Here is a 57671-nt window from a genome sequence, read left to right as displayed (position 1 = left end):
ATAAGTAATCGTTCAAAAAATAATAATTGCATCATGTCCACATTCACAATAAACATTCGACAAGAGACCCCACTAGATCATGCAGCTGTATTTGAACTAATAGAACAAGCATTTGCCAATATTGAATACAGCGATCACAAAGAACATTTTTTGGTAGAACGATTAAGAAAGTCAGAAGCTTTCGTTCCAGAACTTTCTTTGGTTGCTGAAGTAGATGGGGCGATTGTAGGGTATATTTTAGTTTCCAAATTGAGCATCAAAAACCAGACGTCTAGTGTGGAATCATTAGCGTTAGCTCCCGTAGCTGTTTTGCCCGAGTTCCAACACAAAGGCATTGGGGGGCAACTCATTAGAAAAGCACATATTATTGCTCAAGAATTAGGGTTTAAATCAATTATTTTACTAGGCCATGCGGAGTACTATCCTAAATTTGGCTATCAAGCATTACACACCTTTTCTATAACATATCCTTTTGATGTTCCCAAAGAAAATGTGATGGCAATTGAGCTAGAAAAAGGAAGTCTTTCGAATGTATTTGGTATGGTTGAGTATCCCAAAGAGTTTTTGGAGTAACATACTCCTTACTTAGTTTAATTTTATTTCAAAGCAAACTCCAAAGGCACCTTTAAGGTCACAACAAAATTTCTACCTTGTTCTGGAATTTCTAGAATGCGATAACGACTAAGGTGGTTCAAATAAGCTGTGTTCAACAAGTTTTGAGCTTGCACACCAATTTGTATCACCTGCTTCCGAATGCGAATTTTAAACCCTAGCCCTGCATCTAACAGATGATAAGCTGGTGTTTTAGGCTCGTTTCGATCCGTCCGATTTTGAGCAAAAGAATAACGATGCGTAATTTGAGCATAAATATTTTCTAAAAATCCCAGTTTTTTCCACTCGTATCGCACTTCTGACAAAATGCTAGCTGGCGGCGTAAAAGGCAATCCTAATTGAGTTTGTAAATTAACATTCCAAACATATTCATACCCTTGCCTAAGGGTTAACTCAGGTACAGGTTGCCAAGACCAATCTAATTCACCTCCGGCATAAATCGCATCTGTTTGCACGTATTGATACAATTGCCCTGCTTCTGGCAGTGTTGAAAACTTTCCTGTCGGACTCAAATAAATATACTGCTGAAAATAATTTCCAAATCCCGTTATAGTTGCTTGGACTGTCTTCCACTTTATATGACTAGATAATTCTAATTGGTAACCATGTTCTGGCTTTAAGTCAGGCGTTCCCATTTCATGTCGAAACGTACCGTGATGAATCCCATTCGCTGCGGTTTCAGAAGGGTAAGGCACTCGATAACTTTTCCCCAAATTTACTTGAAAATTCCAAACATCTTTCCGTAAGACATAATTCATTCCCAAAGCTGCCGCATAGTTAAAAAAATGTTGCTGATTCATCGCTACCTTGGGTAGGTATTGTATGGTTTGGCGTTCGCCGTAGACTGCTTGTGCATACTTGTCATTATAATTATAAGCATAATCTAGTCGAAGTCCCGCACTAAGTACCCATCGTTTGTTCGGTTTGAATGTACCAAACCAATATCCCCCAGTACGGACGGTCTGAAAGTTGGGCAATAAAAACTCAAAACCTGCCCGTTGATTGATTTGATATTGAAAGCTTCCTCCATACACATGTTTCCATTTCTTATTGACATTTTGAGTAAAGATCAAATCACCACTAACCGTTTGCAGGTTCAACTGCAAGGCGACATCAGAATTATCTGTTGGGGGCAATTGATGATAATGCGGGAAGGAGTATTCTTGTCGTAAATTATTTTGATAACCGATATTCAATTGCAAACGATGTTGTTTGATAGTCAAATCATTGTTCCAAACCAAACTAAAATGATTCACTTGTTGACTTGGCACATCAATATCTCGGTCGTTGCCATCTATATCCAAAGCATAGGATCTAGGAATTCCTACGGCTCCTGAAAAAATACCTGCATTCAAATAATAATGACTAAAAGTCAACCTGCTTACGCCCCAATCTTTTATCAGCCCCAAACTAGCTCTTATATTTCGCTCTTTGCCAGCTGTATTTTTGAGCTGTTGATTGTATATTGGCAAAACAAACTCATTATATACAAAAACTTCCGCAGGAACTCTATAATCTCCAAAATCCTGATAACTAAAACGAGCATCAAAGAAAAAATCAGATATTCGCCCTGCTACACTAGCAGACATTCCAGCATGCTGGTTATTGGTTTTATAAATTCCCAATAAACTGGCTTTAATTCTATTTTTGGGAATAATCTTATTTGGCAAAATATTCACAGCGCCCCCTAATGCATCTGAACCATAGCGCAAAGAAGCTGCCCCCTTAATAATCTCAATTCGATCTACTCCAAATTGATCAATTTCTAGCCCATGGTCAGCACCCCATTGTTGTCCTTCTTGTTTGATACCATTATTGTTGACAACAATTCGATTAAATGACAATCCACGAATAACAGGTTTGGCGATTCCCACCCCAACATTGATAGCATTTACTCCAGTTACTTTTTCTAATGATTTCGCAAAAGTTCCCTGTGCATTCTCTTCAAAAAACTGCCCATCAAGACTAGTCTTTTGGTCTATACTCAACGCAGCTTCTTCGTTGACCACAATAGCAACATCTTTGTAATTAGTTGCTGCAAACTCAATATTTACCAACACAGAAGCCCCTTTTTCTACTAGTATTTTTTCTTGAATGCTTTCAAACCCCACATAGCTATATTGTAATGTATATGCACCTTCTTTTACCTCAAATTCATAATAGCCTTGGGCATCTGTTAATGTTGTTAATGACAACTCCATCAACTCAACAAAAACATTAGCAAGTATTTGATTGTCCTCTGTTGTAACCTGTCCATGTATGCGACTATTTTGAGCAGCAACCAAACCAAAGCAAAAAAATAGGAGGAATATGGTAGTTATTAATTTCATAATACAAAGATAATCCATTTGCAACAGTGTTGCAAAAATAATGCAACAAAGTTGCGTTTAAAAATAAATCTTTGATACCATTAAATTACTTGTTATCTTGGTCGCATAAAGACACCATTTGTGATGAAAACCAGTAACTACATACAAGTATTTGAACACCAAGTATTGCGAGTTGATCAACAACAATTGACCGTACAGCAGTTTGATGCATTGGCTTATTTTAATGAGCAACACGATCAAAAATACTTTAGTCTGCTACACAAAGGTGTTCGCTTTCGCCAATATGTTGGAGTGTTGCAAGTTGGAGAATTAACCATTGAAATTTTACCCAAAACAGATCAACATAGCCACCGTCCCCAAAATTGGCAGAAGGTGCTGTTAGATTTGCTGCATGCTTGCGAATTTCTCAAAGTTGATGCTTTGACCAAAGCCCCTTTGCAGCTAAAAACAAGTCCATTACTTTGGCTTTATATTGAGCTTTTTGTTCAGGAAATAGAACAATTATTATCACAAGGTTTGCAAAAAAATTATCGCAAACAGAGCCAAAATGCCCACCACTGGAAAGGACAAGTTAACTTTGCCAAACAATTGCAAAAAAACCTCACACAACCACATCAAATTTACATCAGTCATCAAACTTATGATTACCAACATCCCATCCATCAAGTACTGTATAAAGCGTTAAACATTATCGCACAATTCTGGATTGACCATAACTTAAAAAAGAAAATCCAGTATCTCATCAAGGCGTTTCCCAAACAACAAGAAATTGTTGTCACAGAAACTCTATACAACCAATTATACGCTGCTCCCAAATTTAGAAAATACCACGCTGCTTTGGATTTAGCTCGAATGATCACCTTACAATACAGTCCTGATATAAGATTGGGTAATTGCCCTGTTTTGGCGATTTTATTTGATATGAATCAACTATTCGAACAATACATCCAACAACAACTAAAGAAAACACTAGACAACAGTTGGCAAGTCAAGGCGCAGGCTTCCAAGCGTTTTTGGGCAAATCGGAACCTTCGCCCAGATATTTGGTTGAGTCACGAGGGCAATAATTATATTTTGGATACCAAATGGAAGATTTTAAAACGCCCCTCTCCTTCTGACGAAGATCTGCGACAAATGTATGCCTATAATCACAATTTCAAAGCTAGCAAAAGCTTATTGATTTACCCCAATGTTTTTGATTTGTCTCAACGCAGTGCCGCTTATGCACAACCCATTTTAGTACAAGGCAAAGCCGTTGAGCATTATTGTAAGGTTATTTTTGTTAATGTTTTGAATAAAAAAGGTACCTTAAACACCTATATTGCTCAAGATATTATCCAACATTTAGACCTCGACTAGGAAACTCTTTAAATAGATAAATTATTTTTAAGACTGCTTATGACCACTGTTTTGCCTTCTGAAACAACCACACACACACCAATAAGTATTTGGACCATTCGCATTATTACACTGGCATTTTTTGCTCAAATGCTCCTGTCAACAAATCTATGGTTTCCCTATGATCGTTCTTATCCAACAATTCCGCTACTCCCTTTTCTTAGTTTTAGTTTTGGTGCAACACTGACGCCCCTGCTCAGTGGTTTATTTTTGGGGTGTTTTAGTTGGGCTAGTTGTTCTCCAAAATGGAGAGAACAAGCACTTTGGATAGGTATCATTAGTCTATTCTTGTTAATTCTGGAGGATATCAATCGCTTTCAAGCTTGGGTCTATATTTATACTACTTTGTTGAGTATTGTTGGTTGGAATTGGCGGAAAAAACAACCTCAACAATTGCGTCTTAGCTTACAATTTACAATGGCAATGGTTTATTTTTGGACAGGTGCCCAAAAATTAAACATTCAATTTATCACAGATGTCTATCCTTGGCTTGTCAAAGTCTTTGAAGCTACAAAATGGCTAGCAGAGTACCCTAACTTGGGCTATGGAGTTGGCTTGTTTGAAATTTTACTTGGAATAACTTTATTAATTCCCAAAACTCAAAAAATCGGAGTGTTACTTGGAACAGGATTACATCTAGGAATCTTGATTTTGCTTATAAGTGACGAATGGAACAGCGTTGTTTATCCTTGGAATGTTGCCATGATTGCATTGCTTTTTACCTTGTTTTGGAAAAAAGAAAACGACGACCTTCCCTCCTCAGAATCACTCCCTATGCGCCCCAACTTAGGAATTATTATTTTATTTGGAGTACTTCCATTTTTTGATTTCTTTCAACTCATCCCCCACTGCCTAGCACTAGGCATGTACTCTGGCACCTCAATGGAATGTGATTTAATTCTTGATGATAATGGTCGGGCAAACTGTGTTCCTCCCAAATTACACGAAAAATTGCTGTACCAATCAGACACTCAATCTATCCTATCTTTAGACGACTGGGGTGTCGAGGATTTGAACATCCCACCTTTTGCTTCTGAGCGAGTTTATAGAGCTGTAGCCAAAGAATTTTGCCAATGCTCTCACTCCTACCAAGGCTATGCAGAATTTTACTATCCTGAACGCTGGAAAGATGAAGATCGACAATCCGTTGTCTCTTGCCAAGAGCTACTTCAAGAAGATTGATGATTCTAAAAAAAGAAACGGCATTCTGCATCAACCAGAACGCCCATTTCTTAACCATAACAAACTTCTATCTTTGATAAGTAGCTATCAATAGTTAGCTGCGCTCACGAAGTACCACGAAGTAGCAGCGAAGCTAAACTAATATAAATGTGCTTTTTTATCTTTTTGGTAACTAAGCTTGCGATCTCACGAGCGCAGCGAGCTAAAAAAGTAAACAACTAAGCGATAGCGATCTCACGACCGCAGGGAGCTACCACGAAGTAGCACCGTAGGTAATCAACGAACTACTAAACTATAACACTTATTGTTTTTTTATAAAACGGCGGGTTACTGCTTGCCCTCCCTGTTGCACACGCAAAATGTAAACACCATTAGGATACTCCTTAACGTTTAACAAGATGCTGTTTGCCCCTTTTTCGACTGGTAAATCTGTAGCATTAGACATTTGTTGCCCAATAACATCGTATACTTCAATACGGATTGCGCCTTCTTCTGTTGTTACATAATCGACTGTTAAATTGCTAGATACAGGATTTGGAGCTAAGGTAACAACAGGCTGTGGTTTTGTTTCAAAATTAATAGCCACCACTTTAGAATACGTCTGTGTTCCATCCACATCGACTTGTCCAAGTCGATAATAATTTACTCCAAGATGAGGTTTTGTATCTAAATACTTGTACTGATTTCTATTCGAACGCCCATTACCCTGTGCTTGCTGGGTGTTAATAGATTCAAATACAACCCCGTCCGACGATTTTTCTAGGGTATAATAATCCACACCAACTTCATTTTGAGTTTTCCAGTCTAACTGAACATGTTTATCCAAACGATTGGCTTCAAAACTCAGCAAATCTACAGGCAACAAAGTAGATGGCGGCGGTCCCAAATCTCCAATTCCAAATCCAGAAAATCCTGTATTGAAGGTTGCCGTTAAGGTTACATCCGTTCCAAAACTTCCTATTGTTGCTGGCTCTTGCTCAATTGTATAAGCTGTATAATTTCCGCTATTTACTGCTGAGATAGGCGTATTGGAGACCTTAACAATTTTTAAAACACTACGATTTTTACCTGTTGCCGTTTCCCAAGCAGAAATTTCAGCTTCTGTATAGTATAACGTAATCGTGTAAGCACCTGTTGGAGTGTTGTTTGTTGGAGCCACAAAAAAAGTTTTAGCCGCTAAGGCATTCGCTGGATTAGCATTCCAAAATGGAGCCGTTGTTCCTCCTGCTGCGGTTGCATCTCGATCGACCTCTACACGAGTACATTGATAGTTCCAATTGGATAAGTTTTCAATTGTTCCCATTATATCGCCACTTGTTCGATCGTAATAATGAACGATTTCCATGCCTCTGACTGGAATATTTTGAGGAGAAGCCGTATTATCAGTAACTTGAATGTTCGCTGGTGCATCTGCTGTAACCACTATATTGTCCACAGCTAAGCCATAAAACCATCCTCCATCATCATCATATCTAAAGCGAATTTGAATGTTTGCTTGACCAATATATGGTGTCAAATCGACTGTTGTTCCATTCACCCATGGAGTTGATCCTACTCCACCGTTTACAGTACTTGTATTGGTTAATGTCGCAATGGTCGTATATCCTCCACCTGTCGAAATTTGCACTTCTGCTGTTTCCCGTTGCAAATCAGCAAAAGCGTGGTCAAACGTTAAAGTTGCCGAAGTATAAGCACCTGCCAAACTAAATACAGGCGACCTTAAACGATCGTTTGCCTTATCACAATTACAATTGTCATCGTTAGAATAGGCAAATTGTGTATTATTGGTGTTGGCAATCGTCCAATAAGGACTACTGGCATTAGCGGCATTGGCTACTAAAAAACGATCTGATCCATTGTTACCTTGTGCAGTAAATGGCGCCAAACCAGTTTCAAAATCTTGATTTAACAACGTTACGGTTCCCCCTCCTGTTGGGGGAATATCATCGTCATTAATCGTTAAATCATGATCTGCTAAATCTCCACTAGCAGCAACAGCATCTCCTGTTGTTGCTACATTAAAAGCAAGCAACAAAGTTTCTACACTTTCTACGACTCCATCATCATAAATGCGAACTCGAACCTGTTGAGTTGGAGTAGCTCCTGCTGGAAATGTCATTGTTGCAGGGCTAATATCATAATCAATGCCATTAGCAGCTGTTCCAGAGGTTGTAAATGTCACTGTTGCAGCCGCAGAAGGAGCCATTGTAATATTGACATCTAACAATACATCTTGAAAATTACACCCTGTTCCTTCATTAACAATTGTACCACCTCCACTAACAAAACCTATTGTTGGGACAGGAACACCACATTTTGTTGAATTGGGCAAACTTACTCGCCTAGGAGAAGCCGCCATCACAGCACGAACTCGCGCTTTTTGGTCTGCTGTAAAAACATCCATGCAAGCATCGTTGGTATAATCCATATAATTTTCTACCATATCTCGAGTCCCACAAGAGTTGTGATTCGGACATCCTCCATTAGAAGCATCGGATTCAGGAGTATCGGCACAAAAATCGTCTACACCGCAACCGCCATCTCCCCAAATATGCCTTAATCCAACCCAATGCCCAACTTCATGTGTTAATGTTCTTCCCAAGTTATAAGGAGCAGAAGGACCTGGATTGGCAACAGAACCAATTGTTCCAGCTCCAACAACAACCCCGTCTGTATTGGCAGCACCGCCATTAGCGTTTAAGCCTGCCAAACCAGAGTTACTTGGGAATTGTGCCCAACCCAACAAGCCCCCAGATAAGTTGGCACTCCATATATTCATATAATCATTAGGATCCCACTGCGTAGCGGGCTTAATTGTTCCATCTACAAAATTACTTGTAAAAGGACCATCTCCATAGGTTGTTATTCTATTGATGCCAGGTTCTGCCATAAGATTATCAGAAGGATCTAAAGTTGCTAGACAAAATTGCACTTCTACATCGGCAGCAGCAGGATCTGTACTTCCTGACAAATTTCTAAAATCAAGATTTAATTGATCTAATTGTGCTTGTATCAATGCAGCTGAAACATTGTCAATTCCTGCACCGTCTGTAATCACATGAAAAACGACAGGAATAGTTAAAACAGGGGCTCGATACCCTGCACTGACATTCGCTTTATAGGCATCTACCAAAGGTGCAAGCCAACGTTCAAACTCTTCTAAAGTTCCTTCTTCAGGATGGTGTTGCCTGTGGTAAGCATCTATCTCCATAGTAGCACATCGAGTATCGTGGATATGGAGCGGTGTTTTTTGTGCACTAATTGTTGCACTAAACATAAAAATAATCAGTAAACTCAAGTAGATTTGTTGCATAACCTTTTTTTTAACAGTTAGATATTTTTTTCAACGTTTACAATAGTTTTAGCTAAACATTGCGTTCTCTAGCTGGGGGATAATTATATTTGGCTATGAGGCGAATTACAATAATAATAATTTTAATCCATTATAAAACATAGAATTATTCTTTTCTAAAGAAGAAAATTTTCATAAATAAGGTTTCTAGTTTTATAGCCTTTTCGCAACTTGTGGAAGTTTCCTATCCATGTTTTTTATTTTTTTTCGGCTTTGTGGAACTTCCTTTGTTAAGGAATAGTTGTGTAAGCAAGATTTTTAAGAGAAAAACATACGAAAACACAATATATACTCCATAGATCTAGTAGTTCTAAACAATATTTCTTGTCCCTATTAAATCTTCTTGGTGATATTACAGGCAACCTTACTATTTTCATCGCATTTTATTTCATACATACATTGGATTGTGTATTTTGTGGCCTCGTAAAAAACAGTTGTTCGACTCTATTTTACTTGACAATTCTAAAATAAGCTTAAACCGTCAATAAGTCCGAACACTAAAAAACTAGATTATGAACTTTATAGAAGAACTTACTTGGAGAGGACTGTTAAAAAACAAGTCTGAAGGATTAGAAGAAGCATTGCAAAAAGGTCCTATAAAAGCCTATATAGGGTACGACCCTACAGCCCCATCGCTTACTATTGGAAACTTAGTAACTATGATGTTGTTGAAACACTTGCAGTTGCATGGCCATCAGCCCATTGTTTTGATGGGAGGTGCTACCGGAAAAATTGGTGACCCATCGGGAAAAGATGCCGAGCGTCAATTACTTAGTTATGATGTTATCAATTCAAACATAGCGCGTTTTAAAAAGCAATTTCGCAACCACTTGGATTTTGAAGGAGACAATGCAGCCATTGTGCTCAACAATGCCGATTTTTATGACGGCATGGATGTCTTTACTTTTTTAAGAGATATTGGAAAAAACATTACGGTCAATTATATGATGGCCAAAGATTCGGTCAAAAATCGTATTAATGATAGAGAACAAGGTCTCTCTTTCACGGAATTTTCGTACCAACTAATTCAAGGGTACGACTTCCAATACCTATACAAAAACTATGGTTGTGTCTTAGAAATGGGGGGGTCTGACCAATGGGGGAATATTACAACAGGTACGCACTTTGTTGGTAAAGCAGGTGGAAAAGCCTATGGTTTAACCTGCCCTCTATTAACCAATTCAGATGGTTCGAAGATTGGAAAATCGGCAGGAGGCACACTTTGGTTGGCAGCTGACATGACAAGTCCTTATAAGTTCTACCAATACTGGATTGACAAAATTAGTGACGAAGATATTGCCAAAGTATTTAAAATTTTCTCTTTAAAATCTAGAGCAGAGATTGAGGCTTTATTGGAAGAACACTTGGAAAGCAATCCTAGATTTTTGTTGCAAACACTTGCTGAGGAATTAACCATTCGTGTACATTCCAAAGAAGCTTGTGATGCTGTAAAAAGAGCAACAGAAATTACGTTTAATAGTAAAATTAAGCCTGATTTTTTGAAAAGCCTTTCTCCTGATGATTTTGATATTTTGAGAGAAGAACTTCCAACATTCTACATTGACTTATTTTTGCTAAACAATGGCATTCAGATTGATGACTTGTTGGTCAATAGTAATGAAACATTGCCATCTAAAGGAAAAATTCGTAGTGCCATCAAAGGCAATGCCCTAGCTATTAATGCTGTAAAAGCTAAAAGTCATTCAGATATGATTACGGCTAGTGATTTGATCCATGGAACTGTTTTGTTTGTTCAAAATGGTAAGAAAAATAAATTCTTAGGAATTCCTTATGCGACAAGCGAACAGGATGAAATCGTATTAAAGACATACTACGAACATCATTTAACAGTAGAACAAGCAGCAGAAGATACTGAAGTTCCTAGCGTTGTTTTGGATGCTAACTTAAAAGAGGTGGTTGCCAATTTGATTGAAAAGGGGTACCTAGAACACAATGGCAACGATACAGTTCTAACAGTAAAAGGACTATTGTTTTCTAAAACAAAATTTGGGGCTTAAATAAAAGATAAGGTAGAAATACTTTATTTATACAATAAGTAGCAGTGTTACTATTACGCAAGCACTGTTTTCAAAGAATAGAGGGAATGTACACTGGCACATTCCCTTTTTCTATTAACAAACTACTGCACTATTAATGCTGTATCAGTACTTTCTTTGTTGCTATTCTATCCTGCATTTGAACAACCATCATATACACTCCTGAGGTTAAATCTTGTGTATTCAATTGATAATATTGCTGCCCGCTTGAAAGGTCTTGCTCTTCCAATTGCACTATTATTCTTCCATTGACATCTACCAATTGTATCGTTACATCGCCTAAGTTTTCTAAATCAAATAGGACATCCAAACGATGGTTGGCTGGATTAGGAAAACATTGTAGCTTATTGGTAGTCGAAGGTTCTGCATCTATTTCGGTGGACAATTCTACCGTAGGCATTCCACTATGACCATGCATTGGCGACACATAAGTAGCACTAGAACTTGTACAAGAAGCAAAGGAACAACCTTGCATTTGAGTCTTAAAAATACCTCCTAATTCTATCTTAAATCCTGGTTCCAAATGAATGGATTGACCAGCTTGGTAGCTTACATTCGCATTGCTAGATACTATGTTCTTAGCATTAATAACTTGATTCGCAGCAACCGTAGATAGATTGGTTATAGTAGCCCATATAGATATATTTTCTTTGCATCCCAAATAATCTACTTCCTCAAAAATCCAGCTATTGGGTTCATTCTCGCAAGGGCAAGGCTGATTTCTATGGGCATAAATTGCGGCCCTATCATTTTGCAACACGGTCAGCATTCGCTGTGCTTGATCCTCCGAGAAGACATTTCGACAATCATCGTTAGTATACGACATGACATTAAATATATTGGGAACAAATAAATCTCCATTTAAGTCGTAAAAAGGATTTCCTGAATAGGTACAATTATTACCTTGCCCATCGCTAGACACACGCCCTCCTAAACCATGATCTGCGGGAGTATCACACATCCCATCTCCTCTTGTTGTACACCCTGTACCATCTACATATTCCACTGCATTTGCATCGTGGTTATTAGGAATTCCATCTGCCAACAGATAGGTTCGTTCGTGTGTATGCAGCAACCCCAAATAATGCCCAATTTCATGCGCTAATGTATTCCCAGTAGACATTGCGTTATGCATGATAATACAATCCCCTGTCATCCAAGGAAAATAAGCCCAAGACGCAATAAAACCATCTGTCGTTGGATTGGTTATCGGTGCATAAAAAACATCAATGGCATAAGAAACTCTACTAGGAAAAAAGAAGTCATTTAATACAATTGAATCCACCTCATTCGTATACAATGTTGTATTGTCAATATAATGGATATCGGGACAAATTTTGAATGTCAAATCCATTGCTTGTTGATAATGCGTATTTGCATTTTCTACGCCAGCCAATATTTCTTCTGCTGAGATTCCTCCCGAACCATCAGAACGCCGTACAATATGTATTTTTAATAAAATTTCTATGGCTTGATTGGAGGAGCGTGTATAAAGTTGTTTTTGCTGAACTTGTTGCAGCCATCCTCTTGGTGGAGTGGTATATTTTGTTCCACAGCTTTGCCCATAATGTTCTCCAATGATAAAGAAACAAAATAGTAAGCTACTTAATAATATTTTCATAACATTTAGATTTTTTGTCAGTGAACGAATCAATTACTTTTGCTCTAGACGCTCTAAACGTTGGTGGAGCTGTTTAATTAGTTGTTGCTGTTGCTCAATTAACTCCTGTTGCTCTTGAACTGCTTTTACCAAAATTGGAGTTAATCCTATGTAGTTGACACTTTTGATTGACTGTAGCTGTTCTCCTTCCTCTTTCAGTTCTTTGGGATGCACTACTTCTACATTTTTGACTAATGTTGGGAATACTTGTTCTAAATCTTGTGCAATAAATCCATACTGCTCCCCTGTAGGCAAATTCAAACTTGGAATCGTTTTATAACTATAGGACTTAGGCGTTAATTTATCAATCATAGCCAATGCGCCATCTACCTCTTTAATGTTTTCTTTTGTTGCCAAATCCGAAGACTGAGTGACAACACCAGAAACATAGACATCCCCTGCAAAATATCCTGCCTCTCCTATGGATGAAGCGGTAAAAGAATAAATGCCTTTCCCTGTTCCATTATTGCTATTGTACATAAAATTATAGATGCCATAATTAGAACTTCCTGCTCCACCATTATAATAATTGTAAATACCTCGACCGCTTCCTTCACTAGAAACGCTGTTGTTAATACCATATGCCATTCCTGTCCCATCATTAGTTATTTCATTATAAACACCATAACGAGCACCACTGCCATCGTGCTTTATTTTATTATAAAGTCCATAAGCTTTACTGCTTCCATTTCCCAACACATAACTATATGCCCCATAGGCATGCTGCGAAGAAGAAGCACTTGCATTTTGTTGAACAAAGTTATGGATTCCGTACTTTAAGCCATTTCCTCCACTAAACACTTGGTTTCGCAACCCATATTTTGAGCCTGTCGCATTCCTACTATTGGCTAACATCAAGCTAGCTCCTTGATTGGATTGAAAAATATTCAATTGAGCAGACGAAACGGTAGAATTTCCCACAGCCACTCTACCATCTGACCGAACTTCTATTTGAGAAAAAGTGCTTGGCAAAAAAACATACATAAAAAAAGCCATAACAGCCACGGGGAATAATCTTGGATTGTTCATAAATTTGATTTTTAAATTGTTTGAGTATAATAATTTTCTTTTTCCAATGCATTAAAAAATATATACACAAATATCATTTAATCTACCTCCAGATACAATCCGTGCAACAACGATACTTTTGCGGGATTTCCCTACTCTTATTTAGGGGATAGCACAAAAAAGAGGGCATTGACTCAAGCAAGCCAATACCCTCTCCCTAATAGATACTCTCTGATTAATTATATCTTACTATGCTACTTTCTAAATAGTCAAAACTTATAGTTTCCCCGCATATAACTTTGCATATTTAGCAATGTATTTTCCTAAAATATCAAATTCTAAATTAACAGCATCTCCAACTTTCATATTCCTAAACACCGTTTCTTCGAACGTATAGGGAATAATAGCGACTGAAAAACTATTGGGTGCAGGATCTACAACAGTAAGACTGGTACCATTTACACAAATCGACCCCTTATCGACTACCAAATGCTCTTCTGTTTCTTCGTATTCAAATGTAAAATACCAACTACCGTCTACTTCTTTGATATGGGTACACGTTCCCGTTTTATCGACATGACCTTGTATAATGTGACCATCCAAACGAGCATTAAAAACCATAGCGCGCTCCAAATTAACTTCTGTTCCAACGATCCAATCGCCCAAATTCGTCTTTAACATCGTCTCTTCAATAGCCGTAACCGTATATTGATTGCCATCAATAGCAACAACTGTCAAACAAACCCCATTATGTGCCACACTTTCATCAATTTTTAGCTCTTTGGTCATTTCAGCCTCGATTGTAATGTGAATGTTGCTACCTTCTTTTTCTATTTTTTGAACAACTCCTAATTCTTTGATAATTCCTGTAAACATATTTTATATTGTATTGTTTCTTAGATTATTACCAACCATTTTGCACCAACTAATAATAATTTGTGATTTGCCTTTTAACAAGCCAAACACATACACTAAAGTACTAGCAATATGGTTAATCGTATCTTTGTAATCATTGTTTTATAATATATTTTTCCAATTGAGAAGCGATGTTTCTATTGTCAGACAACCGAGGTACTTTATTTTGTCCTCCAAGTTTGCCAATTGATTTCATATAATTCCTAAAAGCATCTCTATGCAGCGGTCGAATTTTTAACGTTTGCAACACTTTCCCCTCAATTAAATCCTTGTAATAAATGTTTTGTGCCTGCATTTTTTTGTCTACTGTTTGAGCAAAAGCCTCTAAATTATCAGGCACAACATCAAATGCCACCAACCACTCATGATAAGGCAAAGCTTGATGAGGTGGTTGCACTTGAGGCGCAACCGTAAACTCTATGATTTTTGCACCATACAAAGCTGCGGCTTCCAAGATGGCAGTTTCTACCTCTTTGGCAATGACATGCTCGCCAAAAGCAGAGATAAAATGTTTAACACGTCCTGTAACCTTGATTCGATAAGGATTTGTTGATACAAATTCTACCGTATCTCCTATTTTATATCCCCACAGTCCTGCATTGGTATTCAGTACAACAGCATACTGTACTCCTAGTTCAACTTCTTCCAAAGATAATCGTTTAGGAACCTCTTTTCCCATTTCGCTCAATGGAACAAATTCAAAGAAAATCCCAGAATTAACATTCAACAACAAACCATCATCCTCTTGTTGATCTTGAAACGCCAAAAAACCTTCTGATGCAGGATATGTTTCTACACTTGGAATTTTTGCACCAACCAAAGCCTCTAGTTTAGCACGATAAGGTTCAAAGTTTACCCCACCATATACAAACATAGAAAAATTGGGAAAGACATCCAATACTGTTTTTTTGCCCGTATATTCTAACAATCGCTCATAATACATTTGCACCCAAGGAGGAATGCCGCTAATTAAACGCATATCTTCCTTTGCTGTTTCTAAGACAATTTTATCTAGTTTTTGTTCCCAATCCTCTATACAATTTGTTGTATAAGTTGGCATTTGGCTTTTTTTTAGCCAAGCAGGAATCAAGTGATTGGAAATTCCTGACAGGCGTCCTGTTGGTATATTGTAATGCTCTTCTAGAGTTGGGCTTCCTGAAAGAAACATCATTTTACCATCCATAAAATCGGTTCTTCCTGTTGTTGCCATATAATGAAAAATAGCATTTCTAGCTGTTCCAAAATGATTGGGAATGCTTTCTTTAGTCAAAGGAATATATTTGGCGCCCGAAGTTGTTCCAGATGTTTTGGCATAATATTGAGGTTTGCCCTTCCACAAAACATTAGATTGCCCCGCATTAATTCGGTAGATATAAGGTTTTAAATCCTCATAATCAGCTAAAGGAATTTGCATTTTAAAATCTTGATAAGACTTAATTTTGTCCATATTATGCTCCTTACCAAAAAATGTCCTTCGCCCTACCTGTATTAATTGTTCTCGTATTTTTGCCTGATAACGAAGTGCATTAGAAGCATCTCGCTCCACTTTTTTAGAGATAAACTTGGCTATTGGATAAACGATCTTTGTTTTTAATGACATTGGTCTTAATCTTAGAATTTGATGAGCACAAAAATAAGCTTAAAGTCATAAATTGTACTATTTTATGGATTCTAATTTCGTTTCAAATAAGATATTACTTGCAACAATTCTTAATCCCAAAATCAATCTCATCTAGCTAAAAACAAAAAACTCTTCCAACTATCACTAGAAGGAAGAGTCCTAAAAACCCAAACAAATAAACACAAAGATATAACGAAGATAAACATATTTTTCAGAACTTTTAAAGAGTACCACAAAATTTTATGCTTTTTTTTGAAAATTCAAAGTATTTTTTAAGTAATAACTTCGTTTTCAGCTCAAACAAGCCTACAAAAGGGCTTCATTCTATTTTAATAATACTCCGTTGATTAGCTCCCTGCGGTCGTGAGATCGCTATCGCTTAGTTTTTTAGTTTTCCTACGAACCCGTAGGCTCACGAAGTAAAAACGTAAAAAAGCATCTTGCATTAGTTTGATTACCACTTTTAGCATAAAGGTTAACAAAGAACATCTTACTGATAATCAAACTAATACAATTTTTCAACGGAGTAATGTTTTAAATAAGGTTATAATTTATATTATATTTATCTTCAAAGGTCTGTAAAACATGCCACAAATGTTCATCTAAATATTTTTTGGTATTATCGTAAATATATATTGGTATTGCTTGATAATAAGCCAATGCAATTCCTCCCGATATTGCGGCCATCGTATCGGTATCTCCTCCTAACGAAATGGCAAGACGAATAGCATCCTCTACATTATCAGATGCTAAAAAACAACAAATAGATTGAGGTACTGATCCTTGACAAGTGACATCAAATGTATAACTAGTTCGTATGGTTTCAATATCTTGCTCCAAATTATACATCATTTTTTCTTGAATTCGCTGCTTAATAACTTCTTTAGAAGCTCCGTTTCTAGCTAAAAATATAGCTAATGCAACTGCTTGTGCTCCTTTTATTCCCTCTGAATGATTGTGCGTAGGTAAGGCCGTTTTTTGGGCTTCTTCCAAGACCTTTTGTTCTGTATCAAAAGCCCACCCAATCGCCCCTACTCTCATAGCCGATCCATTTCCAAAACTCCCATAAGGAACACATTTTTCAAAAGGCGTTTGCAACCATTTTTTAAAATTTCCACCATATCCTACTCCCCAATATTGGTTTCCATAATCATGCAAACACCTTCCATAGTTTTGCCCCTTCAATAAAGCATCCGCAATTGCTAATGACATTGTTGTATCATCTGTAAAGCGACTCTTAGGCTGAAAAAGTTCAAAATTCTTATAAGGCTTTTCTTTTGTCCATGTTCCTTTGTAAAAAGGGTATTCGTAAACCGAACCTATGATATCACCAGCTATTATACCAATCATCCTACTTCATTTTATTATTAAACAAAGTCCTTTAACAGGAGTGTTTCTTAAAAAGTTCCCTATTTTTAATTACTTTCACTTGATGTATTTCTTTAAGTATTTCTTATGAGTAGTTTATTTTAAACAAATAAACTAAATAATTACAAAACCAAATAAGATAACTTTTTTGAGAACATTATTATAACTACATCGTATAAATGCTAAGAAACATTTAATCAACCATACTACTATTTATGCTCAACAATATTGATTTAACCAATGTCCTTGTTTTGGACATAGAAACTGTATCTGGACACAAAAGTTATGCTGATTTAAATCCTACCATGCAAAAACTATGGGATATCAAATCAACACAAATACAGGCACGAAAACCAGAAGAAGAACGTTTAGAACCAGCAGAGTCTTACACAGAATTTGCGGGGATTTATGCAGAGTTTGGAAAGATTGTTTGTATATCTGTTGGCGTTTTTCGCCCCGATGCACAAGGCGCTTTGAACTTTCATCTAAAATCGTACTACGATCACGATGAAAAGAAATTACTAGAGGAATTTTCAGAGTTATTAACCAAGCATTACAACAATCCACGAAAACATTTTATTTGTGGGCATAATATCAAAGAATTCGATGTTCCTTATACCTGCCGAAGAATGGTTATACAAGGCTTAGAATTTCCCGAAATGCTAAACTTACCAGGCAAAAAACCATGGGAGTTGACGCATCTACTCGATACCATGACTGTTTGGAAGTTTGGAGACTTTAAGAGCTATACGGCATTAAAATTGCTGTGTGGTGTCTTTAACATTCCTACACCAAAAGATGATATTGATGGTAGTGAAGTTGGCAAAACCTATTGGGAAACCAACGATTTAGATCGTATTGAGGTATATTGCAAAAAAGATGTTTTGGCTACTGCTCGCCTACTCATGGCTTACAAAGGGATGCCCTTGATTGAAGATGACAAAGTGCATAATTTATAAGAGTAAGGGGTTTAAAGTGGCACCAACACTCATTTTAAACTCCTTAAAAACGATAACTAAGAAACTTTTTGAACGAAATTGTTTCCTAAAAAGATGTAATATTAATCATTTCCTTGAAAACTAAAATTATAAATGATTAACTACTAAGCAAATAACCATTGTTATTTCTTGTCAGGGGTTGAAGCTTTGGCAAAATTTAGTCCAGAACAATTTTTTGGAGGAAAGGATTCTATCATTACAGGTTCTTTTGATACAGGGGATAAGCTTCATTATATTGTAAAATTATATGTACCAGACGAGCGTTCAGAAACAGGAAACAAAAGAATACCTATCAAAGTAAAACCTACATTTGTCCGAAAAAAAGTAGTAAAAAAGAAAGCACAAAGTACAGGAGTTGATGACAAAGATATAAAAGATGAAACATACTTTGCAAAAGCAGGAACAGCAACAGAAGAGATTTGGGTACAGTTGCTAGAGAAAGCTTTAGCTCAGTTGGAAGGCTCTTTTGCTGAACTTGATTCAGGGAGTGAGGATTTGAATTTGGCTAAACAAGAAGACGCTTTTCAACTATTAACAGGAAAAAAGATTTCTTCTTTTGATTTGCCTTCGGAATTAAATACAGCCTTAGCAACACTCTTTCAAGTATACAATAATGGGAATAATAAATTACCAAAGGCTCGTTTTGTGACAAGGAAAGATTTTGGAAACAATGAGGAGCTTGCCGTTTCTGAATCGGGCGAAAAAAGTATCCATCTTAAAAAAAGAGGTTATTTATATGCCAATCACGAGTATTCTTTAGGAGGCATAGAAAATATTGAGCAATTAGGAAAAGAGTCTTTTGAACTGCAAAACCCACACAGCTCAGATTATCAAGGTGGTGAGAAAATTGTAGTAACAAGAGCAGAACTTCAACAGTATTTTAAAAAGATTATCATTGGCTAATTCATGAAAACTATCCTCTATCTATTTTGTTTCTTTATTCCAATTCTTTCTACTGCCCAAAAAGTTAGATTAAGTGGCGAGGAGTGGCTAAGTTTTCCTGATTCCATCTGTGAATTAACCAATACCAAAATTTTAGTTTTGGTAGATACTAAAGTTGATGTTTTACCTTCATGCATTGGAGAAATGACCAGCTTGAAGCATCTCCTCTTATCTGCCAATAAACTAAGAAGATTGCCTTCTTCTATTAAAAACTTAAAGAAGTTAGAATGGTTATACGTTGATGAAAATAAATTATCAAAACTACCTAATGATATTGGAGAATTAAGTCAGTTGACAAGATTGGATTTGTATGACAATAGCCTTCGTGAACTACCTGAAACGATTTGGCAATTAAAAAACTTAAAAGAGTTGAATTTGGCTTTTAATTATTTGGATGTTTTGCCTTCAAGTATAGGAAATTTAACTTCATTGGAAAAGTTGAATTTCGCAAGAAATGGTCTAGAGGTACTTCCTGAATCTATTGGAAATTTAAGTGCTTTAAAGGAACTCAAATTAAATTTCTTTAATAAGCTCAAGTCCCTACCAAACTCCTTTGGAAAGCTCAAGTCTTTGGAATATTTAGATTTAAGTTTCAATGACTTAAATTCCTTACCAAATTCAATAAAGAATTTATCCAAACTGAGGTTTTTAAATTTAGCACACAACGAGCTGAAATCGATCCCTTATTCTATTAATGAATTAAGTGAACTAGAACACTTAAATTTAAAATTTAATTATAATAACTCTTTACCAGAAGGACTTGGCAGACTAAAAAAACTTCGCTATTTAAATTTAAATGCATATCCTCAATATGCCTTGCTCAAGCCCCCCCTTTGGGTTTTTGAATTGAAAAAACTAGAAGAGTTGTATCTGATTAATCAAAAGAGTAGCCGCAAATGTTTTATGGATGGCTTAGTAGCGTTGAAAGCACTTCGTGTTTTAGATTTAGGAAGAGGAGGGCATAGAAAATTCCCTTCCTTAGATGTGCTTCAAGAATTGAAACATTTAGAAGAACTCTATTTGGAGGGAAATAAAATAAGGAAACTTCCAAAATCAATTCAACAGTTAACGGCACTTAAGAAATTGAATATAGAAAATACCAAAATCTCAAGATTTCCCAAAGATTTAAGTGGGTGGCAGCAGTTACAGGAGTTGTATATTTCTAAACAGCACAATTTTCCAGAGAAGGAGTTAAAACGTTTTCAAGAACAAATGCCCAACTGTCAATTGATTTTTGTTAACTAAAAATGATTAAGAAAATAGTGAGAAAATCATAGTAACAAGAGCAGAACTTCAACAGTATTTTAAAAAGATTATCATTGGCTAATTCATGAAAACTATCCTCTATCTATTTTGTTTCTTTATTCCAATTCTTTCTACTGCCCAAAAAGTTAGATTAAGTGGCGAGGAGTGGCTAAGTTTTCCTGATTCCATCTGTGAATTAACCAATACCAAAATTTTAGTTTTGGTAGATACTAAAGTTGATGTTTTACCTTCATGTATTGGAGAAATGACTAGCTTGAAGCATCTCCTCTTATCTGCCAACAAACTAAGAAGATTGCCTTCTTCTATTAAAAACCTAAAGGAGTTAGAATGGTTATACGTTGATGAAAATAACTTATTTACATTACCTACTAGTATTGGAGAATTGAGTCAGTTGACAAGATTGGATTTGTCTGATAATGGTCTTTGTAAATTACCTAAAACGATAGGAAAGTTAAAAAACCTGAAAGAGTTGAATTTGGCTTTTAATTATTTAGATGTTTTACCATCAAGTATAGGAGACTTGACTTCATTGGAAAAGCTAAATTTAACAAGAATTGGTCTGGATTCACTTCCTGAATCTATAGGGAATTTAAGTGCTTTAAAGGAGCTTAAATTAAGTTATTTTAATTATTTCAAATCCCTACCAAACTCGATTGGAAAGCTCAGATCTTTGGAATACCTAGATTTAAGCATGAACAGATTAGAAAGTCTTCCTGGGTCCATTGGGAACTTGTCCAAATTAAAGTTTTTAGATTTAGGACACAATGATCTTAAGTCAATTCCTAAATCTATTAATAAATTGATTGAATTAGAACACTTAAATTTAAAATTTAATGATTATAATTCCTTGCCAGAGGGACTTGGGAACTTAAAAAAACTTCGCTATTTAAATTTAAATGTATCTCCCCCATACGCTTTACCCAAGCCCCCTCTTTGGGTTTTTGAATTGAAAAAACTAGAAGAGTTGTATCTGATTAATCAAAAGAGTAGCCGCAAGTGCTTTATGGATAGCTTAGTAGCGTTGAAAGCACTTCGTGTTTTAGATTTAGGAAGAGGAGGGCATAGAAAATTTCCTTCCTTAGATGTACTTCAAGAATTGAAACATTTAGAAGAACTTTATTTGGAGGGAAATAAAATAAGGAAACTTCCCAAATCAATTCAACAGTTAACGGCACTTAAGAAATTGAATATAGAAAATACCAAAATCTCAAGATTTCCCAAAGATTTAAGTGGGTGGCAGCAGTTACAGGAGTTGTATATTTCTAAACAGCACAATTTTCCAGAGAAGGAGTTAAAACGTTTTCAAGAACAAATGCCCAACTGTCAATTGATTTTTGTTAACTAAAAATGATTTTTTACAATTCACCACTCCTTTAAAAACAGTATCACTATCAACAGAATAGACTGTTGGCAGCTAAAGCTAAATTATGCATTTCACCTCTATTGGGGCTTTAATCTAGTTTTTCATTCCTTTGAACTTTCTCATAAAATATTGTAATTTTGACATTCATAATCTATCAAAAATTGTTATTCATTACGTTCGTGAGAGCACAAGTTTAGCGTTTTAGTGTATCAAAAAGCTAATTTACGAGTTCTTTCTTACTATTTTGTTTTCAAGCATTTTTATAGGCAACCCTTTTAAATAAAAGTAAGATGATGGAGGGCTATATAGAATGGTTATCTCCTTTTTGTGAGGCCATAACAACGGGATTAGGTTCTTTTTTAGATCCTAAAAAACGCATTTATTTTCCCTACCTTTTGTCAGCCCTTCTGCTAAGTTTGATTTATCTGAAATTCATCAATCCAAAGACTCGTTCTCTATCTTTGGCACAGTATATAAAATATTTATTTTCCCCAAAAATATGGAGACATCCTTCTGCCATAGTTGATTATAAACTTCTATTTTTTAATCATCTGATTAAAATTTTATTTATAACGCCCTATTTATTAGCCCATACTGCCTTCGCTTATATCGTTGTACAGGCGTGGGAAGCCAGCATAGGCATTCAAGATACTATTTTGTGGAATAGTACAGCCATTAATATTAGCTACACAATTAGTTTTTTAATTATCTCTGATTTTAGTCGCTTTATATTACATTATGCACTGCACAAAATCCCTTTTTTATGGGAGTTTCACAAGGTACACCATGCTGCAGAGGTTTTAACCCCCATCACTCTCTATCGAGTTCACCCTATTGAGTTTTTCTTGTTTCGCTTAAGGAGTTTGCTTGTTTTTGGTAGCATCACAGGATCGTTTTTCTTTTGGTTTCGAACAGGAATTGAGCCACTAAGTATTTTAAAAATACATGCAGGCATTTTTCTTTTCAATCTAATTGGTGCCAACCTTCGACATTCTCATATCCCAATATCGTTTGGCAGCACAATGGAACGAATCTTTATTTCGCCTTCGCAACACCAAATTCATCACAGTGTAGAAGAACAACATTATGATAAAAACTTTGGTAGTATTTTTTCTATTTGGGACGGTTTATTTGGTTCTTTGTTCATCAGCCAACCCAACAAAAAGCTTGCTTTTGGGATTGAAAAAGAAGAACAAACACGATTTCGGAGTTTGTGGCAGAATTTATTTATTCCTTTTAAGAATATTTTTCGAAAACTTCGATAAAAAAAGCCCTACAACAAATTTGCTGTAGAGCTACGGTTAACTCAGGGACGAAGTTAATCCGCGTGTTGACCTCGAAGGTCGGTATATTAATGCCTGTCCTTTCTACTTTTTGGAAAAGCAAAAGGAGGACAACTAGCTTCTAATTTAATGGGGGTTGCTTTGTTTGGGGTAGTAGGGTTATTGTGTATAAAAAATCTACTAAATAGATTTTTATAGTTGTTTTATCAGAATACTTAGCAGCTTGATTACTATATAATAATATACACAATGAAGAAGGACTTCTATGGGGTATTTACATTGTTGTACTTGCAAGATAAAACTATAATTAGTAATAACAAAAAAAACAAGTTATTAAAAACTGTATATCACTAAATTAACCCAAAAAAATTCTACACATTGTTATTTTTGCAATATTTTAAAGGCATCTCAACCCTTTCCTTATTCTAAATTTAATTGATGTTAAGTAAGTGGACAGAAAAAAGTATAGTTAAAAATGTAATTGTTTTTAGTGCTGTTCAAAGAAAAGAATTGAAGTTTTAGCGGGCTAAAACGAGATTTTTTGATGAAGAACAGTGCAAAAAGAATTCTATTTTGCCTATAAATTTTTATGAACGATTACTTAATAGTTTAAATATTCAGTACCTTAACTAATACAGTGAAATACGCTATTTTATTTCTATCTTTTTCAAGGTAAGCATCCCCATTCTCTCTCTTCTGCTCTGCATTTGCAAACATAGTGATGGAAAGGGTATAATTGGGATGTTTCTGTTGCAATGAACTGTTTTTAATTTGCCCTGCTTTTCCATTTTTTGGTTCCCAACCACAACAAGTGAATGTTAACGTTCCTAATCCATACTTTTCGACTAAAAATGCTTCTGCAACTTCTGAGTCTTCTCCTCGGACTTTGTATGTAGCTTTCAATACGACTTGCCTTTCTCCTACCGAACAATCAACAAAGTTGAATATTGGTTGTTTTTCTCCATATCTAGCCAATAAATCGCCACATTCTAAAGATGCGGGATTGGATGGAGATAAGACCTTAAAATCAGCCTTGCTATTTTGGGAGATGATAAATAATAATAAAATAAAGGTTGTAGCTCTTATTACGAGGTTCATAAGATATTATTGATTGAATTTATAATTGCAGCCAATTTATGCTCTATTCAAGAGGCGATAAAGCAATCATTTCTCGTGCTTTGGAACTTTTAACATGATATACCGCTTCATCCATAACCTGTAAGGCATTCAATTCTCCTGCCTTTACCTTTGCCCCTTGTTCTAGTACAAATGGTGTAATATCTTGAATGGAAATTATCCAATCTGTTGCAAAAGCACGTAAAATTTCGCCACGCAACCCAAGTTGTACTGCTCGACGATCCAGTTTTGCGCCATAAGGATCATGGTCAGGATCCCATTGCAAGCGCACGGAAGAAGTTTCTAAAGCCCTTTTCCAGTTTTCTTGGGCTTGGTAAATAGTTGGCTTATAAGAAGAAAAAACTGCTTCCTCTAAAATGGATTCAAAATTAGCTTTAGAAATTTCAATGGCTAATACCCGTTTCTGTGCTTCTTTGGTTGCCCATCCACAACGATACATCATCCACAAAAAGTTGGGCTTAATCCAACTCATTCTCGAAAAGCGATAATGTGCCCCACCAAATGCTTGATTGGCAACGGCATAACGAGCAATATTAGGATTGAATGCCTGATAAACAATAATATTATCATTGGAATATTGCGCTAAAATATGTTGCCCTTTTTGTGGCAAGTCTTTCTCATACTCTCTATAAGGTATAGTTTTTAAATTCATAGTAATAGGGGTTTTGATAATTTGCTGATAATTTCGCTGTTACTGCGTGGTTTCAACAAACTATTGAAGTTATTTAATTTACATTATTAAAGTATCACCTTATCTAACCTTTACTGGTATAAAATAATTCATCCTTCGCTGATAAATAATCAAAAAATATATAAAATATGCGTCTTCACTAAATTTACATTCATAAAAGGCATAAGCTATCATTAAGAAAAACTTATATTTACAGTGGTCAAAAAACACTAACTTTATATTGACTGTAATATCCCCATCCAAATTTCTTAGCTATACAATATTCCTTTTATTCTCATCTATATAATTTTAGTGGTCCGCTAATCAAATTATAAGCCCTTGAATACATGACGATTTTAAAACAACAACTGCTTTTTTTATTATTTATGCTGCCCTTATTCACTTTGGCGCAAGATAGTGTGCAGTACAATTTATTATGGAGAATAGAAGGTAAGCATCTAAAGCATCCATCTTATTTGTTCGGAACCATGCATGTTAACGATGCTAGAGCCTTTAATTTCAGCGATTCTGTTATGCTTGCACTAGAACGTTGTGAGGCTTTTGCTCTAGAAGTGCACCCCGATACAATGATGCGCAGTATGTTTCAGGAACTTTTTAATGGCTCCAAAGGCAATACCCTAATGGATGCTTTGACAGAAGAAGAGTATCAACAACTCAAACAGAAATTTGAGGAACACAGCACCTTAAACTTGGACGAAATTAACATTCAAAGTCCTTCTATGTTAAGCTCTATGATGGAACCCGACGAGGATAAAGCTGATGATAAAGCAACCTTTGTTGATGCCTATTTATTTGGCATCGCACGTACTTTAAATAAGTCTATTTGGGGTTTGGAAAGCATGAAAGATCATACTGATGCCTTTTCCAATTATAACAAAGAGCAACAACGTGAATTTTTATTGGGACTAATTGATGAAAACTACGAGAAGGAATATCAAGAAATGTTGGATCAATTTGTTGAGGTTTATAAAGAAGGAAACATTACTAAAATAGGCACTATGGCCAATGTCTTTGCTGCTACAGATTCTCAATTAATTCGAAGGAATTTCATCATGGCTCAAAGCATGGAAACCTTGATGGCGCAGCACTCCTTATTCGCCGCTGTTGGAACGGCTCATCTGCCAGGTCAAGACGGTATTATTAATATTTTGATCCAAAAAGGTTATCAAGTTGTTCCTGTATCGGCTACTTTTACGGGTATCGCTCAACAATATGCTATTGATTATGATCAAATGCAATGGTATACTCAAGTAGACAGCAATCTAGGTTTTTCTATTGATTTTCCTGGTCAACCGACACCACTTGATTTGTTTGAAGGATTGAATACTTTATTATATGTTGATTTGACCAATGAGATTTTTCTGGCTTCCTACAATATTGATTTGCGTGGTCGAACAGCTCAAGACAAAGAAGAATTAATCAACAATACAGTCAATCGTTACCTTCAACAAAGCAATCATGAGCTGTTGGAAAGAAAAGATATTTCGATGAATGGAATTGATCGTACAGAAGTTATTGTAGCTCAAGATTCTAGTAAACAACTCCGTATGCAGTTTATATATGCCAACAATATCTTGTATTATTTTATGATTGGCAACGATGCGCAGCAAATTAAAAGTTCTTATGCGCAACGCTATTACGAATCGTTGCAATTGTTTGAACCTAGACCTAAAGTTGATACAGGCTGGACTGTAAGTCACTTATCTCAAGCTGCGGTATCTATAGCCTTTCCGTATACTCCATCTTATCAAATAGAAAAAAGTGATTCCAAATCGAATATACCCGCTTATACTTATCACAACTATACCGCCAATGATTATAGTTCCATGAGTTCTTATACACTGCGGTATTTTGATCAGCCAATCGGATATACCCGTACAACTAGCAAGTCGCAAGTTTTCAATTATATTGCCCAGAATTTTCGAAATCGCAATATTACAATCAGAAAAACGGATACAATCTTTTTAGAAGGCATTGAAGGAAGAACATATGACTTAGCAATTAACAATAAACATTATGTACGTTGCAAAGTTTACCTAAGAGGTGCCCGAGCATATTATTTGTTTCATCAAAACTTAACGGAAGGAGACAGTATCATTCAAGATGATGCCTTCTTTCAATCGTTTTCGTTCAAAGCCTACCAATCGCCCCGCTTTGAGACCTTTGTATCTCAAGATAGTAGCTTTTCAATTGATTTTTTTGGAAAGCCCCACATTGAAAAAGATACATTAAATGGCTATTATACGCATGTTACCAATTACTATAGTGACAATCCTAATTCGGGGATGTTACATCATTTTCAAGTAGCAAAAATTAGTAACTATCTTTCTATTGATCACTTAGATAGCTTTTACAATATGTTGACTACCCTAAGTTATGGTGATTCCCTAATAAGTACCCAAACAATTACGATAGATACAATACTAGGCAAAGAAACTGTTTTTTATCAACGCTATCAAGATAGAATTATCCGACAGTGTGTTTGGTTAGATCAACAACGAGTATATATTTCTCAAATTTACATTGATGACGATAGTACCTATAGTTCTTATGCCAATCATTGCATCAATTCGTTTCAATCTAACCAAGCCCTTCCCTTCTTTAATCCATTTCAATCTAAAGCCAAGCAGTTGTTAAAAGATTTGCAGTCTCCTGATAGCCTCATTCGCTACCAAGCCAATAGAGCTTTGGATTTTTATGACTTTGATACTTCTGATGTAAATCCCCTTCTTCTTGCCCTTGACATTACCTACCCCCAAGATAGCTTAACGACTGCTTTGCTAGTACAAGCTTTGCAAGAAGTTGCCGATTCTAGTGTTATCAAAAACTTGACTGAATTATATTATCAAAAAAATACGAATACAGCTGCTAGAGTTGCTATTCTAAAAACAATTCCTAAACTTGATACCATAAAAGGCATTGCTACCTATATTGATTTATTACAAGATCCAACATTTATTTCTTCTGCCTATGACTACCATGTTTTTGGTTTACTGCATCAATATCCTCGTCAATTTAGCTCTAAGTATGAGCGTATTTTAGCCTTAGCTAAGTATGAACCTTATCGGTACTATATCATTGATTTTAGCAATGCTATGGCTCAAAAAGATTCTTTATTTGCACAACAAATGCAAAGCTATTTTTCTAATTGGTTGCCTTATTTTAATGTTGATTTGGAGAACTATGAAACGCCTACAAAGGAATTTTGGCAAGATAATAGTCCACTCATTTACAAGTATCTAAATTTCTTTTCCATTTCAAATGACAAACCGTTTATAGAAAATATAACCGAACAAGTGCTTCGACAAACGATCAATCCTCGTATCAAGGCAAAAGCTTTGTCTATCCGCCTAGAAAAAGGATTGAGCCCTTATTGGTCAAAAAGTATGATTCGCCAACTTTTAAAAAAGCCATCTTATCGCCCTTATTTGTTGCCAGTCTTATTTCAACACGAAGCACTAAATCTAATTCCTAGAGTATACAAGTATGCGCCTAAAGTAGCTAAATACCTTTTTTATGATTATATACGAGATGAAGATGCCATTGATTTTGTAAAAGAATTGGGTAAAATCAAAACCGCAAAAGGTATTTTTTACGTTTATGAGTATCGTTTCTTAGAAGAAGAAACTTCTTTTGTGGGCATTGCGGGTCCCTTTGTTATAGGAAAACCCATTGAAACATATAATTATTATAATACGACCTACACCAATCAAACGCCATTATCCAAGGACTGGAAAAAAGATGGTCTCCAATTAATTAAGGATTTTGAATCCTATAATGCTGCTTATTGGGATTGATCAATTATTCATCATTTTATTTTAATAAATTCATTGTCTATTGAAATGAAGACACTAAGTTTCGTAAACCTTACTTACACAGCAAGATAACCTTCTTTCTGTAACGTTTCCAATATTTCAGAAAACTCATTCAGCATCATAGCCGTAGCTCCCCAAACGATTTTTTCTTTTAAATCAAAATAAGGGACATCCCTCAAGATCAGCCCACTAGATGTTTTTATTTTGGTTAACTTTCTTAATGTGGGGTCAATCAAATCTTCGATTCTAACCTCAATTACTTCAGCGACTTCTTTGGGGTCGGGCGTATAAACAGGAGCCTCTTTTAAGTAACCAACAAAAGGATGTACTAAGTATCGGCTGACTGGAATATACAATTGGCTCAAACGACCGATTATAGTAACATCTTCTCTAGGAATTCCAAATTCCTCTTCTGTTTCTCGCAGTGCTGCTGCTTCTAAAGTAGCATCTGACGCTTCCAATCCTCCACCAGGAAAGCTAATTTGTTTGCTATGAGCATAGGGCGTTTCAGGGCGTTCCATCAATGCAGTATGCCAAATTCCTTCCTTTTGGAATAAAAGCAATAATACACAAGCTTTTCTTGCATCCTTAGCTGCCTTCACATACATGTCTGGATCATTCTTTCGAAGTCCACTACTCATCATTTTTAGCTGTGCGTCTATGCCTGGCAAAGGATTTAATAAATGTTCTTTTAGTTTTGGTATAAATAACATAAGTGATCGTTTATTGGCTTATTTATGGTACTAATTCCCAGCGATTCTGTTGGTCTAACAATTATGTGCCCAAATAGTTCTAAAAAGAAAGTAACTCCCCTCAGCCATTAGGACTTCAACCTATTTATACAATAAACAACATACGCTCTAGCAATTGCCTCATTTTATTTGGCGTAATTCGTTCTATAATTTCCCCCCCCCTCGCATAAGAGATATTGCCCGTTTCTTCAGATATTACAAAAACCATAATATTGGTATTCTCACTAATCCCGACCGCTGCACGATGTCTCAGTCCCAAACGTTGAGGAATGTTAGGACGATCTGAGACAGGTAATACACAACTAGCCGCTATTATTTTTTGGTCTTTCAAAATCATCGCCCCATCATGAAGCGGGCTTTCTTTATTAAAAATACTTAAAATCAACTGTGAAGAAATATCCGCATTAACCATTACTCCAGAACTATATAGACCTTCTAAATTAGGGGCACTAGAAAACACCATTAATGCCCCTGTTTTTCTCTTAGACATAGCTTCCGAAGCTTTAATAATGGCTTGTATGGTTTTTTCTTTTAATATTTTTTTATTTTCAGACAATTGATTTTGCTTAAAAAATCGTTGCAAGAATTTAAACCTTGTTTGTAGAGAACCTTGTCCCACAAATAATAAAAATCGACGTACTTCGGGCTGAAATAAAATCAAAAGAGCAATCATCCCAACACTTACAAACTGCCCCAAAATAGAAGATAAAAGGGGCATCTCTAGAACAGAAACCAACCTCCAGGCAATATACACGAGTACAAGCCCTATAAATATGTTAAATCCTAGGCTTCCTTTTAATAATTTGTAAATCTGAAAAAGGATAAATCCAACAATAAAAATATCTAGGGCATCCCAGATCGTAATGGTAAAAAAGCCTATTTGTATTAGATATAGCATGCCGTGTATTTAGTTAGGAGTCTGCTAATTTCTTATTGGTATACATTCTCAACAAAAACTATTAAGCAATAAATAACAGACTATTGTTATTAATACTTTGTGAGCAAGTAATAGCTATAAAAGTAGCTTGCAAAATACAACTTTTAAAGGAACAACTTATGATTAACAAAATAGTTTTTGATAGGCAAAGTTAGAACTTATTGATGCTAGCTGTTTGTCGCATCAACATAGGAGCATCCATATAATGAAAAATCACGTTCTTCCCCTTATAGTTTTTATCATAAATATCCATTTGGGTTCCCTTAGCATCAAACACAAAATGAAAAAACAAGCCGTCAAATGGTGCCATAGGGTTGTCGAAAGCACAGATTTGATTTTCTATAGTTTTTAATTCATAACTACCATCTTTGTTTTTAACAATGTAGTTTCCACAACCATCATTCATTAAGTCGTCTAGTTGTTGTTTTTTGTACGGATGTTTTTCTTTCCATTGTAGCAACAACTTTTTATTATTCGGTTCTTTCCACGAATAACAATCCACCCACAAGGTATCATTCTCAAAAGACTTGATATGAAAAATTTTCTCCCCCATTGGTTGTTCTGGGAAATTGGGTTGATACCATCCTATCGACATCCAGTAATCATTTTTTTTATGTGTCCATATTCGAAAAGCCCTAATTTCAGACAATCGAAGTAAGGGGTTTTGAGTTGTGTCTGCTTGTGCTTTATTGTTGTATACACCAGATGCTTTTTTGATAAAATCTTGGATACGTTTATGTCCTTCCTTATTCAAAGAGCTGAGCTGTCCTAATAAAGTGTTCTGATAAGAACATGATAATAAAAGTAATAAAATAAATAATCTCATTTTTAAATTGTTTCAAATTCAGATGGCGATTGATTAGGATTTTTTTTACTAATATGAGCATAACCTCTCCTATTGCAACCGCATCACTAGAAGCTGTTTCTTGAAATTCGCCCACAAATTTACAGTATGAAATAATATTCAAAGGAAAATTATTTGCCATAGAAGAACCCTTTCTTGCCATAAAAGAAAAAAAGTTAATAAGGTTCGCCCTTATTAACTTTTTTAGCAAGAAGTTGTTCTCAACAACCGTTATTTTTTGATTATTTATCTTCCTGAAGCCCCCATAAATAAACGATCCCATCTAACACCACCATTCTTGAGGCTACCGTTTTTCAGAGACAACCAAACAAACAATGGTTTTCCTACAATATGATCCTCAGGCACAAAGCCCCAAGATCGAGAATCTGCCGAATTATTGCGGTTATCTCCCATCATCCAATAATAATCTAACTTCGGCGTATAAGTAGTCGTTGCTTCTCCATTAATATAGATTTTTCCATTTTCAATCTTCAAATCATTCCCTTCATAAGCCGCAATCAAACGAGTGTATAACTCTATATTATCCATAGATAAGTTGATTGTTGTTCCTTTTTTAGGGATTGTAATAGGACCATAATGGTCAATATTCCAAGGATATTTTTCTCCATTATAAGGGAACGTTCCAGGTGTGTATCCCTTGGGTTTTAACCGACGTTCTATTTGATCTACTCCTGGCAAATCTTTTACCATTTGAGCAGCAACATCTGGGTGCATATAAGCAATGGAACGGACTACATTATTAGGATTTCTAGGATCTTTATAAAAAGTAACTCGATAGTTCTCTTCCAAAGTAGGTACTTCTAGTGTATTCACTTTCTGACCAATCAACTGGTACTCATATTGTACCCCCTTGATATCTTCTGCCTCTTTATCATTGACATACAAGACACCATTTTTCACCTCAATCTTATCTCCAGGAATTCCAACACAACGCTTGATATAGTGTGTTCGTTTATCAACAGGGCGATAAACCATTCGATCTGCAAACCGTACCAATAGTTTTTGGCGAAGGGCTTTTCTATCTTTAGGTGGTACTGCTTTTAACTGATTGTGGTATTGTAATTCATACGGAAACAAAGAACCATCTGCCTCCAAGCCTCCAACAGCCGTATCATCTTCTGGATAATTAAACACCACAGGGTCATAACGTTCTACATTTTGAATTCTAGGTGCTCGACTATAACCCCATTTTACCGCCTTACTGTACGATTCGCCACCAGAGAAAGGCAACATATTATGAATTAAAGGAAAAGCCAATGGTGTCATAGGCATTCTAGAACCATAATGTACTTTGCTTACAAACAAAAAATCACCAACCAATAAAGAGCCTTCCATAGAAGGTGTCGGAATGGTATATGCTTCGATTAAAAACATTCGAATAAAATGCGCTGCAAACACAGCAAAAATAATAGATTCCGACCATTCTCTTACCTTTGATTTCTTTGGGAATGGGTTTTCTTTTTCCAAACGACGCATTTCTGATTTGCTATCAGATTTTGCAGCTGCTTTAAAACGTTTGCGAAGATCATTTTGAACTGCCCATGCTTGATGAACGTATTCTGGATTTTTAGTCATCAAATAAGGGTAATAAATATAAGGTAGAATAATTGCTGCTGCATTATCAATAAATTTGTACTGCCCAAACGATTTGTTAAATTCAATCAACATCCCTGCAATAATAAAGAAATGTACGACAGGGATCAACATAGCAGCAACCCACCATTTGGGAGCACCCACAATTTTTACCACAACAAAAGCATTGTAAAAAGGAACCAAAGCAGCCCATCCTGGCTCTCCTGCCTTTTCAAAAAGCTTATACATTCCTACAAATGGCAGCCAATAAAAACAAATAATATATAGTAACCAATTCATTTTTTTATACTTTAACGTAACGTTTCAACTGTTTTTTATCCATTTAAAAGTTGAAATTGTAAATAATTATCGTTTATAACTCATTGTCCAACCCTTCCAACGCATCTTTAGCACTCCAAAAAATGCTTCGTTAAAAATATCAGAACTCATTTTTGAAGATCCCTTTTCTCTATCTTTGAAAATAATTGGTACTTCTTCTATTTTATATCCAAGCTGCCATACAGCAAACTTCATTTCAATTTGAAATGCATAGCCTTTGAATTCAATTTTATCAAAATCTAGCTGCTCTAAAAACGAACGTTTGTAACAGACAAAACCTGCGGTAGCATCTGCTACAGGCATCCAAGTAATCAAACGAACATAAATTGAAGCACCTCTTGACATCAACAAACGATTGAATGGCCAATTGACTACTTTCCCCCCTTTGGTATAGCGAGACCCTACCGAAACCCCTACCTGATCTTTCTGGCAGGCTTCAAATAAACGAGGCAAATCGTTAGGGTTGTGTGAAAAGTCGGCATCCATCTCAAATACATACTGGTAAGTGGACTCTAAGGCCCATTTAAAACCATGTATATAGGCCGTTCCGAGACCTTGTTTGCTTTGCCGTTCCTCAACAAACAAACGACCTGCAAATTCATTTTGCAAATTTTTGACAAGACCTGCGGTACCATCAGGCGAACCATCATCTACAATAAGCAAATGAAAGCTAGGCTCCAAAGCCATTACAGCTCGGATAATATTTTCTATGTTTTCCTTTTCGTTATAGGTAGGTATAATAACTAAACGTTCTGACAAAACTCTGACTGCTTTAGTGGTGGTATAGAGTAATTTTTAATTTTGACTAACTTGATTTTGGGTGCACTTCATATTCTATAACTATTTTGCAGCTTAGAAAGCTATCTTAACACACAAAAATACTTCAAGTCACATATTAGGGTAAAAGTCGTAAAAATAATAGACTTATTTAGTATTAGACCTCTTTTCATTTCTTACTTTTTTACTAAAAAATGTTCTCTTGTACTAAATTACCCTTCTAAAATCAGCTATTTACTCTTAAAAATAATTCAATATAGAGTTTTGAGTGTCAAAAAGCAAACCCTTACCAGTACCTTAACGCATTCTAACATTAATTAACTAAAAGTATAGTTCTAATAATACATTCTGCTCCCAACCCTATGCTCATTTAAGGATTATAATGCTTTGAACTTAGATTCGATATAAGCCATACACAAATCAATCGTAGCTTGAATGCCTTTTTGATGTGTTCGTTCTACTCCATGTGATGCAGAGACTCCTGGACCAATCAAACCTACTCGATAATCATTGCCAGCTCTTAATGCAGCCGAGCCATCCGAACCATAGAATGGATAGACATCTAAACGATAAGGAATTGCGTATTTTTGAGCTAATTGAACCAATTGTTTACGCATACCATAATCGTATGGACCAGAACTATCCTTGGCACAAATAGAACAGGCGGTTTCTTCACCAGCCGTACCATCTCCAACAACCCCCATATCAATGACTAATAACTCTTTAACGGAAGGCGCATAACCACAAGTACCACCATGTCCGACCTCTTCATAGTTAGAGAAGAAGATTTGTACTGGCACATCCCATCCCTTTGCTTTTATTTGGCGGGCAAGTTCAAACAACACAAAACATCCTGCCTTATTATCCATAAATCGAGATTTGATGTAACCACTTGGCAATTCTTGGTAATTTGTTTCAAAACAAATAAAGTCACCTACATTTATCCCCAAGGCTTCTATGTCTTTTTTTGATTCAACTTCTTCATCCAAACGAATGTGCATATTGTATAAGCTTCGTTGTGCACTATTCAAATCCTTGTTGACATGAGCTGCGGGGTTATCTAATAACAAAGTACCTGTGTATACCTTCCCCTCCAAGGTATGTATTCTACAATATCCCCCTTCAAAACCATTTAGAGACAAACCACCTACTTTAGAAATTCTTAGTGTTCCATTTTTAGCAATGTCAGAAATAACAGCTCCTAAGGTATCTACATGGGCTGCAATTGCCAAAGTTGGAGCTTGACTTCCCAACGTGCAACGCACAGCTCCTTTATTAGTATAGTCGGGACTCCAACCATATTCTGTTAACAAGTGATGTATATATTGACTTGCTCTTTCTGTAAATCCACTTGGCGAGTCTATAGCTACTAATGCTTGTAGTGTAGAGTAATCTTTCATTGTTGATAATTTTGATTCGTATAAATTAGTATAATATATCTTCCCGCCGCAAATATACAATAGTTCATTTAATTTGAGCATAAGAACCCCAACAAGATACTATATCATATTATAATTATAAAATTATATTTGCTCTCCGCAAAATATCCATCCACATCCCTCCAAGTATATACACAAAAAAAGATCATTCTCGAATTAATCGGAATGATCTAAGTATATCGATAACTTGTAAAACACCTACTCTTGTTGTAATTCAACAACAATAAAATTAACTCGTCGTTGGCTTGCCGCCTCTACACTATAAATAGAATTTCGTGGATCATCAATATCGTCACTAATTCCCGCAGGAGCTTTTCCTTCCCCCAAAGGAAGTTCCTTCAAAGAAAGCTGTCCATTATCCAAGTATTTTTTGAGCACCCCCTCTTTGTATGCCAGCATATCCTTCATAACACTCACGATGCGACGATTTGCTAGTGCTTTGTTATAAGCAGCAGAGGCACGAGGAGAGGTATAGCCTTGAATGGCAATTTCTAATTTAAAATCATTTTCCATTGCAGTAATTAACTCATCAAAAAACAAGTGCATTTTTTTATAGTTTCCTTGTACCTTATTATCAAAGAAATCGTCAATATTATCTGCAATTTGTTCTTGAATTGATTTGTTGTATTGAGGTACGTGTTCTTTTTTATACTTACTTCGCATTCCTGCATACTTGGTATACGTACTAGAATAAGACGTTTCTAAATCTCTTGGTTCGTTATTATGAAAATACAAAGCCAAAGGCAATAGCTTATTCAATTCATCCAAAGTAACTTGAACCGTTTCTTCTATAACCGTCTCTACTGGCTCTGGTGTTGGTACTGGGGTTGGGATCGGCTCTGGCTCTACAATAGACACTGGTTCTGGCTCTGGCGTTGGGTCAGATAAGACCAAAGGTGGTTCAGGTTCTGGCTTTGGACGAACAGGAGGAAACTCTGGCAATTTCAATTCGTAAATATCATTGCAACAAGACTCGCCTGTCAGTATCTGCGATCCAGGGCGGTTACTAGCAAAATACCCTGTAGAATCATCAGGATTAATAATAAAATAAATATCATTGGCGGCACTATTCAGAGGAATACCGATGTTAATTGGTTCATCAAACTCTCCGTCAATTATATTAGCATGAAAAACATCGAAGCCTCCTAAACCTGGGCGATGCGAAGAGCTAAAATAAAGGGATTGTGTTGTATTGTGAAAGAATGGAGATACTTCATCCCCTATTGTATTGATATTTTCTCCTAAGTTTCGAGCTTCTCCGTATTCATTTTCGCCCAAAACTTCAGCCATCCAAATATCTTTTTTGCCGACTCCTCCTTTTCGTTCAGATACAAAATACAAAACCTCTTTGTTGCGCACGCTATCAAAACCAATAGCAGGATGTGTACACGTCACCCCTTCTACATTGATATTTTCAGGTAACTTAACGGCTTCTCCCCAATCATTTTTCCCTTTTTTGGGGCAATAATATATTTGGCAAATCATTTTTTCCTTCCGTTCATCGTAGTCGCACTTAGTCAGATATAACTTCGTACCATCCGAATTCAAGTTGGAATTTCCTGAATTTTCATATTTTAAGTTAAGATTTTTGTTTTTGGATTGTTCAAAACGGCTTTGTCCTCTATTATCAGCAGTCATAATTTTGCCCACTAGTGTTTGCCCTTTTCCAACTACTTTTCCTCGTGTCAATTCACGTTCAAACCTCAAAGAAGAATAATACAGTGTCTCTCCTACCAAATGAGGCGAAAAATCAGAATATTTTGTATTAACATCTCCACTCAGATGAATAATTTTAGAGGTTCGGTCTGGGTTTTCTACCAATTCTAGGGCTAAATAACACCCTTTTAATTCATGGTCTGCTTCCAATTGCAAATACGTTAACTCTATCCCCTTCACCTCCATTGCCAAAAACTCTTTGAAATACTTTATAGCCTCTTCATACTTTCCGTTGTGTTTCAAACAATAAGCGTAATAATAATCTATCTCAGGGTATTTGTCAGCATATTCTCCTGTTGCCACCAAGCCATAGTACTCCTGTGCTCTAGCATAGTTGTAACTTCTTCGACAACTTTCTGCATAATAAAATTGATGCATGGCTAACTTGCTGCCTGACAATTTTAAATCTTTAGCAGAGAAAACGGCTTTATAAATATCTGCTGCTTCGTAATAATCTTTGGATTTGTATTCTTTTTCTGCGGCGGCTGGTGTTCTGACCTTTTTTTGAGCCAATAAAAGAACTTGGCTCATGAGCAGCAAACTAGTTGCCAATAATTTTGGATAAATGGATACTTGCATCGTAATTATTTAATAGTTTGGGATTCGATTTAAAGTTCAATAACTAACCTCAAAATACAGTCGTTCACTAATTGCATTCCTTGGTGAACATAGGGTGCTGTATTCCATACAATTCTCCTCTATTTGGCTATACGTTATAAGCCATTATATTTGAAGTATACTGACTACTTGATGTAGTAGTTGATAGTTATTGCTGATTTATTCTTTTGCAAAAATAATGCAAAAAAAACAATCAAACATCTATTAATCAATTTATTCCAACTCCAATCTCTTTTTAGCCTTTCTGAATAACAGTAGCGAACTGTGCTGCGTGTTTTCAACAAACGATTGTCTAAATGACAATTGTCTTTTGTAGACACTATATAGTCGTTCACGACGCTTAGGAACAAAGTTCCTTATTTAAGTAATCGTTCATAAAAATTTATAGGCAAAATAGAATTCTTTTTGCACTGTTCTTCATCAAAAAATCTCGTTTTAGCCCGCTAAAACTTCAATTTTTTTCTTTGAACAGCACTAAAAACAATTACATTTTTAACTATACTTTTTTCTGTCCACTTACTTATTTAGCCAAAACTTTAGCTATAAAAAGTACTACAACAGCACCAAAAGTAGAGCTAACGATATCCATTAAAATAGAACCACTTCGAATTCCCAAAACACCTCCATCTACTTGCAATACCTTAAACAAAAAAGTACCAACAAAAGCGCCGATAATTCCTAAAATAATATTCATCAAAATTCCCATACCACGACCTTTCATTAAGCTGCTAGCAATCCATCCTGCCAAGCCACCAATAATCAATGTATACAACAAACTCATAATAATTCTTTTTTTTTTGTTATTATAATAGTCTAACTAATACTTGCGTTCCTAAAATCGCTATCGCTTAGTTACCCAAAAGATAAAAATACATTCATATTCAACTGATAACCAAAACTTAAAACAAAACACAACAGAAGTACAATTTATTAATTATCAACTATGTAGCACTCACAAAATACCACATAGTAGCAGCGCAACGAACTATTGACTTTTAAGAAGTTAAGAATTAAGTACAAAGCCCCACAAAAGTATCAAGGCTAATACAATCCATTTTTAGATTCTCTAAACTTGGTATAAATATCCATATCGTAAAAAACACCTTCAAAATACATTCTATCCTTAAAATGACCTTCTCGTACAAAGCCCAATTGTTCTAATAAAAATACAGCGCTACGATTGTTAGAATCTACCTTTGCTTCAATAGTATGCAATCCAAGTTCCTTGAATCCATAATCAATAATCTGTTTAACAGCTTCATAGGCAACTCCTACTCCCCAATATCTAGGACTCAAAGCACCTCCAATTTCAGCTCTTAAATTATCCTTTTCTATTCGATTAAAACCACAGGTTCCTATGATTTTGTCACCATCTCGAATAACCGCTGCCCAACATAGCATTTCTTGTTTTTTATAGGCATCCTCAATGTGTTGAATCAAACTTTCAACTTCTTCCAACGAAGTTGGCTTTTTCTTGGCAATATATCGCAATACCAAATCATCGGTTTGCATATCAAAAATCTGTGGTGCATCGCCCATTTCAATTGGGCGCATTGTTAGTCGTTTGCTTTTTAAAATGGGGAACTCGACAAAAGGGGCTTCGTTAATTTTTTTAGTCATGTATATATCTGTGACTTTCTTTGTTTATAGGTGTTTTGCCTGATAGGCTGTTTAATATCGCTTTTATACGTTTAAAGTTACCAAATAGATTATGAATAGTTCATTTAAAACCCAAAATATTACTTTAAAATTCCCTATTCTTTCACATCTTATCTTTTTTCTATAATTTTGTGGTTGGTTTCTCAAACAATAATTTGCTACAACCATCCATGTTAGTAGTATCTGTGCCCAATAAGTAATTGAGTACAATATATTCCTAGCATTAACAACACCAGACAATTTTCATCAAAACAAAACATCATGCGTATAGATATCATTTCTGCCGTTCCTAGTCTAATGGAAAGTCCATTTGCTCACTCAATCATGCAACGCGCACAGGATAAAGGCTTGCTAGAAATTGTTTTACATGACTTAAGAACGTATGGAATTGGCAAGCACAAGCAAATTGATGATTATCAATTTGGAGGCGGAGCAGGCATGGTTATGATGGTAGAACCAATCGCCAATGTCATTGAATCGCTAAAAGCAGAGCGAGATTATGACGAAATTATCTATATGACACCTGATGGAGAACGCTTGGAGCAAAAACATTGTAATCAATTGTCTCTCAAAGAGAATTTAATCATTTTATGTGGTCATTACAAAGGAGTAGATCAAAGGGTTAGAGACTTGTATATTACCAAAGAAATCTCCATCGGTGATTTTGTGCTATCGGGAGGAGAATTGCCCGCAGCTGTCTTGGTTGATTCTATAGGTCGTCTCTTGCCTGGCGTACTTAATGATGAATCGTCGGCTTTGTTTGATTCTTTTCAAGACAATTTGTTAGCGCCACCTGTTTACACACGCCCTGCGGATTATAAAGGACATAAAATTCCAGATATTTTATTGTCTGGTCACAAACGAAAGATTGAAGACTGGCGAGACGAACAAGCTTATTTAAGAACTCAAAAGCTACGTCCTGACCTATTAGACTAATAGATTAAGACAAGAATACAAACAACTATTTTATAATAATTTATCCACAACAAAACATTCCATACAGCATACAAAAGTACATTATTTATGGTATGACAGTATTTAATTTTTGATATTTATCTGAGGCATTATTAGAAAGAAGTCAAGGGGTAACTTTTAACAATTTTTCTTTTTAATTCTTCATTTCAACAAAATTCATGTAATTTGCCTTTCCAGATAAGATTAATTCAGACAATAAGCTATATCATTGTTAATAACACTTAATCACAAAGACACTTTCTTAGAAGAATAAATGAATGTTGTAACCCTAACAACGGATTTTGGATGGCGGGACTACTGCGTGGGAGTTATAAAGGGTAACATCCTATCACAAGGCATACCTGTTATTTTCGCAGATATTACACATGATATTGAAAACTACAATATCGTGCAGGCATCCTATATTCTAAAAAATGCCTATAAAAGCTTTCCTAAAGGTACAATTCATTTGATTTCGGTCAACAATTTTTATAAAAAACACCCTCGATTTTTAGCTATCTTACACGATGGTCATTATTTCATAGGACCTGATAATGGCATTTTCTCACTTATGTTTTCAACCCCTCTTCAACAGGTTTATGAGTTAGATTACTCTATTGGTAACGCTGTTTTTGGAGTGAAAGAAATTTTTGCTAAAGCCATTGGTTTTATTTTAAAAGGCAAGCCATTCAAAGACATTGGCAAACCAGCCAAAGATATCTTAGAACGTTTATCCTTGCGCCCAATTACAGGAAAAGATCAAATTAGAGGCTCGGTCATCCATATTGATAATTACAAAAATGTTATCCTGAATATAGATCGACCACTTTTTGACCGAATTCGACAAAAGCGTGATTTTGAGATTTACTTTAAGCGATACGATCCAATTACCACGATTAGCAAAAATTATGCAGATGTTCCTGTTGGTGAAGTCCTTTGCTTGTTTAACTCGTCAGGCTTACTGGAAATTGCTGTGAATATGGATAAAGCAGCGACTTTGTTTGGACTAGAAGTAGACGAAGCCATTCAAATTGATTTTCTTATCCCTGAAATTGATTGATAAGAACTTCCCTTTCTATCCTTCATCCTAAAGCTATCTTAGTAGTTGCAATCCTTGTAGATTAGGTAACTATAATAGAAATCTAAATCCTAAGAACACTTCCTCAAAAATAATAATTGTTTAATCTTTGCGGCATTTAATCTACTGACAATAAACAAACTGTATCAGATACACTTTATTTTTAAGTTCTTGTCTTTATCAAAAACCTTACCAAGTAGGACAATAAAGTCAAAAAAAAATGTATTTTTAGGCTTATAATGGTAACTTTTAAATGCTATTCTGCGTTTAACAAATAACACCACGCTAAAAAAAACTCAGATAACAAGTCCTACTCAATTAAAAACTACAGTTTTATGTTAAAGCAAAATCTTTCACAAAAACAGATACAAAAGTTATCTCCTCAACAAATACAGTTGATGAAGTTACTTCAGGTACCAACCGTCATGCTTGAACAAAGAATTCAAGAAGAGTTGGAGGCTAATCCTGCCTTGGAAGATTCAAAAGATGATTTGAACAAAGAGGAAGAAGAAGCACTAACTGATGATTTTATTGATGATGAAGCTTATGGTACTGACAAAAACGATAAAGACGAAGACATCAACGAGGAAGCAGAACGTCAAGAAGATAACTCTCTAGAGGAATATTTAGAGGATTATATGAACGACGATGAGCCCTCTTATAAATATGAAATTAACAATCATTCGGCAGATGATGAGGAAAAAACCATTCCTATTGCTATTGAAAGTTCTTTTCACGAACACATGGAACGCCAATTGGGGTTGCTAGACTTGGATGAAGAAGAGGAAAAAATTGCCGATCAAATTATTGGGAGTATTGATGAAGATGGCTACTTGAGAAGGGAACCGATTGCGATTACAGACGATTTGGCATTTGCTCACAATCTTATCGTCTCTGAAGAGGATGTTTTAAAAGTGCTAAAAAAAGTTCAAACATTTGAACCTGCTGGAATTGGAGCACAAAATTTACAAGAATGCTTAATGCTTCAATTAGAACGCAAGATCTTGTCTAGAGATGTTACCGAAAACTATAGTGAAGAGGATGTAAAATATCTGCAATTAGCGCACACTATTATTGACAAATACTTTGAAGAGTTTTCTAAAAAACATTATAATAAATTATTGCGTCAACTTTCTCTCTATCGAGATGATCTTAGATTGGCAACAGAAGAAATTCTAAAATTAAATCCCAAACCTGGGGCTGTCTATGCGCCGTCTTCTAATCTAAAAAAACAATACATTGTTCCTGATTTTATCATTGAGACCAAAAACGGAGAACTAGAATTGTCTCTAAATAATAGAAATGCTCCTGAATTACGTGTTAACAATCAGTACAAAGAAATGTTAAGCGCTTATAGCGCTGACAAGAAAAATAAAGTTCAACGGGAAGCAGCCATGTTTGTCAAACAAAAAATCGATGCCGCCCGATGGTTCATTGATGCCATTAAACAACGTCAGAATACCATGATGAAAACGATGTACACCATCATGCAATATCAATATGATTTCTTTCTGACTGGTGATGAAAAGCGTCTTCGTCCAATGATTTTAAAAGACATTGCAGAAATTACAGGTTTAGATATTTCTACGGTTTCTCGTGTTGCGAATAGCAAATATGTTCAAACAGAATTTGGAACAAAAAGCTTAAAAGAGTTTTTCTCAGAATCACTGCAAACAACGTCAGGAGAAGAGGTTTCTACAAGAGAAGTTAAAAAGATTTTGACAGAAATTATTTCTACAGAAAACAAGCGCAAACCATTTTCTGACGAGAAATTAAAAAATATGCTGCAAGCAAAGGGTTACAATATAGCTCGCCGTACTGTTGCTAAATATAGAGAACAACTAGGCATCCCTGTTGCCCGTTTGCGCAAAGAAATTTAACCCTCCTTTCCAATACTAGTTAATTAATATTGTCCGCTAAAATGTTATCCTTTAGCGGACAATATACGTTCCTTGCTTGATTTTGGCAAACTACTTTAATATAAGTACTCTATTTTAGCCAATGCTTATTTCTCAATTTCCCAATATAAATTGGCTCAAACGTCAAATCAAACATCAATTCCAAAACCAAAAAGGTCCCAATGGTGTTCACCTCCCGACGGCAGGATGGCCAACCGTTTTGTTGCATACAACAGCCTCAAAAACAATTCGTGAAGATATTGAAGGTCCTCTTTCAATTTTCATGAATGTACAAGGGCAATCTATTATTGGCGTTGAGAAACATCAAGTTTTGATTAAGGACAATGCCTACGTTCTGACCAATAACAAAGCACGCTACGATTTGATTCTTCCTAATAGGAATGCGACGGAGGTTTTTAACATCCATTTTGGAACTCAATTCCTAAAAGATGCTAGTTCTTGGTTGTATCACACTTCAGGCAGATTACTAGATGATCCTTTTGACTCTAATACTCCTCTTCCTTCTTTCCAATTAAAAGCGACTTGGCGTAGCTCAACATTTAATCGATTGGTAACTCAACTGCAAAAACTATATCTAATTGACACAACACCCACTGAAGCAAAGGAAGTGGCATTGTTGGCACTTTTTGAATACATTGTTTTAAACCAACAACAGCAGGATAAGTCCATTCAATTCCTAAAAAACACTAAAAAAAGTACTAAGGTCGAACTTCTAAGGCGATTGTATCTGGCTGTTGATTACATTTATGCTTATTATAACGCTCCTCTTCAATTAGAAGAACTTGCTCAAATTAGTTGCTTATCCAAATATCATTTTTTGCGTTCGTTCAAACAAGCTTTTGGAGTGGCACCTCACCAATTTATTCAACAAATTAGATTTCAAAAAGCATTGTATTTATTACAAAACAGTTCTGCTAACCTCCAAGAAATTGCCTTTGCAATTGGTTTAGAAAATGCTAGTTCCCTAAGTAGGATGGTTTATAAGATAAGTGGTTCTTACCCCAGTACGCACAGAAAATAGTAGCCTAATCCCCTGCCTTAGAGCTTTCTTAGTTTTAATCCATTCATCAAAAACAGCAATTTTGGTCATGGTCTCTTTCTGCCAATTGGTCGATATTTGTAGTATTAACTTAGTACTCTGTAATAATGAAAAAAATTTACGTTACAGGGCACTTAGTATTGTTAATCATTTTTTTTATAAAAAAACAAATACGCGATGACTTATCTTTTTGCAGCACAACTAGGCTTTATAGCACTAACTATTATTTGGCTAATTTTAATTTATATTCAACTAAAAAAAAGCAGCGCCCATTTGGGAACAGAAATACAGCAAAGCATTTTAAGAAAATATAGTATCGGCATTAGCGTATGGTTCCTCTTCATATCCACATTATCTATCCTAGGTGTTTTTTCTGATTTTTCGACTCTTCCCCCTCGACTTCCTTTTGCTCTAGCATTTCCTATATTAGTTCTTATATATTTGCTAATGCGCTTCGAGCATCTAGATAGCGTTCTAAAACATACGCCTCCTGAATGGTTTCTAAACATTCAGTTCTTTCGATTTTTTGTAGAAATTCTATTGTGGTTTTTATTCTTAGCAGAAACGTTGCCGCAACGAATGACATTTGAAGGATATAACTTCGATATCATAGCTGGTGTAACTGGACCTATTTTTGCCTATTGGTGTTTTGCCAACCAACGACAAAAACAACAACTAGCCATTATTTGGAATATTCTAGGCTTGTTATTCCTAATCAATATTGTATCCATTGCCTTAATGACAATGCCAACTCCTTTACAAGTATTCCAAGAAGATAATACAATCATAGGTACTTTTCCAATGCCTCTGTTACCGACTATTTTAGTTCCTATTGCCTATTATATGCATGTTTTTTCTTTGCGACAACTCTTATAAACAGCTCGTTGAGATCGCTCAATAGTGAACTAGTTAGCCCTAGTAATACAAAAGTCATAAATTACGAGCGTAGTAGGATAGCAGGTTAGTACTTGAAGAAAACAGAGCATTTTTAGAAAAGCAATTATTTTGGATTCATTCAAAATAATTGCTTTATTTTTTTACATATTTCTACAATCGCTCTAAATAAAGCATCTCAAATACTTTGTTAAGGAATTGTAAACTTCATTTAACAAATTAAAAATATAGTTTTCATTTTGAGTTTATAATCAAACTGTTTCTTTGCACCAAATTAAGGCTTGAGGTAAATACAACACGAGCCCCTTTTTAAACAAAATATACTATTAGTCAACAAGTTATTAATTATTCAAACAAAACAAAATGGGAAATCTTAAAAATCTATTTGCGTTTTTAACTTTAGCAATCGCCGTTAGTTTTACGGCTTGTACGCCCGAAGCAACTACTGTAAATATCAGTGGAAAAGTTACGGACGGTACAAATGGACTAGACGGTGTTATGGTTACAGCTTCTAGTGGTGAAACAGCAACTACTGGAACATCTGGTGACTATACAATTACTGCTGCAAAAGACGGTACACTTACTTTCAAAGCTGCTGGTTATACTTCTAAAACAATGGATATTAATAGCCAAACATCAATTGATGTAACGTTGACAGAAGACCCATGGGTAGCATCTTTTGCTGGAAATGGAAACAGCGTAACAGATCCTCAGTTTCCAATTAACTCTATCGTTCCTAGTGTAACATTGAGTGCAACAGCATCTTCTGATACTTGGTTTTCTCAAACAGCAAACTTCAAAGGAGCTGTAGCTTCTGCTTTTGGTTCTCCTTGGTACGACAACTGGTCTTTTTATAGCCGTATCGTTGCAGGAACAACTACTTCTGCTGCATTAAACACAAGTGGTAAAACAGTAGTAAACGTAACAGATACATGGATGCAAGCACAAGGAAATACAGTAACATGGACTTCTAATAACATCTATGTTTTAGACGGATTTGTATTTGTTGAGGCTGGTCAAACATTGAATATTGATGCTGGTACAATCGTTCAAGGAAAAGCAGGAACTGGTGCCAATGCTTCTGCTCTTATCGTTGCTAGAGGTGGTGTTATCAATGCTACTGGTACTGCTAGCGATCCTATCGTATTTACTTATGAAGGTGACAACGGAAACTCTTCTGCTACTGACCGTGGTAAATGGGGTGGTTTGATCATCTTGGGTAAAGCTGGCTTGAACTCTACTCCTGGTGAAACTCAAATCGAAGGTATTCCAACTTCTGAAACTCGTGGTTTGTACGGTGGTTCTGACAACGCTGACAACTCTGGTACGTTGCGTTATGTTTCTATCCGTCACGGTGGTTCTAACATTGGTAACGATAACGAAATTAACGGTTTGACTCTAGGTGGTGTTGGTTCTGGTACTACATTAGAATATATCGAGATTATTGCCAACAAAGACGATGGTATTGAGTGGTTCGGAGGAACTGCAAATGCTAAGTATTTAATTTCTGCTTACTGTGGTGACGATGCTTTGGACTACGACGAAGGTTATAGAGGTAAAAATCAATTTATCATCATTCACCAAGATCCAAGCTCTACAGCAGCTGACCGTGGTGGTGAGCACGATGGTGGAACATCTCCTGAAACAGGAACTCCATTTGCTACACCTCAGTTCTGGAATGTAACGTCAACTGGAAATCCTACTAGCAAAGCGATTACTTTCCGTGATAATGCTGGTGGAGAATACCACAACTCTATTTTCGTAAACTACGGAAAAGGAATTGATATTGAAGATTTGGAAGGTCAAGACCAAGATTCATACAAACAATTTACTGATGGTAACCTAAAAATTGCTAACTGTGTGTTCTTTAACATTGCAGCAGGTACTACAAGCAAAGAATTGTTTACCGTTTCTAACTAATAATAATATTCAAAACGAGGCAATAAAAATTTGTTGCCTCGTTTTCTTATACCTAAAAATTGTTTGAACATACCCACTGTCACCCAACAGCTTGTTCAAAAATTCTCATAAAAATTTCATTCTAACAATCGTATATAATTAACAACGGAGTCATGAAAACAATTGCAACTATTGCATTTTTATTTGTAATCCTACCCTTATTCTCTATCGCTCAAACTGGTTCTATTTCAGGAACGGCTATTGATGGAGAAACGAAAGAGCCAATCATGTTTGGTAATGTTGTCATTGAAGGCACTGGTCAAGGTGTTAGCACAGACATGGACGGTAAATACAAATTTGAAAATCTAAAAGCAGGTACTTACTCTATTAAGTTTAGCTACCTTGGCTTAAAAGACAAATTAGTTGAAAACATCGAAGTAAAAGCAGGTGAAAATACTGTTGTCGATGTAAAAATGGGAGAAGATCCTGTTGTACTAGAATTAGGTGCAACCATATCTGCAGAACGTATTACCAATACTGAAACAGCTGTTCTTTCTATGAAAAAAGAATCGACATCTGTCTTGGATGGTGTCTCTGCCAAAGAAATTTCTAAAAGCGGTGACAATGACGCTGCTGCTGCTGTTAAACGTATATCTGGTGTTACTGTAGAAGGTGGCAAATACGTTTATGTTCGTGGTCTTGGAGATCGCTACAGCAAAACAACTCTAAATGGAGCAGACATTCCTGGTCTAGATCCAAACAAAAATACCGTCCAAATGGACTTGTTTCCTACCAATTTATTAGACAACATCTTAGTTTACAAAACATTTACACCTAATCTTCCGGGTGACTTTACTGGTGGATACATTGATGTTGTTACTAAAAACTTTCCTAGTAGTTTTACCGTAGATGCCAGTGCTTCTATGTCTTACAATACACAAACTACTTTTAACAAAAACTTCTTGACTCAACAAAGAGGTTCTACTGACTGGTTGGGCTTTGACGATGGTTCTCGCGCCTTGCCTTCTATCGTTGCTAACTCAACTGAAATTCCTGCTCTACAAAATAACAATTCTGCTAATTTTGATCCTAATGACGCTCAAAAACTAGTGGATATGACAGGTTCTTTTAAAAATACATGGCAACAAGTTCGCCAATCTGTTCCTTTTAATCATAGCTTTTCTTTTGGTATTGGTAATCGTTTTAAATTTGATAACCAAAGCGAATTAGGAATCATTGGAGCCTTGTCTTACAATCGCAACTACAGCTTCTACGAAAATGGTACTTATGGTATTTACCAGTTGACAGGCATGTATGATAATGTCAATACATTAACTTCTAACTTGGCATTGAGTGACACAAAAGGTGTAGACGATGTTCTATGGGGAGGAATGGTTAATATTGCTTATAAAATTAAAGCATCGCATACCTTTAATTTTATGGTGATGCACAACCAAAGTGCTACTACGACAGCAAGATACTTAGAAGGAATTAAAGACGATGATAGAGATGAAATCTTTCAAACTCAATCTTCTAGATTTTTACAACGTGGTCTAACAACCTTCCAATTAGGTGGGAAACACACTTTCTTGAAGTTTAATAATATCGAAGTCAACTGGAAAAGCTCTTATGCTCGTTCGACTCAAAAAGATCCAGACTTGCGTTACTTTACCAACCGTTATGACGAAGAATACGATATTTATAGAATCAAACCTTCTAGTGACCGTACTCCTTCTCGTTTCTACCGAGATATGGCACAAGGCAACTGGTCCAACAAAATTGACTTTACAATGCCTTTGATTCACTGGTCTAATGATGTCAAAGAAAAAATTAAAATTAAAGCGGGCTTTGCACACGCTGCCAAAGATAGAACATTCAAAGAAAATAGATATAGCTTTGAAAATCAACAAATCAACTACAACGGAGATTTAAACACATACTTTGCTCCTTCTAACTTAATCGCAACAACAGAAAATGGAGGTTATTTGAATAATGGTAATGGTGTTTATATTGAAAATGCCTTGGATTCTGCCAATATTTATGATGCGAGCCAAAGTCTTTATGCTGGATACGCAATGGTTGAACTGCCTTTGATTAGTGGCTTGAACTTGATTACAGGTGCTCGTATCGAATATACTTCTGTTCGCTTGAAAACATACAGCTATAAAGTGCTGACTGCTTATCCTGATCTAGATGGGAAACAAAATATTTTGAACAATTTAGATATCTTACCAGCCCTTAGTTTGAACTATGAGCCTTCTAAAAAAATGAAAATACGTGCTGCTTACTCTCGCACCTTGGCTCGTCCATCATTTAGAGAGCTAGCTCCATTTACTTCTTTTGATGTTGAAGGTGGATATGCGTTTGTTGGAAACCCAAACCTAGAGCGTACGATTACAGACAATGTTGATTTGCGTTGGGAATTCTACCCTACTAATAAAGAATTGATTTCTGTTAGTGCCTTCTACAAAAACTTTACGAATCCAATTGAACGTACTTTCAACCCTAAAGCATTAAATCCAGAGTTGACGTACAGAAATGTTGACAATGCATTTTTGGCAGGTGTTGAGTTGGAAGTTCGCAAAAACTTAGGTTTTATTACTCCTGCATTAGAAGATTTACAAATTGGGACTAACTTTTCCTACATTTATTCTCAAACAACCATTGATGAACAAGAGTTAAAAGCTATTCGCGCAGAGAATCCTAACGCTGGTAATACTCGTGAGATGTACGGTCAATCTCCTTACTCTTTAAATGCTTTGTTGTCTTACAAAAACGATTCTTTAGGTTTATCGGCTAACGTTGTATTTAATGTCTCTGGACCTAAAATTTCATTTATTTCAATTGGAGGAACACCAAATACTTATGTACAACCTCGTCCATCATTGAACTTTAACATTAGCAAAACAATTGTCAAAGGATTTTCTATCAAGTTGGCTGTTAATAATATCTTGATGAGTCCTTATCGTGAAAGCATTGAATTCAAAGGAAAATCATACGATGTTTCTTACTACGAACCTGGTATGAATATTTCTTTAGGAATTAAGTACAATTTTGAAAAACAATAAGCTGTTTTCTCAAAGTAGAATGCTTTGCACGTTCTGAATTTAGCAATTACCATTGTAATTATATACATTGATCTTAGAAGATCTTAAACGCTTGGGATGGGTACCCAAGCGTTTTTCTTTATCTTATACCAAGCTATATTTTGATAATGGATTCGCATAATTTTTTTCAATCAATACTTTCATGTACTTTGTTATTCCATGTAATCATAACGTTGTTACTAAAATTCGATAGTTCGTTGAAACCTCCTAGTAACAGTATGGCTAATTACTAGAAATCATAACAAGTACTAAAAAGATGAAGCACCAACTACTTTTATTTTGTTTTATTGTAATTACAATTAATAGCTGCACCATACCTCCTTCTTCCCTTCAAAGAACACAAGATAAACCAGCAGCATTAAGTTATCTAGCACTAGGAGACTCTTATACTATTGGTGAGTCTATTACCTCAAATCAACGTTGGCCTATTTTATTAACTGAGGCGCTACAAACTAAAGGTTACACCTTTCAAACTCCTGATATTATAGCACAAACAGGTTGGCGAACGGATCATTTGCTAAATGCAATGCAAGAACAATTATCCTCGTCTCAACAATACGATTTGGTGTCTATTCTTATTGGGGTTAACAATCAATTTCAAAATACGTCTATTCAAAAGTATGAGCAAGATTTAAAAATTCTTTTTGATCAAGCTATTTCACAGTGCAAAACAGGACGAAATGGCGTTTTTGTGTTGAGTATCCCAGACTACGGAGCAACTCCTTATGGGTTGCCTAGAGCCAAACAAATCGGAAAAGCTATTGATGAATGGAATGCTGTCTATCAAAAAATTGCCACTATGTATCAACTACCTTGGTTTGATATTACACCAATTTCTAGAACAGCAACAAAAGAGAAAGAATTAATTGCCAAAGATGGATTACATCCTAGTGGCAAGATGTACCAACTTTGGGTAGATGCGATAGTGGAAAAAGTAATTGACTGCTTAAAATAAAAATTTGGTAACAGACTACAGCGTCTATTACCAAATTCAAATTGTAATTTTTTATGAAAGGAATGCTTATTTCAAATAAGCTGCTAAGTTTCCTCCTACTGTTTCCTTTAATATTTTTAGCCCCAATGAACGCGCTTCGATACCAGGCATTCCTTTAAACATAAAGTGTGTTTCTAAGCTTTGAAGGGCATCGTAGTAAGAAAAACGCAATAAACTATACATATTTTGTTGCAATGGACTGCCCGTTTCTAATGTTTTTAGATTTTTCCACAATCTTCCGTTCCATTTTTCCAATTCTTCAATTTCTTGGTGTGGGATTGGCTGTGGCAAAACATACAGTTGGTTGATAGAATGTAGCTCTTTTAAAGTACCTTTATTCTCTGAAAATTCTTCAGAAACTAAAGACAAAATACGTAATTCTTCAAGATCCATAAAACTACCACAATCGCTCGAAACGGTATAATCATCTCTCCTATTTTGCCAATAAGGCTGAAAAGCTTCTTTCATTAATTTGGGATGACGCTCAAACATCCAACAAGGGACATCAGGGCGTTCTTTTAACACCTCATACATCGCCTTCATGTGTTGAATCAGCTGCCCGATTTCTTCGTAAGAGTATCTCATGCTAAAATCATAACGTGTTTCGCCTCTATATCCTTTAAAAACTCTTTCTAATGAGTTGTTCATTAATTCATTTACTTTAGCCGTTTTATTAGCAATCCTCACATCTTCATTCAAATAAATATAGGCTAGAAAAACTTTAGAAATTGGATTTTTGAATTGCTCCAACCCAGCAGCAGCAGTAACTGCATCTTCAGGAATCATATTAATATAATATTGCAATGTATATTCCTCTATAGCATTGTTCAAATCCATTTCTTCTGCCATTTTGCGGTGCAACAAATAATGCTTGTTGGTCTTTTTATATCGAATCATGGCAGATTTTGTAGTTGGTGTTAACACCCCATTAGAGGCAACATCATATAATTTTTCTTTGATTAACAACTCCTGCAAAGCTTTTACAGAAAGACGCACACCTCCCGAATTCTGTCCGTAACTGGCAGAGCGTTCCAAGTCAAATTTTTCTACTTTGTGCAATACTTTTTCGCTTACTTTTTTAATAAAAATATCCTTAGGACCACGTCTTTGGACTCTCGCTTGCACTTCTTCGGCTTCTGCTCTAGTATAATACGGTCCGATAGCCACACGCACTTTATTATCACTTAACTGTGCTACTAATTGAGGAGAAAGACGCTGCCAGTCTGGCCAATAGATATCTGCTTGTTGGTCATAGGTTGCCAACTGAACAATATAAACTGCATCTGTCTCTTTTAGTTCTTTTTTAACCAAGAAGGCATCTTTAAATCCTTTTCTTTGAATCAACCTTAGTTTATCTTTTGCTGTGCTTTTGCTAGTGTACGTCCCCATCATAATTCTATACAAACTGTTGTCCATTTCCACAGAATAAACATATCCTATAGAATGCAAAGGCTTAAATTTCTTGTACTCAGGCGTTGCATAAATAGCCAATTGAATTTCGTAGACATAATCTTGCGCTTGCGCAGACAAGAAGCACAATAAAAAGAAAGGTAAAACAAATAAATTTTGAAGTTTTTTTCTCATGTTCATTGTTATAATTTCAGCCTCCACACAGGAGATAAGGTTATATAATATAAATTAATACTCCATTGATTACGCATAAAACATAGTAATAGTTTTACGACCAACGCAAACTCAGTGGATTACTAACAACATGTTTGGAGTTTTTAGCTTGGTAAGATACATATTTGATTGGAGTATTTAAAAAATTGATTTTTTTTTTTCAATTCACTAGACATTATCATCATACCTTACAGTTAAGGCAGAAATAACAAGCAAAAAACAGGGCTCTACCCAATAAATAAAATCTTACTAGACTATGTTTTTTGCAAACAAAAAGCCATCCATGCTTGCATTCCTTTTAAGTTTTCTATTTTTGTTCTCTTTAAGTCATGCAAATCAAGGGTTAATTTACCTCAAATAGATAAAAAACAAGGGTCACACTCTAGTAAATCCTCGACAAATGATTTTTGAGTATTGATCCAAAGGGATTTTTTTATGAAAAAACAATTATTTTTAATTTTTATAATTTCTTTTTTAGGAATGCCCATTACATATGGAATTAATGGCATTTCTATTTTAGCTAGTCGTTCTCTTTTAGAGAATAGACTGGTTCAAAAATCAGTAGACGATTGTGTCATTTTATTAAAAAAAGCATGCCAATGTGAAGTTAAAATCAACGATCGCTCTCAAGAAATTCTTTTATTCTTGCCCGATATTGATACCAACAATGTTGCTTCTTATTCTACTTATGCCAACAAAAGGTTAGCGTATCCCATGATTGACTACCCTGTTCATGAATATACTTGGACTTCTAAACGTGTTCAACAACAAATTCACTTAGAATTGAGCACACCAAGTTTTTTAGGTGTTAGTTTTGGACTATATGGTTTGCTGCAAGAACAATTATGGTTTTCGTTTTACCATACTAAAGAAACGATTATTCCCGACTTAAAGTTTTGGCCTTTGACAGAAAACTTTTCTTGGACGGCTACCCCTCGTTTTGGAAAAAAAGGTTTTCACTTACATACCATGCACCCTTTAGAACTTACCGAACCCTTACTAAACCCAAGCTGTCCAAATGGTATTCAACAGATTAAAGAATATATTGATTGGTTGGTACGCAACCAACAAAACTATTTTGAATTTAATTTACTAGAACAAGAAGATTTAGAACATTGGGTGCAGTATATCAAACCTGCTGTGGACTATGCGCATTCTAGAGGAATTTTAGTTGGTCTAGATTTAAGTTTGCACATGACACAGCAAAAAGCTTTTATGCTATACAAGAACTTTCCAGCTTCTTTCCAAAGTGCCAAACAACAAATTGCTAAAAATCTGGAAATATTATTTATTTGTCCGTGGGATGTGATTGCCATGGAAGCCTCTACCACAGAATTCACCCAAGGTAACGCTTCCAAAGTGCAAGAACTACAGTTGTATGTAACCGATCTTATCAAAAACAAACACCACGCACATTTAGCTGGTCGCCAGCATGTTGTCAAACAGGATAAGATGCTTAGTAAAGCTACATCTACAGATAGCCTTACCCCAACGCAACAAGCACTTGATGCCAATAGGGCTACTTTCATTCATACGGTCATGTTTTATGGCTTGGTTGACAAAAAAGCTCCTGTATATGAAAATGAAAATTTGCTACACTTACTAGACTTGCTTCAAGAAGAACAAAAAGTCCGTGAAACTTGGTATTACCCCGAATCTGCATATTGGATTACTTTTGACAATTCAGTGCCAATGCTACTCACACCTTATTTAGAAACAAGATTAGCAGATATTTTGTTGATGGATTCCCTAAATGTTGAGGGACATCTAACCTTTAGTTCTGGCTGGGAATGGGGCTATTGGTTGATTGATTGGAGTATAGCCAGATGGTCTTGGGAACATACTTTTAATGAAAGAGTTATTCAACCTAGACCCACTCAGTTTTTAGCGGATATTTTTCAAAATCAAGCTATTGTAGATCATTTAAACACACTAAATAGACTACAAACAAACTATATTAAAGAGCAAGAACTAATTCGCTACATGGTAGCGCAAACCGTCACGGACGAGCTACCCGATTTCCTAGCATTAGAGTTGCATCCACGCCCCGAAAAAAGTTATCGATGGATGCGAAAAAAAGCTAATAAGGATGATATTCGCATTCTTCACAAAAAAGCTATTGATCCACTATTAGAATTTGCAACACTTAGTGATGCGATTATCACAGACCTAAGTTCTAATAAATACTTATTAAGTCCTGCACAAAATAAGTTGCTACAAGAATTGACATATGGACTAAGTATTACTAGTCTTAGAGCAAAACACAAAGCTCATACCTTGTCCTTTCTATTGGGTAAACGCCAAGAAATGTTAGATAAAGAGAGCCTTCCTAATCTCCAAGATTATATAGAACAAGCCCAAACAATTCGGCTTGAGGCACAAGCCTTGGTCAATAAACAAGAGCAACATTACCGTTATCCACTAGAATATATTGCTCGCCCAATAGACCATGGAGGGAGTACCGCTTATGACTTTGGTTATTTATACCCTGTTAGTAATCTACATTTTTGGAAACGAGAAGAAGAACAAATTATTCAAAATAAGTATGGTCCTTTTTTCATGTCCATTTGGGATGTTCCTAGAATTCTAGGTATCGTAGATTAACTTTCTATTTAGAATCAATTTAAAGATGGATAGATGTCTGTCTTTATAAAGTGAAAAATCGAGTATTTTTCTTATTTTAACCTCCAAATTCAAAATCAATCAATCGTGCAGTTTATTTTATTTGCACAAAACATAAGAAATCAATCATGGATAATAAGAAATTGAATGTGCCAATTATGGCAGATTTGCATGCAGAAGGAAAGAAACCAGAAGTCTTGTTTTGGGTAGGTTGTGCAGGAAGTTTTGATCAAAGAGCTCAAAAAATTACCGTGGCATTCTGTAAAATTTTAAATGAGTTGAATATTAACTACGCGATCTTGGGCAAAGAGGAGTCTTGCACGGGCGATCCAGCACGTCGAGCAGGAAACGAATTTGCCTTTCAAATGAAGGCACAAGAAAATATCATGGTTCTAAACACTTATGAAGTGAGTAGAATTGTAACCACTTGCCCACACTGTTTTAATATTTTGAAAAATGAATATCCTAAAATAGGAATGTACGATGCTCAAGTAATGCATCATTCCCAATATCTACAACAATTGATAGACAATGGTCAATTAAAAGTAGATGGCGGTGCCTTCCAAGGTAAAACCATTACGTATCACGATTCTTGTTATTTAGGCCGCGCCAATGAGGTTTACGAAGCGCCTCGAAATGTTTTAAAAGAATTGGATGCCAACTTAGCAGAAATGGCTGACAACAAATCAAAAGGTCTTTGTTGTGGTGCTGGTGGTGCCCAAATGTTTAAAGAAGATGAAAAAGGCGACCGACGCATTAATTCTGCTCGTACCGACCAAGTTTTAGATACAAATCCTAATATTGTAGCTGCCAATTGTCCATTCTGTATTACTATGTTGCAAGATGGCTTAAAAGAACGCGAAAAACAAGATGTAATGGTACTTGATTTGTCGGAATTGATTGTTCAATCTAATAATTTGTAAACAATGGTTGACTATCAAGAATTACCAACAACATCTAGAGTATGGATTTATCAATCCAACCGTGCTTTTTCAGATGCTCAAACGCAGGAAATAGAAAAAAAACTACATCAATTTGTAGCTCAATGGCAAAGCCACGGCGCCGCCGTTAAAGCTTGGGCGGGCATTCGTTACAATCGCTTTGTCATTTTCGTAGTAGATGAAGCTCACGAAGCACCAAGCGGTTGTTCTATTGATTCGTCAGTTGCCATTATCAAAGAGATTGAGCAGGCAATGGAGGTCAATATGTTCGATCGCCTTAATTTTGCTTATAAAGTAGATGACTCTACGGTAGAATCCGCTGATAGAGAAGATTTTTCTGTTCTATATCAAAGCAATAAAATTAATGATTCTACCATTGTCTTTAATAATTTGGTGACGACCAAAGCCGACTTAGAAAGCAAATGGGAAGTTGCTCTTGGAACATCTTGGCACGCTAATATGGTTTAAAAAATCTTTCTTTCTTTAGAAATATTAATAAAAGTTGAAAGGCTCAATATCTTAGATGATGTTGAGCTTTTTTATTTTTAGCTGCTTTAGTTATCCAAATTTTATATCGAAAAAATTAAAAAAGTCATTTATTACCATCAAAAAAAACTTTTTTTGCGTTAAAAAAACTTTAAATCTGCCTAAAATTTAAACTTTTATTTTACACAAAAAAACCGTTCAAAAACAAAATAAACCTTTGCATTTTTCTTGATTATCAATTACATTTTACATCTATTCAAAACAAAATTACACCCACTGCTATGTCACAAATGCAATACAAAAAACTAAAAGCAAGCGGTAATACTTTTGTTTTTCTTCCATTAATTGGTGTAATTACAAGGTAGTGATGTAGATTGTATGATAAGTTAGAAAAAAAGACAATGAAGACTATATTTGTAAGATGTGTTCAATATCTATACAAA

General features: G+C 35.6%; 41 protein-coding genes (1 of these 41 running past the window's edge). 22 read left to right on the top strand and 19 right to left on the bottom strand.

The genetic code is table 11. From position 1 onward, the window contains the following. Positions 1-4: the final stretch of an erythromycin esterase family protein gene (locus CG11_RS25495; RefSeq protein WP_052599794.1), read on the top strand. Its footprint begins 1370 nt before the window's first position; 4 of the gene's 1374 nt are visible here — the last part of the coding sequence; its start codon lies beyond the left edge, outside the window; its stop codon occupies positions 2-4. Positions 5-33: 29 nt separating this feature from the next. Further along, the gene (locus CG11_RS25490) at positions 34-573 is read left to right on the top strand and encodes a GNAT family N-acetyltransferase (protein ID WP_197043941.1); all 540 of its coding nucleotides are present in this window, start codon (positions 34-36) and stop codon (positions 571-573) included. Positions 574-596: 23 nt separating this feature from the next. Here CG11_RS25490 and CG11_RS25485 read toward each other — a convergent pair whose 3' ends face one another. Further along, complete coding sequence (locus CG11_RS25485) at positions 597-2942, bottom strand: TonB-dependent receptor (protein WP_052599793.1); 2346 nt, start codon at positions 2940-2942, stop codon at positions 597-599. A 123-nt stretch (positions 2943-3065) separates the two neighbouring features. Here CG11_RS25485 and CG11_RS25480 point away from each other — a divergent pair, with 123 nt between their 5' ends. Both CG11_RS25480 and CG11_RS25475 read left to right on the top strand, forming a co-directional pair. Then, positions 3066-4301, top strand: coding sequence for an McrC family protein (locus CG11_RS25480; RefSeq protein WP_052599792.1), 1236 nt, complete (start codon positions 3066-3068; stop codon positions 4299-4301). 39 nt (positions 4302-4340) lie between these two features. Beyond that, a complete protein-coding gene (locus CG11_RS25475) occupies positions 4341-5522 on the top strand; it encodes a hypothetical protein (protein ID WP_052599791.1) in 1182 nt (393 codons plus the stop codon). 301 nt (positions 5523-5823) lie between these two features. On the opposite strand, the gene CG11_RS25470 is transcribed toward CG11_RS25475, so the two are convergent. After that, positions 5824-8835 (bottom strand): M43 family zinc metalloprotease, encoded by a 3012-nt coding sequence (locus CG11_RS25470; RefSeq protein WP_052599790.1) that lies wholly within the window; start codon positions 8833-8835, stop codon positions 5824-5826. Positions 8836-9386: 551 nt separating this feature from the next. Between CG11_RS25470 and tyrS the strand changes: the two genes are divergently transcribed. Then, on the top strand, positions 9387-10892 hold the full coding sequence (gene tyrS, locus CG11_RS25465) for a tyrosine--tRNA ligase (RefSeq protein ID WP_063833214.1): 1506 nt from the start codon (positions 9387-9389) through the stop codon (positions 10890-10892). Between the two features lie 133 nt (positions 10893-11025). Here tyrS and CG11_RS25460 read toward each other — a convergent pair whose 3' ends face one another. The 5 genes from CG11_RS25460 to CG11_RS25440 form a co-directional block, all read right to left on the bottom strand. Beyond that, positions 11026-12552, bottom strand: coding sequence for a zinc-dependent metalloprotease (locus CG11_RS25460; protein WP_052599789.1), 1527 nt, complete (start codon positions 12550-12552; stop codon positions 11026-11028). Positions 12553-12585: 33 nt separating this feature from the next. Continuing rightward, a complete protein-coding gene (locus CG11_RS25455; RefSeq protein WP_052599788.1) occupies positions 12586-13620 on the bottom strand; it encodes a tail fiber domain-containing protein in 1035 nt (344 codons plus the stop codon). Between the two features lie 255 nt (positions 13621-13875). Continuing rightward, entirely contained in the window at positions 13876-14475 is a 600-nt protein-coding gene (locus CG11_RS25450) for a riboflavin synthase (protein WP_052599787.1), read from the bottom strand. 133 nt (positions 14476-14608) lie between these two features. Further along, positions 14609-16114 (bottom strand): GH3 auxin-responsive promoter family protein, encoded by a 1506-nt coding sequence (locus tag CG11_RS25445; RefSeq protein ID WP_052599786.1) that lies wholly within the window; start codon positions 16112-16114, stop codon positions 14609-14611. Between the two features lie 555 nt (positions 16115-16669). Then, on the bottom strand, positions 16670-17485 hold the full coding sequence (locus CG11_RS25440) for an ADP-ribosylglycohydrolase family protein (RefSeq protein ID WP_052599785.1): 816 nt from the start codon (positions 17483-17485) through the stop codon (positions 16670-16672). Between the two features lie 233 nt (positions 17486-17718). Here CG11_RS25440 and CG11_RS25435 point away from each other — a divergent pair, with 233 nt between their 5' ends. The 5 genes from CG11_RS25435 (at position 17719) to CG11_RS25415 (ending at position 23337) form a co-directional block, all read left to right on the top strand. Beyond that, a complete protein-coding gene (locus CG11_RS25435; RefSeq protein ID WP_052599784.1) occupies positions 17719-18462 on the top strand; it encodes a ribonuclease H-like domain-containing protein in 744 nt (247 codons plus the stop codon). Between the two features lie 168 nt (positions 18463-18630). Continuing rightward, positions 18631-19404, top strand: coding sequence for a C2 family cysteine protease (locus CG11_RS25430; protein WP_052599783.1), 774 nt, complete (start codon positions 18631-18633; stop codon positions 19402-19404). A gap of 3 nt (positions 19405-19407) precedes the next feature. Next, a complete protein-coding gene (locus CG11_RS25425) occupies positions 19408-20688 on the top strand; it encodes a leucine-rich repeat domain-containing protein (protein WP_052599782.1) in 1281 nt (426 codons plus the stop codon). A gap of 85 nt (positions 20689-20773) precedes the next feature. Further along, positions 20774-22054 (top strand): leucine-rich repeat domain-containing protein, encoded by a 1281-nt coding sequence (locus CG11_RS25420; protein ID WP_052599781.1) that lies wholly within the window; start codon positions 20774-20776, stop codon positions 22052-22054. Between the two features lie 308 nt (positions 22055-22362). After that, positions 22363-23337 carry a sterol desaturase family protein gene (locus tag CG11_RS25415; RefSeq protein ID WP_081909651.1) on the top strand — a complete coding sequence of 325 codons (975 nt, stop codon included), beginning with the start codon at positions 22363-22365 and terminating at the stop codon, positions 23335-23337. Between the two features lie 627 nt (positions 23338-23964). Here CG11_RS25415 and CG11_RS25410 read toward each other — a convergent pair. Together CG11_RS25410 and CG11_RS25405 are read right to left on the bottom strand one after the other, a co-directional pair. Continuing rightward, positions 23965-24453, bottom strand: coding sequence for a DUF4952 domain-containing protein (locus CG11_RS25410; RefSeq protein ID WP_052599779.1), 489 nt, complete (start codon positions 24451-24453; stop codon positions 23965-23967). A 43-nt stretch (positions 24454-24496) separates the two neighbouring features. Next, complete coding sequence (locus tag CG11_RS25405; RefSeq protein WP_052599778.1) at positions 24497-25144, bottom strand: DUF4291 domain-containing protein; 648 nt, start codon at positions 25142-25144, stop codon at positions 24497-24499. A 365-nt stretch (positions 25145-25509) separates the two neighbouring features. On the opposite strand from CG11_RS25405, the gene CG11_RS25400 reads away from it, so the two are divergent. Further along, positions 25510-28980: a TraB/GumN family protein gene (locus CG11_RS25400; protein ID WP_052599777.1), complete on the top strand. Its 3471-nt coding sequence runs from the start codon at positions 25510-25512 to the stop codon at positions 28978-28980. Positions 28981-29054: 74 nt separating this feature from the next. On the opposite strand, the gene CG11_RS25395 is transcribed toward CG11_RS25400, so the two are convergent. The 9 genes from CG11_RS25395 to CG11_RS25350 all read right to left on the bottom strand — a co-directional run bounded on the left by CG11_RS25395 (position 29055) and on the right by CG11_RS25350 (position 39633). Further along, entirely contained in the window at positions 29055-29711 is a 657-nt protein-coding gene (locus tag CG11_RS25395) for a CoA pyrophosphatase (RefSeq protein ID WP_052599776.1), read from the bottom strand. Between the two features lie 124 nt (positions 29712-29835). Next, positions 29836-30648, bottom strand: coding sequence for a diadenylate cyclase CdaA (cdaA, locus tag CG11_RS25390; RefSeq protein WP_052599775.1), 813 nt, complete (start codon positions 30646-30648; stop codon positions 29836-29838). Between the two features lie 190 nt (positions 30649-30838). Further along, entirely contained in the window at positions 30839-31513 is a 675-nt protein-coding gene (locus CG11_RS25385; RefSeq protein WP_156039901.1) for a hypothetical protein, read from the bottom strand. Positions 31514-31777: 264 nt separating this feature from the next. After that, complete coding sequence (lepB, locus tag CG11_RS25375) at positions 31778-33424, bottom strand: signal peptidase I (protein WP_052599772.1); 1647 nt, start codon at positions 33422-33424, stop codon at positions 31778-31780. A 66-nt stretch (positions 33425-33490) separates the two neighbouring features. Continuing rightward, positions 33491-34222: a polyprenol monophosphomannose synthase gene (locus CG11_RS25370; RefSeq protein ID WP_052599771.1), complete on the bottom strand. Its 732-nt coding sequence runs from the start codon at positions 34220-34222 to the stop codon at positions 33491-33493. 395 nt (positions 34223-34617) lie between these two features. Continuing rightward, positions 34618-35640, bottom strand: coding sequence for a M42 family metallopeptidase (locus tag CG11_RS25365; RefSeq protein WP_052599770.1), 1023 nt, complete (start codon positions 35638-35640; stop codon positions 34618-34620). A gap of 237 nt (positions 35641-35877) precedes the next feature. After that, positions 35878-37974 carry a PD40 domain-containing protein gene (locus CG11_RS25360; protein WP_052599769.1) on the bottom strand — a complete coding sequence of 699 codons (2097 nt, stop codon included), beginning with the start codon at positions 37972-37974 and terminating at the stop codon, positions 35878-35880. A 559-nt stretch (positions 37975-38533) separates the two neighbouring features. After that, positions 38534-38794, bottom strand: coding sequence for a GlsB/YeaQ/YmgE family stress response membrane protein (locus CG11_RS25355; protein ID WP_052599768.1), 261 nt, complete (start codon positions 38792-38794; stop codon positions 38534-38536). A gap of 260 nt (positions 38795-39054) precedes the next feature. Next, positions 39055-39633 carry a GNAT family N-acetyltransferase gene (locus tag CG11_RS25350; protein ID WP_052599767.1) on the bottom strand — a complete coding sequence of 193 codons (579 nt, stop codon included), beginning with the start codon at positions 39631-39633 and terminating at the stop codon, positions 39055-39057. Between the two features lie 300 nt (positions 39634-39933). Here CG11_RS25350 and trmD point away from each other — a divergent pair, with 300 nt between their 5' ends. The 8 genes from trmD to CG11_RS25310 all read left to right on the top strand — a co-directional run bounded on the left by trmD (position 39934) and on the right by CG11_RS25310 (position 51517). After that, positions 39934-40608 carry a tRNA (guanosine(37)-N1)-methyltransferase TrmD gene (gene trmD, locus CG11_RS25345; protein WP_052599766.1) on the top strand — a complete coding sequence of 225 codons (675 nt, stop codon included), beginning with the start codon at positions 39934-39936 and terminating at the stop codon, positions 40606-40608. Positions 40609-40900: 292 nt separating this feature from the next. After that, positions 40901-41686: an S-adenosyl-l-methionine hydroxide adenosyltransferase family protein gene (locus CG11_RS25340; RefSeq protein ID WP_052599765.1), complete on the top strand. Its 786-nt coding sequence runs from the start codon at positions 40901-40903 to the stop codon at positions 41684-41686. Between the two features lie 353 nt (positions 41687-42039). Further along, positions 42040-43584 (top strand): RNA polymerase factor sigma-54, encoded by a 1545-nt coding sequence (rpoN, locus tag CG11_RS25335; RefSeq protein WP_052599764.1) that lies wholly within the window; start codon positions 42040-42042, stop codon positions 43582-43584. Between the two features lie 121 nt (positions 43585-43705). Continuing rightward, positions 43706-44644: an AraC family transcriptional regulator gene (locus CG11_RS25330; protein WP_052599763.1), complete on the top strand. Its 939-nt coding sequence runs from the start codon at positions 43706-43708 to the stop codon at positions 44642-44644. A gap of 195 nt (positions 44645-44839) precedes the next feature. Continuing rightward, entirely contained in the window at positions 44840-45538 is a 699-nt protein-coding gene (locus CG11_RS25325) for a hypothetical protein (RefSeq protein WP_052599762.1), read from the top strand. Between the two features lie 381 nt (positions 45539-45919). Further along, positions 45920-47476 (top strand): carboxypeptidase-like regulatory domain-containing protein, encoded by a 1557-nt coding sequence (locus CG11_RS25320; protein WP_052599761.1) that lies wholly within the window; start codon positions 45920-45922, stop codon positions 47474-47476. A 152-nt stretch (positions 47477-47628) separates the two neighbouring features. Further along, positions 47629-50523 carry a TonB-dependent receptor gene (locus CG11_RS25315; protein WP_052599760.1) on the top strand — a complete coding sequence of 965 codons (2895 nt, stop codon included), beginning with the start codon at positions 47629-47631 and terminating at the stop codon, positions 50521-50523. Between the two features lie 295 nt (positions 50524-50818). Beyond that, the gene (locus CG11_RS25310; protein ID WP_052599759.1) at positions 50819-51517 is read left to right on the top strand and encodes an SGNH/GDSL hydrolase family protein; all 699 of its coding nucleotides are present in this window, start codon (positions 50819-50821) and stop codon (positions 51515-51517) included. Positions 51518-51583: 66 nt separating this feature from the next. Here the strand turns inward: CG11_RS25310 and CG11_RS25305 are convergent, their stop codons facing one another. After that, the gene (locus CG11_RS25305) at positions 51584-53140 is read right to left on the bottom strand and encodes an SPOR domain-containing protein (protein ID WP_052599758.1); all 1557 of its coding nucleotides are present in this window, start codon (positions 53138-53140) and stop codon (positions 51584-51586) included. Between the two features lie 474 nt (positions 53141-53614). Here CG11_RS25305 and CG11_RS25300 point away from each other — a divergent pair, with 474 nt between their 5' ends. The 3 genes from CG11_RS25300 to CG11_RS25290 all read left to right on the top strand — a co-directional run bounded on the left by CG11_RS25300 (position 53615) and on the right by CG11_RS25290 (position 57210). Beyond that, positions 53615-55783 carry a hypothetical protein gene (locus CG11_RS25300; RefSeq protein WP_052599757.1) on the top strand — a complete coding sequence of 723 codons (2169 nt, stop codon included), beginning with the start codon at positions 53615-53617 and terminating at the stop codon, positions 55781-55783. A gap of 146 nt (positions 55784-55929) precedes the next feature. Next, entirely contained in the window at positions 55930-56724 is a 795-nt protein-coding gene (locus tag CG11_RS25295; RefSeq protein ID WP_052599756.1) for a (Fe-S)-binding protein, read from the top strand. Positions 56725-56727: 3 nt separating this feature from the next. After that, positions 56728-57210, top strand: a complete 483-nt coding sequence (locus CG11_RS25290; protein ID WP_052599755.1) for a hypothetical protein — start codon at positions 56728-56730, stop codon at positions 57208-57210. The last annotated feature ends 461 nt before the right edge of the window (positions 57211-57671 follow it).

Source organism: Aureispira sp. CCB-QB1, from assembly GCF_000724545.1.
Lineage (GTDB): Bacteria > Bacteroidota > Bacteroidia > Chitinophagales > Saprospiraceae > Aureispira.
This window is presented reverse-complemented; position numbering and strand designations above follow the sequence as displayed.

Bases quoted from the DNA above. Each gene is read 5' to 3' on its own strand.
- CG11_RS25490 (WP_197043941.1), top strand. From the start codon at position 34: ATGTCCACATTCACAATAAACATTCGACAAGAGACCCCACTAGATCAT.
- CG11_RS25485 (WP_052599793.1), bottom strand. From the start codon at position 2,942: ATGAAATTAATAACTACCATATTCCTCCTATTTTTTTGCTTTGGTTTG.
- CG11_RS25480 (WP_052599792.1), top strand. From the start codon at position 3,066: ATGAAAACCAGTAACTACATACAAGTATTTGAACACCAAGTATTGCGA.
- CG11_RS25475 (WP_052599791.1), top strand. From the start codon at position 4,341: ATGACCACTGTTTTGCCTTCTGAAACAACCACACACACACCAATAAGT.
- CG11_RS25470 (WP_052599790.1), bottom strand. From the start codon at position 8,835: ATGCAACAAATCTACTTGAGTTTACTGATTATTTTTATGTTTAGTGCA.
- tyrS (WP_063833214.1), top strand. From the start codon at position 9,387: ATGAACTTTATAGAAGAACTTACTTGGAGAGGACTGTTAAAAAACAAG.
- CG11_RS25460 (WP_052599789.1), bottom strand. From the start codon at position 12,552: ATGAAAATATTATTAAGTAGCTTACTATTTTGTTTCTTTATCATTGGA.
- CG11_RS25455 (WP_052599788.1), bottom strand. From the start codon at position 13,620: ATGAACAATCCAAGATTATTCCCCGTGGCTGTTATGGCTTTTTTTATG.
- CG11_RS25450 (WP_052599787.1), bottom strand. From the start codon at position 14,475: ATGTTTACAGGAATTATCAAAGAATTAGGAGTTGTTCAAAAAATAGAA.
- CG11_RS25445 (WP_052599786.1), bottom strand. From the start codon at position 16,114: ATGTCATTAAAAACAAAGATCGTTTATCCAATAGCCAAGTTTATCTCT.
- CG11_RS25440 (WP_052599785.1), bottom strand. From the start codon at position 17,485: ATGATTGGTATAATAGCTGGTGATATCATAGGTTCGGTTTACGAATAC.
- CG11_RS25435 (WP_052599784.1), top strand. From the start codon at position 17,719: ATGCTCAACAATATTGATTTAACCAATGTCCTTGTTTTGGACATAGAA.
- CG11_RS25425 (WP_052599782.1), top strand. From the start codon at position 19,408: ATGAAAACTATCCTCTATCTATTTTGTTTCTTTATTCCAATTCTTTCT.
- CG11_RS25420 (WP_052599781.1), top strand. From the start codon at position 20,774: ATGAAAACTATCCTCTATCTATTTTGTTTCTTTATTCCAATTCTTTCT.
- CG11_RS25415 (WP_081909651.1), top strand. From the start codon at position 22,363: ATGATGGAGGGCTATATAGAATGGTTATCTCCTTTTTGTGAGGCCATA.
- CG11_RS25410 (WP_052599779.1), bottom strand. From the start codon at position 24,453: ATGAACCTCGTAATAAGAGCTACAACCTTTATTTTATTATTATTTATC.
- CG11_RS25405 (WP_052599778.1), bottom strand. From the start codon at position 25,144: ATGAATTTAAAAACTATACCTTATAGAGAGTATGAGAAAGACTTGCCA.
- CG11_RS25400 (WP_052599777.1), top strand. From the start codon at position 25,510: ATGACGATTTTAAAACAACAACTGCTTTTTTTATTATTTATGCTGCCC.
- CG11_RS25395 (WP_052599776.1), bottom strand. From the start codon at position 29,711: ATGTTATTTATACCAAAACTAAAAGAACATTTATTAAATCCTTTGCCA.
- cdaA (WP_052599775.1), bottom strand. From the start codon at position 30,648: ATGCTATATCTAATACAAATAGGCTTTTTTACCATTACGATCTGGGAT.
- CG11_RS25385 (WP_156039901.1), bottom strand. From the start codon at position 31,513: ATGAGATTATTTATTTTATTACTTTTATTATCATGTTCTTATCAGAAC.
- lepB (WP_052599772.1), bottom strand. From the start codon at position 33,424: ATGAATTGGTTACTATATATTATTTGTTTTTATTGGCTGCCATTTGTA.
- CG11_RS25365 (WP_052599770.1), bottom strand. From the start codon at position 35,640: ATGAAAGATTACTCTACACTACAAGCATTAGTAGCTATAGACTCGCCA.
- CG11_RS25360 (WP_052599769.1), bottom strand. From the start codon at position 37,974: ATGCAAGTATCCATTTATCCAAAATTATTGGCAACTAGTTTGCTGCTC.
- CG11_RS25355 (WP_052599768.1), bottom strand. From the start codon at position 38,794: ATGAGTTTGTTGTATACATTGATTATTGGTGGCTTGGCAGGATGGATT.
- CG11_RS25350 (WP_052599767.1), bottom strand. From the start codon at position 39,633: ATGACTAAAAAAATTAACGAAGCCCCTTTTGTCGAGTTCCCCATTTTA.
- trmD (WP_052599766.1), top strand. From the start codon at position 39,934: ATGCGTATAGATATCATTTCTGCCGTTCCTAGTCTAATGGAAAGTCCA.
- CG11_RS25340 (WP_052599765.1), top strand. From the start codon at position 40,901: ATGAATGTTGTAACCCTAACAACGGATTTTGGATGGCGGGACTACTGC.
- rpoN (WP_052599764.1), top strand. From the start codon at position 42,040: ATGTTAAAGCAAAATCTTTCACAAAAACAGATACAAAAGTTATCTCCT.
- CG11_RS25330 (WP_052599763.1), top strand. From the start codon at position 43,706: ATGCTTATTTCTCAATTTCCCAATATAAATTGGCTCAAACGTCAAATC.
- CG11_RS25325 (WP_052599762.1), top strand. From the start codon at position 44,840: ATGACTTATCTTTTTGCAGCACAACTAGGCTTTATAGCACTAACTATT.
- CG11_RS25320 (WP_052599761.1), top strand. From the start codon at position 45,920: ATGGGAAATCTTAAAAATCTATTTGCGTTTTTAACTTTAGCAATCGCC.
- CG11_RS25315 (WP_052599760.1), top strand. From the start codon at position 47,629: ATGAAAACAATTGCAACTATTGCATTTTTATTTGTAATCCTACCCTTA.
- CG11_RS25310 (WP_052599759.1), top strand. From the start codon at position 50,819: ATGAAGCACCAACTACTTTTATTTTGTTTTATTGTAATTACAATTAAT.
- CG11_RS25305 (WP_052599758.1), bottom strand. From the start codon at position 53,140: ATGAGAAAAAAACTTCAAAATTTATTTGTTTTACCTTTCTTTTTATTG.
- CG11_RS25300 (WP_052599757.1), top strand. From the start codon at position 53,615: ATGAAAAAACAATTATTTTTAATTTTTATAATTTCTTTTTTAGGAATG.
- CG11_RS25295 (WP_052599756.1), top strand. From the start codon at position 55,930: ATGGATAATAAGAAATTGAATGTGCCAATTATGGCAGATTTGCATGCA.
- CG11_RS25290 (WP_052599755.1), top strand. From the start codon at position 56,728: ATGGTTGACTATCAAGAATTACCAACAACATCTAGAGTATGGATTTAT.